The organism is Streptomyces sp. NPDC012888 (genome assembly GCF_042900645.1).
In the GTDB taxonomy this organism is placed as follows: domain Bacteria; phylum Actinomycetota; class Actinomycetes; order Streptomycetales; family Streptomycetaceae; genus Streptomyces.
In genome coordinates this window covers 56,572-112,174 of record NZ_JBIBBM010000010.1, presented here as the reverse complement: position 1 = coordinate 112,174, position 55,603 = coordinate 56,572, and the positions used below count along the sequence as shown (strand labels likewise).

The 55,603-nt window shown below is 69.3% G+C and carries 55 protein-coding genes, 9 pseudogenes and 3 CRISPR repeat arrays (2 of these 67 running past the window's edge); of the genes and pseudogenes, 33 read left to right on the top strand and 31 right to left on the bottom strand.

Translation table 11 applies throughout. From position 1 onward, the window contains the following. The 10 genes and pseudogenes from ACFY61_RS19235 to ACFY61_RS19190 all read right to left on the bottom strand — a co-directional run. Nucleotides 1–677, bottom strand: the 5' end (the start) of a protein-coding gene (locus ACFY61_RS19235) for an Hsp70 family protein (RefSeq protein WP_389473423.1). Its footprint begins 1,111 nt before the window's first position; 677 of the gene's 1,788 nt are visible here — the first part of the coding sequence; it begins with the start codon at nt 675–677; its stop codon lies off the left edge, out of view. A gap of 22 nt (nt 678–699) precedes the next feature. Next, nucleotides 700–1,890 carry a hypothetical protein gene (locus ACFY61_RS19230; RefSeq protein ID WP_389473422.1) on the bottom strand — a complete coding sequence of 397 codons (1,191 nt, stop codon included), beginning with the start codon at nt 1,888–1,890 and terminating at the stop codon, nt 700–702. Nucleotides 1,891–2,317: 427 nt separating this feature from the next. Then, nucleotides 2,318–2,833, bottom strand: coding sequence for a hypothetical protein (locus ACFY61_RS19225; protein ID WP_389473420.1), 516 nt, complete (start codon nt 2,831–2,833; stop codon nt 2,318–2,320). A 41-nt stretch (nt 2,834–2,874) separates the two neighbouring features. Then, on the bottom strand, nt 2,875–3,027 hold the full coding sequence (locus ACFY61_RS19220) for a hypothetical protein (RefSeq protein WP_389473418.1): 153 nt from the start codon (nt 3,025–3,027) through the stop codon (nt 2,875–2,877). 14 nt (nt 3,028–3,041) lie between these two features. Then, entirely contained in the window at nt 3,042–3,398 is a 357-nt protein-coding gene (locus tag ACFY61_RS19215; protein ID WP_389473416.1) for a pentapeptide repeat-containing protein, read from the bottom strand. A 192-nt stretch (nt 3,399–3,590) separates the two neighbouring features. Beyond that, complete coding sequence (gene amcA / locus ACFY61_RS19210) at nt 3,591–3,827, bottom strand: multiple cyclophane-containing RiPP AmcA (RefSeq protein WP_389473414.1); 237 nt, start codon at nt 3,825–3,827, stop codon at nt 3,591–3,593. Continuing rightward, a complete protein-coding gene (locus ACFY61_RS19205) occupies nt 3,805–4,122 on the bottom strand; it encodes a hypothetical protein (protein WP_389473671.1) in 318 nt (105 codons plus the stop codon). The genes amcA and ACFY61_RS19205 overlap by 23 nt, the downstream gene beginning before the upstream one ends. 281 nt (nt 4,123–4,403) lie before the next feature. Then, nucleotides 4,404–4,616, bottom strand: a pseudogene (locus ACFY61_RS19200) (radical SAM protein); the annotation flags it as partial. Nucleotides 4,617–4,702: 86 nt separating this feature from the next. After that, nucleotides 4,703–4,945, bottom strand: a pseudogene (locus tag ACFY61_RS19195) (Ku protein); the annotation flags it as partial. 407 nt (nt 4,946–5,352) lie between these two features. After that, nucleotides 5,353–6,150, bottom strand: a complete 798-nt coding sequence (locus ACFY61_RS19190) for a class I SAM-dependent methyltransferase (protein WP_389473412.1) — start codon at nt 6,148–6,150, stop codon at nt 5,353–5,355. A 62-nt stretch (nt 6,151–6,212) separates the two neighbouring features. Here ACFY61_RS19190 and ACFY61_RS19185 point away from each other — a divergent pair, with 62 nt between their 5' ends. Further along, nucleotides 6,213–7,178, top strand: a complete 966-nt coding sequence (locus tag ACFY61_RS19185) for an L-histidine N(alpha)-methyltransferase (RefSeq protein ID WP_389473410.1) — start codon at nt 6,213–6,215, stop codon at nt 7,176–7,178. A gap of 170 nt (nt 7,179–7,348) precedes the next feature. Then, nucleotides 7,349–7,900: an EF-hand domain-containing protein gene (locus ACFY61_RS19180; protein WP_389473408.1), complete on the top strand. Its 552-nt coding sequence runs from the start codon at nt 7,349–7,351 to the stop codon at nt 7,898–7,900. A gap of 251 nt (nt 7,901–8,151) precedes the next feature. Here ACFY61_RS19180 and ACFY61_RS19175 read toward each other — a convergent pair whose 3' ends face one another. The 4 genes from ACFY61_RS19175 to ACFY61_RS19160 form a co-directional block, all read right to left on the bottom strand. After that, nucleotides 8,152–8,520: a DUF6233 domain-containing protein gene (locus ACFY61_RS19175; protein ID WP_389473406.1), complete on the bottom strand. Its 369-nt coding sequence runs from the start codon at nt 8,518–8,520 to the stop codon at nt 8,152–8,154. Between the two features lie 5 nt (nt 8,521–8,525). Next, nucleotides 8,526–8,873 (bottom strand): hypothetical protein, encoded by a 348-nt coding sequence (locus tag ACFY61_RS19170; protein ID WP_389473405.1) that lies wholly within the window; start codon nt 8,871–8,873, stop codon nt 8,526–8,528. A gap of 385 nt (nt 8,874–9,258) precedes the next feature. Then, a CRISPR array of direct repeats spans nt 9,259–10,205; the repeat unit is 29 nt; unit sequence CTGCTCCCCGCGCACGCGGGGATGAACCC. Nucleotides 10,206–10,250: 45 nt separating this feature from the next. Next, a complete protein-coding gene (locus ACFY61_RS19165) occupies nt 10,251–11,174 on the bottom strand; it encodes a hypothetical protein (RefSeq protein ID WP_389473404.1) in 924 nt (307 codons plus the stop codon). A 462-nt stretch (nt 11,175–11,636) separates the two neighbouring features. Continuing rightward, nucleotides 11,637–11,951, bottom strand: coding sequence for a hypothetical protein (locus ACFY61_RS19160; RefSeq protein WP_389473402.1), 315 nt, complete (start codon nt 11,949–11,951; stop codon nt 11,637–11,639). 390 nt (nt 11,952–12,341) lie between these two features. Here ACFY61_RS19160 and ACFY61_RS19155 point away from each other — a divergent pair. Beyond that, nucleotides 12,342–12,583, top strand: a pseudogene (locus ACFY61_RS19155) (DUF4158 domain-containing protein); the annotation flags it as partial. Nucleotides 12,584–12,731: 148 nt separating this feature from the next. Further along, complete coding sequence (locus tag ACFY61_RS19150; protein ID WP_388396890.1) at nt 12,732–12,926, top strand: ubiquitin-like domain-containing protein; 195 nt, start codon at nt 12,732–12,734, stop codon at nt 12,924–12,926. Here ACFY61_RS19150 and ACFY61_RS19145 read toward each other — a convergent pair. The 3 genes and pseudogenes from ACFY61_RS19145 to ACFY61_RS19135 all read right to left on the bottom strand — a co-directional run. Continuing rightward, nucleotides 12,887–13,471, bottom strand: a pseudogene (locus tag ACFY61_RS19145) (DUF4158 domain-containing protein); the annotation flags it as partial. The gene ACFY61_RS19150 and the pseudogene ACFY61_RS19145 overlap by 40 nt on opposite strands. Nucleotides 13,472–15,081: 1,610 nt before the next feature. Continuing rightward, a pseudogene (locus ACFY61_RS19140) lies at nt 15,082–15,560 on the bottom strand (macro domain-containing protein). Between the two features lie 111 nt (nt 15,561–15,671). Beyond that, nucleotides 15,672–15,890 carry a DarT ssDNA thymidine ADP-ribosyltransferase family protein gene (locus ACFY61_RS19135; RefSeq protein WP_389473656.1) on the bottom strand — a complete coding sequence of 73 codons (219 nt, stop codon included), beginning with the start codon at nt 15,888–15,890 and terminating at the stop codon, nt 15,672–15,674. Nucleotides 15,891–16,099: 209 nt separating this feature from the next. On the opposite strand from ACFY61_RS19135, the gene ACFY61_RS19130 reads away from it, so the two are divergent. Next, nucleotides 16,100–16,972 (top strand): hypothetical protein, encoded by an 873-nt coding sequence (locus ACFY61_RS19130; RefSeq protein ID WP_389473400.1) that lies wholly within the window; start codon nt 16,100–16,102, stop codon nt 16,970–16,972. A 314-nt stretch (nt 16,973–17,286) separates the two neighbouring features. On the opposite strand, the gene ACFY61_RS19125 is transcribed toward ACFY61_RS19130, so the two are convergent. Then, nucleotides 17,287–17,418, bottom strand: coding sequence for a hypothetical protein (locus ACFY61_RS19125; protein ID WP_389473398.1), 132 nt, complete (start codon nt 17,416–17,418; stop codon nt 17,287–17,289). A gap of 175 nt (nt 17,419–17,593) precedes the next feature. On the opposite strand from ACFY61_RS19125, the gene ACFY61_RS19120 reads away from it, so the two are divergent. Then, nucleotides 17,594–18,565, top strand: coding sequence for a hypothetical protein (locus ACFY61_RS19120; protein ID WP_389473396.1), 972 nt, complete (start codon nt 17,594–17,596; stop codon nt 18,563–18,565). Nucleotides 18,566–18,841: 276 nt separating this feature from the next. Here the strand turns inward: ACFY61_RS19120 and ACFY61_RS19115 are convergent, their stop codons facing one another. Both ACFY61_RS19115 and ACFY61_RS19110 read right to left on the bottom strand, forming a co-directional pair. Further along, nucleotides 18,842–19,291: a hypothetical protein gene (locus ACFY61_RS19115; RefSeq protein ID WP_389473395.1), complete on the bottom strand. Its 450-nt coding sequence runs from the start codon at nt 19,289–19,291 to the stop codon at nt 18,842–18,844. Further along, the gene (locus ACFY61_RS19110; protein WP_389473393.1) at nt 19,288–20,067 is read right to left on the bottom strand and encodes an SDR family oxidoreductase; all 780 of its coding nucleotides are present in this window, start codon (nt 20,065–20,067) and stop codon (nt 19,288–19,290) included. The genes ACFY61_RS19115 and ACFY61_RS19110 overlap by 4 nt, the downstream gene beginning before the upstream one ends. Here ACFY61_RS19110 and ACFY61_RS19105 point away from each other — a divergent pair. The 6 genes and pseudogenes from ACFY61_RS19105 (at nt 19,993) to ACFY61_RS19080 (ending at nt 23,644) form a co-directional block, all read left to right on the top strand. Then, complete coding sequence (locus tag ACFY61_RS19105) at nt 19,993–20,157, top strand: hypothetical protein (RefSeq protein ID WP_389473669.1); 165 nt, start codon at nt 19,993–19,995, stop codon at nt 20,155–20,157. The two genes, ACFY61_RS19110 and ACFY61_RS19105, sit on opposite strands and share 75 nt — an antisense overlap. 189 nt (nt 20,158–20,346) lie before the next feature. Beyond that, nucleotides 20,347–20,625: an integrase gene (locus tag ACFY61_RS19100; protein WP_389473391.1), complete on the top strand. Its 279-nt coding sequence runs from the start codon at nt 20,347–20,349 to the stop codon at nt 20,623–20,625. A gap of 409 nt (nt 20,626–21,034) precedes the next feature. Further along, nucleotides 21,035–21,283, top strand: a pseudogene (locus ACFY61_RS19095) (hypothetical protein); the annotation flags it as partial. 127 nt (nt 21,284–21,410) lie between these two features. Then, the gene (locus ACFY61_RS19090) at nt 21,411–21,698 is read left to right on the top strand and encodes a helix-turn-helix domain-containing protein (protein ID WP_389473389.1); all 288 of its coding nucleotides are present in this window, start codon (nt 21,411–21,413) and stop codon (nt 21,696–21,698) included. A 45-nt stretch (nt 21,699–21,743) separates the two neighbouring features. After that, nucleotides 21,744–23,207 (top strand): hypothetical protein, encoded by a 1,464-nt coding sequence (locus ACFY61_RS19085; RefSeq protein ID WP_389473387.1) that lies wholly within the window; start codon nt 21,744–21,746, stop codon nt 23,205–23,207. Between the two features lie 257 nt (nt 23,208–23,464). Then, nucleotides 23,465–23,644, top strand: a complete 180-nt coding sequence (locus ACFY61_RS19080) for a hypothetical protein (RefSeq protein WP_389473386.1) — start codon at nt 23,465–23,467, stop codon at nt 23,642–23,644. A gap of 69 nt (nt 23,645–23,713) precedes the next feature. Here ACFY61_RS19080 and ACFY61_RS19075 read toward each other — a convergent pair whose 3' ends face one another. The 3 genes from ACFY61_RS19075 to ACFY61_RS19065 form a co-directional block, all read right to left on the bottom strand. After that, entirely contained in the window at nt 23,714–24,328 is a 615-nt protein-coding gene (locus ACFY61_RS19075; protein ID WP_389473385.1) for a hypothetical protein, read from the bottom strand. Beyond that, entirely contained in the window at nt 24,277–24,537 is a 261-nt protein-coding gene (locus ACFY61_RS19070) for a hypothetical protein (protein ID WP_389473383.1), read from the bottom strand. Before ACFY61_RS19070 ends, ACFY61_RS19075 begins: the two co-directional genes overlap by 52 nt. Nucleotides 24,538–24,763: 226 nt before the next feature. Beyond that, the gene (locus tag ACFY61_RS19065; RefSeq protein WP_389473381.1) at nt 24,764–25,195 is read right to left on the bottom strand and encodes a hypothetical protein; all 432 of its coding nucleotides are present in this window, start codon (nt 25,193–25,195) and stop codon (nt 24,764–24,766) included. A 406-nt stretch (nt 25,196–25,601) separates the two neighbouring features. Between ACFY61_RS19065 and ACFY61_RS19060 the strand changes: the two genes are divergently transcribed. Next, nucleotides 25,602–26,624, top strand: a complete 1,023-nt coding sequence (locus tag ACFY61_RS19060) for a hypothetical protein (protein ID WP_389473380.1) — start codon at nt 25,602–25,604, stop codon at nt 26,622–26,624. Between the two features lie 99 nt (nt 26,625–26,723). Here ACFY61_RS19060 and ACFY61_RS19055 read toward each other — a convergent pair. Both ACFY61_RS19055 and ACFY61_RS19050 read right to left on the bottom strand, forming a co-directional pair. After that, nucleotides 26,724–27,386, bottom strand: a pseudogene (locus ACFY61_RS19055) (Tn3 family transposase); the annotation flags it as partial. Continuing rightward, on the bottom strand, nt 27,317–27,697 hold the full coding sequence (locus ACFY61_RS19050; RefSeq protein WP_389473667.1) for a hypothetical protein: 381 nt from the start codon (nt 27,695–27,697) through the stop codon (nt 27,317–27,319). The gene ACFY61_RS19050 and the pseudogene ACFY61_RS19055, both read right to left, overlap by 70 nt. A 169-nt stretch (nt 27,698–27,866) precedes the next feature. On the opposite strand from ACFY61_RS19050, the pseudogene ACFY61_RS19045 reads away from it, so the two are divergent. Continuing rightward, nucleotides 27,867–28,144, top strand: a pseudogene (locus tag ACFY61_RS19045) (DUF2625 family protein). Nucleotides 28,145–28,150: 6 nt separating this feature from the next. Here the strand turns inward: ACFY61_RS19045 and ACFY61_RS19040 are convergent. Next, nucleotides 28,151–28,332, bottom strand: a pseudogene (locus tag ACFY61_RS19040) (transposase); the annotation flags it as partial. Between the two features lie 974 nt (nt 28,333–29,306). On the opposite strand from ACFY61_RS19040, the gene ACFY61_RS19035 reads away from it, so the two are divergent. From ACFY61_RS19035 to ACFY61_RS18960, 16 genes are all read left to right on the top strand, one after another. Further along, complete coding sequence (locus ACFY61_RS19035) at nt 29,307–29,462, top strand: hypothetical protein (protein ID WP_389473378.1); 156 nt, start codon at nt 29,307–29,309, stop codon at nt 29,460–29,462. Nucleotides 29,463–29,803: 341 nt separating this feature from the next. Continuing rightward, a CRISPR array of direct repeats spans nt 29,804–30,566; the repeat unit is 29 nt; unit sequence CTGCTCCCCGCGCATGCGGGGATGACCCC. A 404-nt stretch (nt 30,567–30,970) separates the two neighbouring features. Beyond that, the gene (gene casA / locus ACFY61_RS19030; RefSeq protein ID WP_389473376.1) at nt 30,971–35,524 is read left to right on the top strand and encodes a type I-E CRISPR-associated protein Cse1/CasA; all 4,554 of its coding nucleotides are present in this window, start codon (nt 30,971–30,973) and stop codon (nt 35,522–35,524) included. Beyond that, a complete protein-coding gene (gene casB / locus ACFY61_RS19025) occupies nt 35,521–36,309 on the top strand; it encodes a type I-E CRISPR-associated protein Cse2/CasB (protein ID WP_389473374.1) in 789 nt (262 codons plus the stop codon). The genes casA and casB overlap by 4 nt, the downstream gene beginning before the upstream one ends. Then, a complete protein-coding gene (cas7e, locus tag ACFY61_RS19020) occupies nt 36,306–37,520 on the top strand; it encodes a type I-E CRISPR-associated protein Cas7/Cse4/CasC (RefSeq protein WP_389473372.1) in 1,215 nt (404 codons plus the stop codon). The genes casB and cas7e overlap by 4 nt, the downstream gene beginning before the upstream one ends. Then, nucleotides 37,517–38,299 (top strand): type I-E CRISPR-associated protein Cas5/CasD, encoded by a 783-nt coding sequence (gene cas5e, locus ACFY61_RS19015; protein ID WP_389473370.1) that lies wholly within the window; start codon nt 37,517–37,519, stop codon nt 38,297–38,299. The genes cas7e and cas5e overlap by 4 nt, the downstream gene beginning before the upstream one ends. Then, entirely contained in the window at nt 38,299–39,009 is a 711-nt protein-coding gene (gene cas6e, locus ACFY61_RS19010; protein WP_389473368.1) for a type I-E CRISPR-associated protein Cas6/Cse3/CasE, read from the top strand. Before cas5e ends, cas6e begins: the two co-directional genes overlap by 1 nt. Continuing rightward, on the top strand, nt 39,006–39,959 hold the full coding sequence (gene cas1e / locus ACFY61_RS19005) for a type I-E CRISPR-associated endonuclease Cas1e (protein ID WP_389473366.1): 954 nt from the start codon (nt 39,006–39,008) through the stop codon (nt 39,957–39,959). Before cas6e ends, cas1e begins: the two co-directional genes overlap by 4 nt. Continuing rightward, complete coding sequence (gene cas2e / locus ACFY61_RS19000; RefSeq protein ID WP_389473364.1) at nt 39,956–40,306, top strand: type I-E CRISPR-associated endoribonuclease Cas2e; 351 nt, start codon at nt 39,956–39,958, stop codon at nt 40,304–40,306. The genes cas1e and cas2e overlap by 4 nt, the downstream gene beginning before the upstream one ends. Nucleotides 40,307–40,751: 445 nt before the next feature. Then, nucleotides 40,752–40,931: a hypothetical protein gene (locus ACFY61_RS18995; protein WP_389473363.1), complete on the top strand. Its 180-nt coding sequence runs from the start codon at nt 40,752–40,754 to the stop codon at nt 40,929–40,931. A 986-nt stretch (nt 40,932–41,917) separates the two neighbouring features. Then, nucleotides 41,918–42,055: a hypothetical protein gene (locus ACFY61_RS18990; RefSeq protein WP_389473362.1), complete on the top strand. Its 138-nt coding sequence runs from the start codon at nt 41,918–41,920 to the stop codon at nt 42,053–42,055. Nucleotides 42,056–42,176: 121 nt separating this feature from the next. Further along, nucleotides 42,177–42,359, top strand: a complete 183-nt coding sequence (locus ACFY61_RS18985) for a hypothetical protein (RefSeq protein ID WP_389473361.1) — start codon at nt 42,177–42,179, stop codon at nt 42,357–42,359. Between the two features lie 137 nt (nt 42,360–42,496). Next, on the top strand, nt 42,497–42,802 hold the full coding sequence (locus ACFY61_RS18980; protein ID WP_389473359.1) for a hypothetical protein: 306 nt from the start codon (nt 42,497–42,499) through the stop codon (nt 42,800–42,802). Between the two features lie 152 nt (nt 42,803–42,954). Then, nucleotides 42,955–43,718: direct repeats of the CRISPR family, unit length 29 nt; unit sequence CTGCTCCCCGCGCACGCGGGGATGACCCC. An 855-nt stretch (nt 43,719–44,573) separates the two neighbouring features. Continuing rightward, nucleotides 44,574–46,631: an N-6 DNA methylase gene (locus ACFY61_RS18975; RefSeq protein WP_389473357.1), complete on the top strand. Its 2,058-nt coding sequence runs from the start codon at nt 44,574–44,576 to the stop codon at nt 46,629–46,631. 65 nt (nt 46,632–46,696) lie between these two features. Further along, nucleotides 46,697–46,939, top strand: coding sequence for a hypothetical protein (locus tag ACFY61_RS18970; RefSeq protein WP_389473356.1), 243 nt, complete (start codon nt 46,697–46,699; stop codon nt 46,937–46,939). Nucleotides 46,940–47,013: 74 nt separating this feature from the next. Continuing rightward, on the top strand, nt 47,014–47,481 hold the full coding sequence (locus tag ACFY61_RS18965) for a hypothetical protein (RefSeq protein ID WP_389473355.1): 468 nt from the start codon (nt 47,014–47,016) through the stop codon (nt 47,479–47,481). 121 nt (nt 47,482–47,602) lie between these two features. Then, the gene (locus ACFY61_RS18960; protein WP_389473354.1) at nt 47,603–48,190 is read left to right on the top strand and encodes a GNAT family N-acetyltransferase; all 588 of its coding nucleotides are present in this window, start codon (nt 47,603–47,605) and stop codon (nt 48,188–48,190) included. A 199-nt stretch (nt 48,191–48,389) separates the two neighbouring features. Here ACFY61_RS18960 and ACFY61_RS18955 read toward each other — a convergent pair whose 3' ends face one another. The 4 genes from ACFY61_RS18955 to ACFY61_RS18940 form a co-directional block, all read right to left on the bottom strand. Beyond that, nucleotides 48,390–49,163 (bottom strand): hypothetical protein, encoded by a 774-nt coding sequence (locus tag ACFY61_RS18955; protein WP_389473353.1) that lies wholly within the window; start codon nt 49,161–49,163, stop codon nt 48,390–48,392. 292 nt (nt 49,164–49,455) lie between these two features. Continuing rightward, nucleotides 49,456–50,130, bottom strand: a complete 675-nt coding sequence (locus ACFY61_RS18950) for an adenosylcobinamide amidohydrolase (RefSeq protein ID WP_389473351.1) — start codon at nt 50,128–50,130, stop codon at nt 49,456–49,458. A gap of 144 nt (nt 50,131–50,274) precedes the next feature. Continuing rightward, the gene (locus tag ACFY61_RS18945) at nt 50,275–50,475 is read right to left on the bottom strand and encodes a cold-shock protein (RefSeq protein ID WP_389473350.1); all 201 of its coding nucleotides are present in this window, start codon (nt 50,473–50,475) and stop codon (nt 50,275–50,277) included. Between the two features lie 245 nt (nt 50,476–50,720). Then, a complete protein-coding gene (locus tag ACFY61_RS18940; protein ID WP_389473348.1) occupies nt 50,721–51,362 on the bottom strand; it encodes a carbonic anhydrase in 642 nt (213 codons plus the stop codon). 639 nt (nt 51,363–52,001) lie between these two features. On the opposite strand from ACFY61_RS18940, the gene ACFY61_RS18935 reads away from it, so the two are divergent. Next, entirely contained in the window at nt 52,002–52,457 is a 456-nt protein-coding gene (locus ACFY61_RS18935) for a hypothetical protein (protein ID WP_389473347.1), read from the top strand. A gap of 605 nt (nt 52,458–53,062) precedes the next feature. Here the strand turns inward: ACFY61_RS18935 and ACFY61_RS18930 are convergent. Next, nucleotides 53,063–53,194 (bottom strand): hypothetical protein, encoded by a 132-nt coding sequence (locus ACFY61_RS18930; RefSeq protein WP_389473345.1) that lies wholly within the window; start codon nt 53,192–53,194, stop codon nt 53,063–53,065. Between the two features lie 370 nt (nt 53,195–53,564). On the opposite strand from ACFY61_RS18930, the gene ACFY61_RS18925 reads away from it, so the two are divergent. Both ACFY61_RS18925 and ACFY61_RS18920 read left to right on the top strand, forming a co-directional pair. Continuing rightward, the gene (locus ACFY61_RS18925; RefSeq protein WP_389473343.1) at nt 53,565–54,878 is read left to right on the top strand and encodes a glycosyltransferase family 4 protein; all 1,314 of its coding nucleotides are present in this window, start codon (nt 53,565–53,567) and stop codon (nt 54,876–54,878) included. A 257-nt stretch (nt 54,879–55,135) separates the two neighbouring features. After that, a protein-coding gene (locus ACFY61_RS18920; protein ID WP_389473341.1) for a hypothetical protein crosses the window boundary here: on the top strand, nt 55,136–55,603 show its 5' portion. The gene runs 567 nt beyond the window's last position; 468 of the gene's 1,035 nt are visible here — the first part of the coding sequence; the start codon lies at nt 55,136–55,138; the stop codon falls past the right edge of the window.

The window sequence follows — 55,603 nt, the reverse complement described above, 5'->3', positions numbered from 1 at the left end:
TCCACCACGATGAAGCGGTTTCCGGCCGTCACACCGAGCCGTTTGCGCTCGGCACCGACGACCCCTGCCAGGTGGACCTGACAGTGCAGGGCCGCCGCCTCGGGTTCGATGGCGAGCAGCAGCTGGTCGGTGTCCTTCGGCAGGCCCGCCTTTGCGGCGGCCTTCCGCATGAAGTCCTTTTGATCGTCGTCCCAGATGGCAGGAACGGTCAGGCACCAGCGCACGTGTTCGGGCTGGTAGCCGCTCTTCATGATGTCGTCCAGCGCGAGCCGGTGGATCTCCCGCAGGTAGGCGACGATCAGCGGCAATGCCCGCTGTGGTGAGTCGGCGTCCACCGTGCCCAGGCCGGGGACGACCGCACCACCGTAGCGTTCCGGGGTCAGCGCCATCTTGAAAGCGCTGATGTACTCGTGTCCGTCCCGCTCGCCGTTGATGCCCAGCTCGCGCCACTCCCGGCGTGCGTCGAATCCCCATGCGAGCGTCTTCCCGTCCTGGCCGAGCAGCAGGGCCGACAGGTTCTTGGGGTAGACCAGGCCCTCACTGCCCGGCCAGAGGTCCTGGAAGAGGATCCGCCGCTGGCTCGCCTCCCGGTCGTCCGAGCTGACCACCGTCCACGCGAATCCGCTGCCGTGCGTGCCGAAGTCGATGGCCGCCACCACTGGATACTCGCGGCTCATGTCCGTCCCCCTCGGTCGTGTGTCATCGCCAGACCATCTCGACGTACCAGGCCCACAACTTCCGTCCCGTCCCGGCGTCACCGATCGCCTCGAAGACGCGGCCGAGGCGGACCAGCAGCTCCGGGTGGGCGTAGGCGAGGGCGGGTTCGGCGCGCAGCACGGTGATGGCCCTGTCGCCGATGTCCCGGGCGCGCTCGGTCTGGCCGGTTTCCGCGTACAGTTCCGCCTGGCCGACGTACGCGGTGACGGGGTCCATCAGGTCGTAGTCGACGGCCAGCGCGAACAGCGGGGCGGCGGCGCTCGCAACGACCCGCCGTGCCGTCTCCATCCGCTCAGGCAGCAGACGGTGGAGCCGCGGTGTGCGACCGCGGTGGGTCAGGTGGAACCAGTCGCACAGCACGCCGATCAGCACCCCGCAGAACGCGCCGAGTTCGTCCTCGAAGGCCAGCGCCGCTTCCGTGGGCACCCGGTCGTTGCCGTCCTCGGGGTGGGGCAGCGTGAGTCCGGGCACGCTGAGCCGGATCGCGGAGCCGCCGGCGGCCGGGCCCAGGATGTTCCAGGCGCACAGCTCCAGCAGCACCCGGCGGCCGGCCTGGACCTCCCCGTACGCCAGCACGACGGGCAGGTCGTGCAGGGCCTCCCTGATGATCCGCACGTCGAGGTCGAGGTTGCGCAGCGGCCGGCCGATCACTCCGGCGACCGGCACGAGGTCGTCCTGCCACGGCATACGGTCCCAGGTGCGGCGCAGGGCCAGCAGGAAACGGGACGGGCCCTTGTCGTTGTCGTCGCGCCCGAGGTCGTCCTGGAAGAACGGGGCGATGAGCAGGGCGGGGGCGCGGCCGCCGCCGGTTTCGCGGTAGAGGTAGTCGTGGATGTCCTCGGGCGGAAGGTTGAAGGGGTTGTGCGCCCGGTGCTGTGCCTGGCGGGCGGTTTCGGCCTGGAGGCGCACCGTGATCCGGGCGCGGTGCCAGTCGCTTTCGAGGTCCCGGTGGTGTGCCGCGCGGGCCGCCTGTTCCTGCAGCGCGGCCATGTACGCGTTCTGCTCGAAGAACGTGCCGTCGCGTTTGGTCTTCCATACGTCGAGGCCGATCCGCAGCACGTCCGGGATGATCTCGATGCCCTTGTTGACGGCGGAGGCGTTGCGCAGCAGGTCGAAGAACGAAGAGGCTTGGTCAGGCTTTTCAGGCTTTTCGGGCTTGTAGGATTCCGGCACTGCGTCGCCCCCTGACGAAGTGATCGTGCCACCAGCGGCGTGTCGGCCAGGTGTCCCCGGCTGCCTTCCCGTCTATGCGAGTGCTCAATCCGGAAAGCATTCAATACGCCCTGCTTCGTCCACGTAGGCAAGCGGCACGCCTTCGTCTGCGACATCGCCGACCTCTACAAGACGAAGGTGACCCTCCCCCTGGCCTCCGCCCTCAACCACTGTCCGCATCCCGAAAAGGACGCCCGTCCGCGACCTCCAAGCACTCCGGAACCCCGACACCCCGGACACCGACTCGGCAGGAACAGACCGCCGGCGTGGATCTGGTGCACCAGTGGAACCCCGAAGCAGGAGTGCTGCCCGCGGGAGCGGTTGCGGAACCCGGTGGGGCGCGGATGGTCATGGGAGTCTCGGTGACCGTGAGGCGCATCGTGACGGGTCATTTGAGCGTGGTCAGGACACCGCAGGGCCAGTGGCCGAGCCAGAAGGCCATGGCGGACGGCTCGGCCTGCCCATCGGTGGAACCGTCGTGCAGCAGGTACTCCGTGGGTGCGGTATAGCCCTCTCCTGGGGCGAGGCGGAAGCGGTAGACCCGGATCGGGTGCCCGGCGGCGACGTGTGCGCGGTAGTCGGTGGTGTGGGGGTAGCGGAGGGCGTAGTCGGTCGGGTGGACGGTCCGACAGACGGCCTGGGCATCGAGAGCGCCAAGGATGATGTACCGGGTGCCGGGGCCGAGGTTGAGGGCGAGCCTTCGCCGGCCGTGGGCCTTGGCGCCGTGGATGAGCTTGTCCCAGTTGTCGAGGTGTAGGCCGAGCAGGAGCCCGGCCGCGTGGTTCTGCGTGGTGGTCGTCATGCCGGGCTTGGCGAGGGCCTGCCCGAGGTACTGCGCCTCGGGATCGCCCAGGTGGTCCGCGAGGCGCTCCAGGTCGTCCTCCTCCGGCATCGGTGGGCGCACGATCTCGGCGAACGTGCTGTGGGGCGCCCACTGTGGCGCGGTCAGTGCTTCCGCGTCCGTGAGCCCTGCCACGGACCGGCGGGGATGACGGCCCCCGCCTCGTACTCCGGTTCGTCCTTGGCAGTGCGGACGGTCGCCGTGTCGCAGCGCTCGCGCAGGGCGTCCAGATCGTCGAATGCGAGGCGCAGTGGCACGCGGTCCTCCTGGGTCAGTCGTCTTCCAGAGTGATGCCGAGGTCAGCCACGAGGGCCTCGGCGAGGTCGGCCTGCTGCGCGGGCGTGATGAGGATCTTCGAGAGGTTGGCGACGCCGCGGATTCGTGAGAGGACGTTGCCCCGAAGGTCGGCGCCTCGGTACCGGCCGGGGCCGAATTCGGTGAGGCGCAGCGTGCACTGGGAGAACACGGCGTCGGTCAGGTCGCACTCGGTGAACGCGGCCTCGGTGAAGCCGCAGCCGGTGAAGGCGACCGGGCCGGTAACGCGGACCTTCTCGAAGGTGGCGTAGTCGAACTTGCAGTTCTCGAAGAGGACGTCGTCGAGTACCAGGCTGTCCAGAGCGGCGCCCATCAGCTTGCAGTCGCGGATCAGGACGCGGGTCAGCTTGCTCTCGGGCGGGAAAGGTAGAGGCCGGGGTCGTCCAGCTCGGGCAGGGTGATGGTGGCGTGCCCGAAGGTGCAAGTGGGCATGTGGTGCTCCTTCATCGGGTGCCGCGGCGGCCCAGCTTGCCGGCGGGGCCGCCCCGTTCGTGTCTGGGCGGGGCTACTTGTTCTTCCAGTTGTCCCAGGTGGGACGGTTGTCGAACGTGGCACCGGTGTTGTCCCAGGTCGGGCGGTTGTCGAATGTGGTGGCGGCCGTGTGGTTCGCGACGTCGACGTTGCTCCAGGCGTTTCGCCGGCGCGCGATGCACTGGGAACCGGCAGCCTCCAGGAGGGACGTGAAGCCCTCCGCCCAGTCCATCACGAGAGCGGCGGCGTCAGGGGTGGTGATTGCGGACATGGCGTGTCACTCCTTCGAGTAAGGCGATCTTGGAGGTGGTGCAGTACCGGGTCCTGGTGCCGTCGAGCCGGCCGGCGTGCTCGAAGTACCGGTTTGCGGCGTGGGCGCCCCCGCAGAACGCGAACGCCGGGCAGGTGGTGCGGCAGGCGTCGATGCCCTGCCAGAACTCGGGGATCCAGGGGGTGCGCTGCTCGGCCTCGGCGACCAGGACGTCCAGTCCGTCACTGAGCACGTTGCCGGTGGTGAAGTCGCCGAACCGGGGGTCGGTGAAGCCGGCCAGCTCCGGGGAGAGCATGACACGCCGCCGTCGAAGGCGACGGTGGGGAGTGGGTCCCACCGGGAAGAAGCGGGTAGAGGCGTGGTTCCGCGAGTGCGCAGGACCGCACCGGCGAAGTCGAGAACCTTCTGTACTTCGCGGAGCCGCACGACCGGGTTCGCCCGCCAGGAGGCGGCCAGGGCCGCCCAGAAGTCAGTCGCCTTCGCGGGGTCGGCGGCCCGGGCGCCGATGGCGGAGAACGGGATGGCGTGGCGGCGGAGCCGCTCGATCCCGCGCAGGGTGACGCCAAAGCCGGGGTGCCCGCCAAGGGGGACCCGGTGGTTGTTCATGTCCTCGGGACCGTCGATGCTGACGCCCACGTGCACATCGTGTTCCAACAGGAACTCGCACCACGCGTCATCTACGAGAGCAGCGTTCGCCTGCACGGAGTGCTTCACGCCCTGGGCGAAGGGCTCCATGAGCGCGGCCAAGTGCTCGCGGCCGGTGGCCAGCGGCTCACCGCCGTGCCACACGACCTCGAACTTCGGATTGTCCTCGGCCCATGCGTTGGCCGGGCCGCCACTGCCTGGGCCACTTCCACGGGCATGAGGTTCCTGAACTCGTCCAGTTCCTTCGGCTCGACCAGCACGTACTCCTCGCCGGTGTCGTAGCCCTTCACGATGTCCTTCAGCTCGACCTCGTCACCGGTGCGCTCGTTGATCCGTTTGTTGCGGATCCGGTCGGAGGTGCCGCGCTGGAGCTGATGGAAGTGGATCGTGTGGCTGTCGGTGGCCGTGTAAAGGCCCACGGGTATGGTCACCAGCCCGAAGGACATCACCCCGGCCCATACCGGTCTGGCCATGACTCTCACCGCCCCAGCAGGTGTGCCCCCTCACCCCTTCGTCTGCCCCGGTCGCGGCGGGCGCACCCGCCGGATGATTCCGCGGGCGGCGGCCTGGAACCCATGCCGGACTTCTTGCGGTCCTCGCCTCGGCAGACGAGGTGGGCTGTTCCGCTGAACGCCGCCGCGGCCGGCCGGCTCCCGCGGTACTTGAGGGCACCCTCGGGAGGGAGCCGACCATGAGCGAGCGCCGCCCCTGTCCTCCAGGACCACTTCCCGCCGGGAGGAGTCGACCTCGTGGATGAGGCGCAGAGTCCCGTCGTCGTTCACGAGTCAGTGAGCCGGACTTCCGGGCCCAAAGGACGATCAACAAGACCATGCACAGAGTTGCATGCCGGGCACCCTCGGTACGGTCGTTTTCGGTCGGCTCAGGCGGCGCGGCCCCAGGCGGAGACGAGGGTGTAGCCGAGTTCGTGGGTTCCAGGAGCGGTGAGGTGGCCGATGGCTGCGTTGAAGCCGTTGGCGTCGATGAGGCCGGTGGCCAGGATCTCGGTGCGCATGGCGGTGAAGGTGAGTTCCCAGAAGCGGGCGGTGTGGCTGTCGGCACGTACGAGGGGGACGTCGGCTGCCAGGCCGACGTCGGTCAGTCCCGCGGTGATGAGGGGGGTGGGGTAGGCGCGGGCGTAGTTGAGGTCGCTGGCCAGGGTGGTGACCAGCGCGTGGTCGTAGGCCTGGGTGAGGGCGCGTACGGCGGGGTGGGGTGAGGCTGCGGCCATGGTGTTGATGACGTCGCTGACGATGAGGTGGCCGCCGGGGGCGAGCCAGGAGACGAGGCGGGGGAGGACTTGATCGCGTTGGGGGAGGTGGCAGAGGGTCAGGCGGGCGTGGATGAGGTCGAAGCCGGGCTTGGGCAGCTCGTCGTCGGTGGCCGTGTGGACGTCGGCCCGCCAGATCTGCACTCCGGGGTGGCCGGCTTCGCGCAGGAGGCTCGTGTCGCGGTCGAGGGCGATGACCTCGCCGTCGGGGCCGGCCCGGTCGGCTAGCCAGGCGGCGACGGTGCCCGGGCCCGCACCGACGTCCAGGCAGCGCTGGCCGGTCAGGGGTCCGAGGTCGGTGATGCGGCGGCGGGTGTAGCTGTCGAAGACCTCACCGATCAGGCCGATGCGTTCGCGTTCGAGCGGCTGGTCGAAGCCGTACAGGCGGCTTCCGTACTCCTCTGTCTGCACAACCAAACCCTATAGTTACTGCACGAGTTCATAAAACTACAGTCCGTGAGGTCGATGGGTGGGTGTCCGCATCCGCGGTCCAGCAGGACGCCCTGCTGAAGGACCGCGCCGAGCTGGCGACGGGCCTGCGCGGCGTACCGCCGAGCCTGCCCTACCGGCTGCTGTGGGACGAGCACAACACCGCGCTCTACGACCTGATCCGAGAGCAGCCCGAGTACTACCTCAACCGGCTGGAGATGCAGCTGCTTCATGTACACGCGCATGAGGTGATGACCGCCAGCGGGGCGCGGACCCTGATCGAACTCGGATCCGGCACCGGGGAGAAGGCGCTGCCGCTCCTGCGGCACATGCCGGCCCCCACCACCTACCTGCCGGTGGACGTCAGCACCAGCGCGCTGAGCCGTCTGGCAGACCGGCTCCGGCGTGCCTCCCCCACGACCAGGGTGCGCCCCGTGGCCGCCGACTTCACCCGTCCCTGGCCGCCCGCGCTGCGCGAGCCCGGCCGGCACCCCCAGCTGGTGACGTTCCTCGGCAGCACCCTGGGCAACCTCCTTCCCGACGAGCGTCGCGCCCTGCTGGAGCTCCTGGCGGCCAGCACGCGCCCGGGAGACAGCCTGCTGCTAGGGGTGCCTCTGCTGCACGACACGCAGGCGATGGTGTCCGCCTACCAGGACGCAGCCGGCCTCATGGAGGCGTTCTACCTCCACTGCCTGCGCATCCTCAACCGGGACCTCGGCACGGACTTCGACCTCGACGCCTACGCCCACCACGTCGCCTGGGAGGCCCCCGCGCAGCGTGTGGAAATCGGTCTGCGCGCCCTCACCGACCAGACCGTCCTGATCCCCGGCCACCCCACCGCGCACCGCGTGGCCTTCCCCCGTGGCGGGGTCCTGCGCGCGGCCGTCGCGGCACGTTTCACCACAGGACAGCTCGACGACGAGCTGGCGGCGCAAGGCTTCGAGACGGTACGCCGCCTGCCGGACCCCAGCGGCCGGTACATGCTCCTCCTCGCCCGCCTCCAGGGATGACCCCCGGCAGGCAGCCTGGTGACCGCGGTCCCAGTTCAGCCCACGTCAGGATGGGTTTTCATGAGATGAATCGGCCGTTCGCGTGATCAACGCCGGATCAGCTGGCCGTGTCAGCAGGCGACCCGGAAAGATCCATCACGACCCGAGACCCCGCACCTGCTGAGGTACTGATGACGACGGCGACCGATCTGCGGACCCGTAAGTTCAACCGCTTCTTCGACCTGCTGGACACCGACGGCAACGGCTACATCGAGCCCGAGGACTGGGCCAGGACTGCCCAGAAGTTCTCCTCCGGCTTCGGTCATGCCGAGGGCTCCGCGCAGGCCAAGGCACTCCACCAGGCCTACCAGCAGGTCCACCACAACATCGTCTCGGCCATGGACACCGACGGCGACGGACGGGTCAGCAGGAAGGAGTTCCGCGACGGACTCCACCGCCACGTCGCCGACCTCGGCCTCCTCGACAAGACGTTCCGCCACGCGCTGGACGCCGAGTTCGACACCGCCGACATCAACGGTGACGGCGTCCTCCAGGGCGAGGAGATCGACCGCATCTGGAAGGTGTGGGGGATGTCCGCCGAGGACGCCAAGACCGCGATGGAGCAGATGGACCGCGACGGCGACGGCCGCATCAGCCGCGACGAGTACTACGCCACCTGGCGCGAGTACCTGGCCAGCGAAGACCCCGACGCCCCCGGCAGCTGGCTCCTCGGACACCCGTAGTCGTAGCCGTCCACAGCCGCCCGGCACCCCCATCGGGGGTGCCGGGCGGCCGTCGTGTGCAGCACCGTCACGGGCCGGGTCCGTTCAGAGAAGTCACCGGCCCGAAGGACATCACCCGAGCCCATGCCGGTCTGGCCATGATGCTTACCGCCTCAGCAGGTGGGCCCCACTCACTCCTTCGTCTGCCCCGGTCGGGGCGGGCGCACCCGCCGACGGTTCCGCTGTGCGGCGGCCCGGGGCGGAGGCACGGTTCAGGGGTCGGTGAGGCCGAGCTCGCGGCCGGCGCCGCATATATCGCACGGGTCGACACCGGGCTGGCGCAGGGCATCGCGGACCTGTTCGAGAGTGGCGGGCCGGGTGCGGCCGGAGGTCAGGCGGCAGTCACCGGTGTGGACGAGTATCGCGCGGCGGTCCCGCCCGATGCCGTACTGGATCGCCCACTGCACCACCGGGGCCTCTACGGCGCCGGGGCGCGCCGCGGCGGCGATCCGTTGGTCGGCTTCGGCTTCGGCGATGCGCGCCCGGATCGCTTCGAGAAGCAGCAGGACCCACTGCTCCAGTACCCGCAGACGCGCGAGGTCGGGCGGAAGTATCCAGGCGAGGCTCTTGTCCGGCCCCATCGCGGCTACGCCTCCTCCGGCGTGCAGGCCTCGACACGCTTGAGGCCCATGCGGGCCGTCACCCGCTGCTCAGCTTCCACGCTCTCCCAGAACGGGTGGGTGCACACCGCGGCGGACAGCCGGCGCAGGCGCTTCTCCAGCAGTGCCCGGGCGTGCTTTTGATCTTCCGTGTAGCCGGGACTGTCAAGGACGTCGCCGCGGTGCGAGTAGTGGTGCTCGGAGGCCTTCCAGCCCGGCATCGGCTCGACGGACCAGGGCAGCTCGGCGCACAGCCGCCGGTACTCGGCGGTCACCCGGTGTAGCTGGAGCTGCAGGGCGCGCAGGCGGATCGGGTAGGCGTGGGCGACGGTCACACCGTTATCGTATACCTGTTCGAATCCCAGGTTCCGGTTACGCGGCGGTGGCGAAGGAGTGATCTGTGGCTGGGCACCAGGCCTGTCCAGTGAGCGATGCACATGCCCTGCTGTGCATCGAGTTATCAGATCGGGGTTGGGCCGAAGGGAGCAGTCGTGGGCCCCAAGCGGTAATCCTGCGCCATGCGGTTCACCCCCGCGCGGGGACAGCAGGCGGGGCTGCTGCACTCGTGCGCGTACGAGGGTCGCGTCGTACCGGAACATCTGCACCCCTACCGAGGCGAGGGATGCCCCAAAGAATGGGCCAGAAGTTTCCGTTATGCACGATTCCAGGGAAGTGATGAGAAACGGTCTCTTCCGCCGCTAGAGTCGCAGGTCACGGAGTCTGCTCCCCGCGCACGCGGGGATGAACCCGATGGTCTGTTGCTCGGCGGTCAGGGGCCGGTTCTGCTCCCCGCGCACGCGGGGATGAACCACCTGTTCGGAGAGCTGTGGGCCAGAAGATCAGCTGCTCCCCGCGCACGCGGGGATGAACCCTTGCCCGAGCCCTCCCGCTGAAGGTGCAACAGCTGCTCCCCGCGCACGCGGGGATGAACCCACCCCTGGAGGACCCCCGATGACGATGCTGGACTGCTCCCCGCGCACGCGGGGATGAACCCTCCGCGGAGGCGGGGTGCCGGTGGGTGCTGGGCTGCTCCCGGCGCACGCGGGGATGAACCCCGCTACCCCACCTACAAGCACGCGTCCCAGGGCTGCTCCCCGCGCACGCGGGGATGAACCCGTGCGCAAGGGTAACGGGCTGGTCATTACCTACTGCTCCCCGCGCACGCGGGGATGAACCCGCGGCTCAGCCCGACTCGGCCCCGGCGGCCGCCTGCTCCCCGCGCACGCGGGGATGAACCCGAAATGGCCACCAACCCCGAGCCCGGGGGCTCCTGCTCCCCGCGCACGCGGGGATGAACCTCGGAGGCGGACACCTCTTTCTGCGGTAGCCAGCTGCTCCCCGCGCACGCGGGGATGAACCCGGCACCCGCCCCGCCCGGCACCACCAACACCGCTGCTCCCTGCGCATGCGGGGATGAACCCGATCAGCACCAGACAGCACGGTAGCTGGGAGTCTGCTCCCCGCGCACGCGGGGATGAACCCGCGCGGCGGCCGGCATCGGCCAGGATGGCGTCCTGCTCCCCGCGCACGCGGGGATGAACCCCGCAAAGCTCTACATGAAGGCGTAGTGGCAGCGACTGCTCCCCGCGCACGCGGGGATGAACCCGCCACCTACCTGATCTGGGAGACCGCCACGGCCTGCTCCCCGCGCACGCGGGGATGCCGATGGCATGCGTTACGTCGGCCTCGGTGGAGCATCCGGTTCCGCCGCGCTATGGGGCCCCGCCGCCAGGCGAGCCTTCCCTGCCGAAGACAGTGGCCAGCACCCGCCCCAACGGTCCGAGGGCCTTGGTGAACGCGGCGATCACGAACGCGGAGACGAGTCCGACGACGAGTGGGATGAACAACAGGTTCGCCCCCTCGCCGCCGGCCATGACGGAGACGACCAGGGCCACACCCGCGACGACGGCGGCACCGACGAACACGGTGCGCAGGACGCGCGCGTCCTGCTCTTCCGGCCCCGGGTCCGGTGCCAGCGCGGTGTCCTCCAGGAGCGCCCCGTATGTGGCCTGCGCTTGCCTCTCGGCGATCGTGAGTGTCAGGGCGGCGAGTTGTGGTGCTGCGGTGTCCCGGTCGCGGACCATGTCGCCGAGCATCGCGGACAGTGCGGCTGACACCTTCCGCCCGTGTTCCTTGAGCTTGTCGCGGTCGGCGGCGTACGCGCCGAGCCGGCCGGCCGCGTCGGAGTGGTCGACCACCGCCTTCATCAGCGCCGCGGCCTTGCTGTGCACGGCGTTGAGCGCCTCGACACGAGGGCGGCCCACCTGCGCGTGGACGACGTCTGCGAGCGGCGGAAGCAGATCGAGGGCCTTTGTGACGACCTTGTCGTCGTCCTCCGTGTGCCCGTCCCTCAGCCCCTCGTACTGGTCTCGGCTCCGGCCGACGAACACCATGGCACCCCCGATGGCGGCCAAGGTCAACAAGTTGCCCATGACGGTCAGGTACTCCCTGGTGGGGATGGCCGCGTCCTTCGCTGCCTGCACCGCCACGGCCTTCTCCTTGGCTGTCTTTCCAGCCTTGTCCGCGGTGGTCGCCGCCTTGGTCGCCGCCTTGGCCATGCGCTCGTTGTGCTCGTCCGACACGCCGATGCCCCACAGAACGAAAAGGGCACCGAAGCAGATGAGCGTGAATTTCATGGCTGACGAGAACGATCGCTGGGCCCCCCGCTTCCATGACTGGCTGGGGGTTCGGTCGGGACGGGCGTAAGCCGCTTTGATGTCGTTCCACGCGACGGGGGCGGTGTGCCCGAGACGGGTGGCAGCGGCGCGGGCCTCGTCGATGCGCCTGTCAACGGCCGCACTGTGACGCGCCCGTAAGCGGTCCCGGTACCCGGACCGGGGCGAGGGCGGTGTGGGCGCGGGTGTCGGGTGACCGGCCGGGTTCACGGGTGGGACGGGTGCGGTGGTGGTCAACGCTGGGCTCCTCCCCTGTTGTCCGCAGACACATCAGAAGGAGGCGTACCGGTTCCAACGCGCTGCCTTGACGCAGATCGGAATAACACCAATGCAGTCCCCAACCAGCATGACCGGTACCTGTGACTGAGCGAACGGACCATCGCACTGGTTGCGGGCACGGGTCCGAGGCGTCGACGAACCCCGTTACGGTGCGTTCCCGGCCTGCGGCGGAACGACTCCGTTCGAGAGCCAAGCGGCCAGGTCGTCGGCGTGGGCTTCGAGAAACTCCCGGGCGAACTCGCGTGCGCGCGCGGTGGAGTGGCCCAGCTCCTCGTAGAGCGCGGCGAGGTGGCCGACGGCCGCCTGCGGATCGCCGGGGCGGACCGGGTAGACGCGGGAGAAGGCCTCGCGGAAGAACGCCGCGAGGTGGCGGGGCAGGCGGTAGCCGCCGGTCTTGAACCATGAGGAGCGGCCGTCGTAGACGGGACATGGCCTGATGGCAATCCCGCTGGCCGACATCTGGTCGTGTGCAGGGCGGTCACAAGCGCAACTCCAGAGCGCCCCCGGCCCCGGCAAGTTGCCGCTGGAGGTGTCCTCGGCGTCGAGCAGGTGCGTGGCCGTCGGCCCGCGCGCGCGGACCGCACCCGCCCTTCCGTTCCGGCTCGGCGCAGGCGACGGCGATTTAGCCGGCCCCGCCTCGCGGGGTGCTCGAAGGTGCCACAGGCTGCTGCCCACGGCACCCAGACGATGGGCGGGCCCAGCCGATGGTGACTGTGTCCTCGTGTCGGTAGTTGGCGTACAGGAAATCCGGTGAGATTGATCTTGGTCGTTCAGCGCACCGTTCAGCGGCGTCGCTGAGGTTCGCGGAAAGATCGTTGAGCGGGTGCCGGCGCTAGCTACGGTCCGGTCGTGCCGGTGGAGATTCTGACTGATGAGCAGGCCGAGGCGTACGGGCGTTCACCGAGGCGCCCACGCGCCCGGAGCTGGAGCGGTCCTTCTTCCTCGACGATGACGACCGCGATCTGATCGCGCTGCGCCGTACGGACGCACACCGGCTGGGCACGGCGGTGCAGATCTGCACGCTCCGCTACGTCAGCCGGTTCCTGGGCGAGGACCCGCTCGCCGTGGCGGGGGAGACCGTGGAGTACCTCGGCCTCGGGGAACATCGGTACAGCGGTTGGCGCTGAGATTGATCATGGTCAGCAGCGAACGCCGCCCGTGACGGCGTGGGGCACCTGTTTCACGGTGCCTGAGCAGTGGAAGGGCTGAGCAGTACTTCTTCGCTCCTTGGAGGACTTCATGCCAGAAGATTTCGAAGACGTCCCTGAGCCGTACGAGGACACCGTCGACGAGCCCGTCGACGAGACCGGGGTTGACCCCAAGGACATCGAATTGGTTATGGCGCAGACTGGTGCGTCAAGAGCGAAGGCGGTCAGGGCCTTGAAAGAGAGCGGCGGCGACCTCATCAACGCGATCATGGCGGCCGGCGAATAGTCGGCGAACCGCGCGGCACCCGACCACACCTCCGACACCTGCCGGGCCAGCACGCTCACCCCCGGCAGCAGCCGGTGGCGGCGCAGCCAGCCCACCGCGTGGTCGAACAGCACCTTCGGGCCCTCGGCGTGCGTCCACGCCCGGCCGTGCAGGAAGGTGCGGAACCGCCGGGACCACTCCGCATCGTCGTACTCGTGGTACTCGTAGGCGTCTCTGATCTCCCAGGCGTGCTCGTACGCAGTCTTCGGCCGCTCGGTGTACCGCTTCACCACCGACGGGTCCTCGATGCCGAGCTGCGCGGCCAGGTGCTCGACCACCGGCCACGGTGCGTCCAGCGGATGGTCCGGGAGGAACCGGCCGATGTAGCGCACCGTGCACATCTGGAGCGCGAAGCCGAGCTGGTGGTGCGTGGAGCGGCGCAGCGCGATCGGATCACGGTCTACGTCGTCCAGGAAGAAGAACCGCTCCAGCTCGGGGCGGGTCGGCTCCTCGGCGAACTTCCCGTACGCCTCGGCCTGCTCATCAGTCAGAAACGCCACCGGCACGAGCGGACCGTAGCCAGTCCCGGCACCCGCTCGGCGATCTTTCCGTGAACCCCAGCGGAGCCCGCAGCCGGTGTGCCAGCCAACCATGATCAATCTCAGCGCCAACCGCTGTACCGATGTTCCCCGAGGCCGTCCTCGCCGGGATGGACGACGTGGCCTGAGCCCGTCGGAGCCGCACCCAGGCCCTCGCACCGGGCGTGGTGCGATGGTTTCCTCGACCGCTCACCTTGCACACTCGGCGCCCGGCTGGGAACCCGACGACAGTCGGCTGGCCAACGTCCTGCGCGCCCTGCTGCCCATCGAGCGTGCGGTCGCACTCACCTGGGCCCAACCGCGCGTCTCCTCGTGGACGGAGGCCGCGCAAGAGGTCCTTGGAGACTGGGGAGGTGAGGACCCGTGGGCCCTCGGCGAGCGGGTGCGCCGCAAGCTCAAGCGGATCGGTGCCCTGCACACGGCGCGCGCGACTGAGGCGGCGGCCCGATGAGCGAGATCTTGTATTCCACGCTGCCAGAGTTCCTCGGCGGCCTTACCGCAGCCCTTGCCATCACCGGCGGCGGCGCGGCCTTCCGTGCCATCCGGGCCCGGCTGAAGCGGTAGGCACGGCGGCCGCCCGGCCCGTTCCAAGTGATCCGCGACGCCGTCCACTCCCACGCTCTCGCTGACCGCCACGCCGGTGGTCTCGCTGAAGCCCTCCTCATGCGTGACGCACACCGCCGGCAGGTCGAGCATGTACGTGGAGGGGTGGGGGCGGGCCTGTCCTCATAGTGCACGTGACTGGTGTTGCTGCCGAGCGAGGCAACAACGCCTTGTAACCGGAAACGGGCTGGCGGACGACGTTGGAGGTGCCAGCGGGCTCCGTCTACGTCGTCCCCCTGTTGGTCGTCTTCGTCGTTACTTCGACCAAGTCGCGGTGGTGAACAACGAGGGGGGAGGGTGCGTGATCCCGGCGCACGGGGAATTGGTCACCGGCCATGCAGTGGAAGTCCTCGGTATTGCCGCTGAAAGCGGATCGCCCCCTGGTCGAGGACCACCACCTCGCTGTAGGAGTCGGCGAGGTCGTCCGTTTGATGAGTGGACACGAGTACCGCGACTTCCTCGTCGGGAAGCCTCTACACGAGAGCAGGCGGCCAGACGCTCCCAAGCAGCGGTGAGATGGGCATCGGTGAACATGCGCTGCTTGCGAGGCGTCCACTGCTTCACGTAGGCAGCCGTCTCCGCGAACGTTCCGCCGCTGGGGCCCAGAGCTCGAGAGGCGAACAGCAGTGTGCCGAGAAGCTCCATGCCGTACGGGTGCTCATAGCCGTCGACGAGCTGTTCGAGCCGTTGCAGGGCCGCCTGGAAATCCTCGTCGCTTCGCAGGAGCTCTGCACCGCTTGCGACCGCGTCAGATGCCGGGACCAATGGAGCGGACGCTCCTATCGTGCCGTCCCCGTAACCGCTGATGAAGTGGCCTTCCAGAGACGCCACAGCCCGGTCCAGCTCGGCCGAGTACGGGCCGTAGTGCCCCTTGCTGAAGCCCAGCCCGAGATTGAACCCGACGCACTGCAGGAGGTAGACGAGGTTGTGGGCCTCGAGCAGGGTCGCCCGGCGCTCCACGATGAATCCTCATGCTAGACCGCGTGCGATGTAGCGGTCCGAGCGACGAGGAAAGCTGCTCGCTCGCGATTGAGATCCGGAGCGTCCTGGTTGTTCGGCATGGACGTGGCCGGCGGGGCGCCCTGTGGTGGGTAGACCCTCACTTCCACCCCGGGCAGGTCACCGAGCGCTGACAGGATCAGCGCATGCACCTGGTCCCAGGGCAGGCCTCCGTTCCCACACCCCAAGGGGGGAACTGCGATGCTCTCGATCTCAAGGTCGACGATGACCTGTCGGAGGGCCTCAAGGCCTTGCTCCACATCCTCCAGGCGCGAAGGCGACCGCCAGTGCCGCTTCGTCGGAAAGTTGATGATGTAGCGCGGGTTGGTCAGGGTGTTGCGGTCGTGGACGTGCATCCGTCCGGGCTGACCTCGCCCGCCGCGCAGGCATCTGCGTAGGCCTGGAAGTTATCCGGAAAGGCTCGTTTGAACTGCAGGGCAATGCCCTTGCCCATGACACCGACGGTGTTGACGGTGTTCACCAGCGCGTCGACTTCCGCGGTGAGGAGGTTTCCCTCCGCATAGACGATCACGGTTGTCTCCCTCCTCAGGCGATCGGCTCTGTCTCAGTAATACCAAGCAGGTCTGACATCCACGGTGGCAGGGACGCCGTGCGCCCGCAGCATCACACGGACATCCTCGGCGTATCGCGGACCTCGTACGGCCAGCTGAGTGATGGCCTCGACCGGCACCCGTTCGTGCACGAGGTACTCGGCCATCCGCCGACGCATGCGGTCAGGGTCCTCGTCCGTATTGTTCCACCGCTCCTGCCCATCACATGCCAGTCGACGTGCGTTCCGAGCAGGGAGGCGTCGTTCTCGATGACCGTGATGTCGGCGGCACAGTTACCGTCACTGAACACACTGGCGCACACTCCGTGGCCGCCAGGGCTCGCGGCGTGGTCACCAGGTAGACGAGACGATCCTGACCGTTCGCGTAGTGAGCCACCCCCCCTTTGCTGATCACTAGCGACCGCAGCGAAGTGCACTGGCAGATGGACCGGTCGTTTGCCAACGACGAGTCGGGCGGCGGGCACTTCCGGGTCTACCGGTCACCAGGCAAAACTCTCGACCCCTCCGCGCTCAGCCGCGTGAACTGTGTACCGCTGCTCGCGCGCAAGTGCGTGGACCGCGAGAGGACCCCGGGCCTCCACCACACGTACGCCGTGACCGCAGTGGACCCGGACGGCAACGAATCGGCACTGTCGACTCCGATGACCGTCCGCAGCGGTGACGTGGTCCCGCCCGGCCCGGTCACCGGTCTGCGGGGCACCCCACGCAAGGACGGCGTGCTGCTGCGGTGGACCGTTTCACCCGAGGACGACGTCGTCACGTACAACGCGCTGCGCGGCGCTGCTCGGGCCGACGGCACGATCGAGTGGCTCGACACCTGCGACGACGGCACCGCCGACCCACTGGCCATCCTCTGCACGGACGTACCGGACGGCGAGACGTACGTGTACACCGTGGTTGCCAAGGACCGTTGGGACAACAGGCTGGTTCCAGGTGACCCGAGAGCCGCCAGAGTCACGGTCAAGGAGCTGAACATCCGCCCCTCCGTCACGGTCACCCACGTAGGACCTCTCTTCAGTACGACCTCCACCGTGGACCTTCCCTCCATCCGGTGGGAGTGCAACGACAGCACGCAATGCGGTGAGGTCGCCGGTTATCGAGTGACCAGGTGGAATACGTCCACGAAGGCCTACGAGCCGCTCCACAGCGGGCTGCTGCCGACCACGGCCACGAGCTACACGGATCACACGGCGACGCGGGGGAACACGTACTTCTACATGCTCCAGGCGCTTCGCCGAGACGGCAGCGCCGTCGCGACGCATGCGTATGACTGCATCCTCCCGGTTCTGGTGTGATCCCAGCCGACGAGACGGCCGCCTTCTCACCAGGAGGCGGCCGTCTGGGTACTGGCCGAGCTCCAGATGGGCGCCGGCAGCAGGGCCAGGGTGAGCGTCCGGGGGGCACCGGCTGGGTGGAGACCCGTCCCACGAGCTATTCCACCCCGGTCCCGCACCGGCCCTGGGTGAAGGGCCGGCGCCCGCTGCCCCGGACGTGAGCAGGCTTGCGATGGCGACCACAACGCCGATGGGCCGCCGATACCCCCTCACTGAGCCGTGGCGGTGCTGGCGAGTGGCGTTTTCGGCGCCCGGGAGGGCCGGGACCGAGCTTCTCACTTGTCTCGTGGTGCGCCCCATTTGCGTACTCCCCAGACGGTGAGCGCCGTGCAGACCGCCGTGATCAAGCTGGCGGGGAGCTCGGTGAGCAGGCCCTGGACTACGAGGGTCAGTGCTGCGTCGATCATGTTGTCTCCTGGTGCGTTTCCGATTGGATGCACCCAGGTTCGACCTGGCCGCAGGTGTGCGGACGTGGTCTGACGTCGCCAGACAACTCCAAGCGGCGATTTACGAGTTCGGACGCGGTAGGTTGTCCGTCGGACGAAATTGGACGCTTCTGGACGCTCCTCAAGGGGATGATGCATGGCCCAGCTCACGGCACCCACGCTTTCGCCTGGGCCTCGCAAGCGGCTGAGCGATGCACTCCACTCCGCTCATCGACGGGCGGGCTGGCCGTCGGTGCGGGAACTGGCCCGTGCGCTCGGCACCGGTGTGGTCAGTTCGAGCCGGATCCACGACACCTTCACCAGGCCCCGGCTGCCGACATGGGGGATCGTGCAGGTGCTGGTGGTTGAGCTTGCGAACCGGACACCCGGAGTCGATGCGGCAGCCGAGGTGAAGCGGTTCCACATCCTTTGGGACGAGGCCGCGCAAGCGGTTGCTCTGCAGCGCGTTGAGGATGGACCACAGGCGGAGCAGGCTGTCCCGCAGGCCGCGAAGTCCGGGCAGCCCGAGACGTTGCCTTCCGCTCCTGTCGGCCGGGGCAGGGCTACGCCCCGAAGCCTGCTACTTGTCGACCTCGAAGGCTTCAGCGGAAAAGATGATCTGAAGCAGGCGTATATGCGCCGAATGCTCTACAGCGTCCTCGATCGCGTCGCAGTAGCCGGCGGAGTTGATCCAGAGGCGAGGCTGCAAGCCGACCGGGGCGACAGTGTCATCGAGCTGATCGATGCCGCCGTTCCTATGGCCGGCCTCCTCCGCGCCTTGATTACCGTCGCTCCTGCGGAAGTGAATGTGATCAACCACCTCGCCTCGGACCAGTCCCAGCTCCGTTTGCGCATGGTCCTGGCCACGGGCAGCGTGATCGTGGATGAGCACGACGGCATGGTGGGCGCTGCGCTCAACGAGGCCTGCCGCCTGCTCGACTCGGACGCACTTCGGTCGTCGCTGCGCGAAGGAAGGCATGACACGGTGCTGTGCGTATCGGATCCCATCTACTGGGGGACCGTGCGTCAGAACCACGATGGAGTTCCTGCGCACGAGTTCCGTGAGATCGCCGTTCCCACAAAAAGCGGCGTACTTCCAGCGTGGCTACACCAGCCGCTTTCGGCATAGCCGTCTCCATCAACAGGCCGTTGCCGGACCCTGGCTCCTGGTGGTGGGTACGGCTCGTTTCTCGAAGGCTGCTTGCGGTGCTACTGACCTTGAAGGTGGGTTGTCGTAGGGGCTTCCGGCTGGTGATCGTCGCGGTATGCCGGGTCTATGAGGTATCCGCAGGGTGGGGGGTCTGACCGCGGAGAGGCAAGCGTTTCGCGAGCGGGTCCGGATGGTAGCGGTCGCCATGTTCGCCGCGGCTCCTGTTACCGATGGCCTTCCGCCACCGGCACCCGGTCACCCGTCACCCCGTCCCTCTCGCCGCCGCGCGGGAAGAGCGGGACGGCCGAAGGTGAGCAGGAGCAGGGCGATCGGGACCACGACGCCGATGCCCAGCACGCCGAGGAGGAGGTTGGCTTCGGCGGCGGAGGCATGCGCGACGGCATGGGAGCGGAGATGCACATGGATGAGGAAGTGCGCGGTGGACCACACCGCGTACGAGGCCAGGGCAGTGCGGGTGAAGGCCGGGCTCATCACCACGGCGGCGCCGCCGAGAGGAATCGCGGCGGCCAGGTTCATCGCGCCGTAGTCGAGCATCAGGTGCGGGTTGTAGTCCATGCCCATGTTGACCCACGACCAGCTGAAGAATCCCTCTGGTGAGATGAGGATGGTAAGGCCCAGTACGGCCGAGACCAGGGCGAAGAAGATCAGACCGGCGCGTACCCAGGCGGCTTTCGCGTCGCTCATTCGCCGTTGTCCTTGCGCTGCTCGATGAGGAAGTCGTCGAAGGTGATGGTGCCGACCGCGTTGTGCGGGACGAGGTTCGCGCCCTGGGTGAAACCGCGGGCGATCCTCCCCGGTACGCGCAGGGATACGACACGTCGACGCAGGCCGTGCGCCTTGTCGTAGTCGGTGGCGAGGTCGCGCATGTCGCGCACCTGCGGCCCGCCGATGTCGGGTGCTCTCCCGGCCGGCTCGCTCACGGCGAGATCGGCCAGCTGGTCGGCGACATCGCGGACGTCGATCGGCTGGAACCGGAACCGCTGGAGGGTCAGGGTCAGCGGAAACCGCCGTTGCCACGCGAAGAAGCTCGCCACCAGGTCGTGGAACTGCGTGGTCCGTTGCACCGTCCACGGCAGCCCGGAGTCCGCGATCATCTGTTCGGCCGCGAGCTTGTCGCGGTAGTAGGGAACCGGGATGACGTCGACTCCGACGATGGAGATGTAGACCAGGTGCGGGGTGCTCCCACGCCTGAGAGCCGCGTCGATCAGATTCCGCGTAGCCGTGATGTCTCCCTTGCCGTACGTGGTGGCGCAGTGCACGATGGCCCCCACTCCGCGCACGGCGGCGTCCAGTCCTTGTCCTGTCCTCAGGTCACCGACCACGTGCCGGTGCCCCGTTGGTGCGCCAGGAGGCTGGGCCTGGCGGCTGAGTACCCGGATCTCACGGTGTCCGTCGTCAAGGCGCTGCACCACGGCTCGTCCCAGCTTTCCGGTTCCACCGGTCACCAGGAATGGCTGCATGACGTTCTCGTCTCTCTCGGCCGGCTGCCGCGCTGCAGCCGGGAGCTGTCGTCTCACAGCCTTACGACCGGCCAGGGCGGCGAAACGTGACATCACACGGCACCGATTGTGCGACATCCCGTGGGTTGCTCTGAGCCCTCACGAGTCCTCAACTGCGTGGCCAGGCGGTTCGTCCTCTCTCCCGCAGCAGTTCGCGGGCTGACGTAACTTCGGGATTCCTGAAGCGTTCTCACCGTGTCCGATCGGTTCACGATCGTGCTGAAGGTGAGGAGGCTCGGATTGACGCTGGCTGTCGTACGGGACCTGCGCGATGTCCGGCCGCCGGCCACGGCGGAGGAACTGGAGCAGTTCGAGACCGACGTGCTGGCGGGGTTCGTGCTGGCGCGGGCCTCGGCGGGGCTGGCGGACGGCACGATCCGCGGAGACGTCGGGCACCTGGAGCAGATGCGGTCCTGTTTCGGCCGGCCGCTGTGGGAGATGGAGCCGCCCGACGCGACGCGTACTTCGGGAAGGTGCTGCGGGCTTTCGGCACCCGGCTGGGGCGCTCTCAGGCGCTGACCACGTACTTCCTGTTCCTGGAGCTGCGGCACAAGGTCGAGATCCACCGGATGACCGGTCGGGTGATCGAGTGCCCGATTGACGAGATGAACCGGCCGCGCGGCGCGAAGGACGCGGCATTGCGGATTCCGCCGTCCGGGCCGGAGGTCAAGACGCTGTTCGCCAGCTGGGGCGGCGAGCTGGCGACCTGCCGGAAGTTCGCCCCGACTGCCCGAAACTACACCGCTTCCAAGCTGATGTCCCAGGTCGGGCTGCGGGTCAGCGAAGCGTGCAAGCTCGATCTGGCGGACATCAAGTGGGACCTGGGCCGCTTCGGCAAGCTCCACGTCCGCCACGGCAAGGGCGCCCGGGGCTCGGGTCCGCGCGAGCGGATGGTCCCCTTGATCAACGGCGCCGACCGCACGTTGCGATGGTTCATCGAGGACGTCTGGGGCCAGTTCGACGACGACCACACCCGACCCGGCGCCCGCTGTTCCCCTCCGAGCGCAGATGCTCCGACGGCTCCTCGGGCCGGGTCGGCGACGATGCCCTGCGCGGCGGTCTCAAGGCCGCGGCCACAGCACATCTGCCTGGCTGGGACGACACGCTCACCCCGCACGTCCTGCGGCATTTCTGTGCGTCCGAGCTCTACCTCGGCGGACTCGACCTGATCGCGATCCAGGAAGTCCTCGGACATTCCTGGATCGCTACGACCATGCGATATGTCCATGTCCAGCGGACCCGGGTCGAGACGCCTGGGTGGCCGGGCAGCAGCGGGCCGCGAAGCGGCTGGAAGGGCTTCTGCGATGAAGTGGAACCTGCGGCTGACCGCCGCGAACAAGGGGATCTGGAAAGCCTCCGAGCTCCAGCGGAGCCTGGCCGAGCACGGCCTGGTCATCTCGGCCGGGAAGATGTCCGGGCTATGGTCCGGCCAGCCGGTCTCCCTCAAGATGGGGGACCTGGACGTCATCTGCGTCGTCCTCGGCTGCGAGATTGGCGACCTCCTGATCCCCGAGCCGGAGAAGGTACACCGCCCCGACCAGGAGGAGACGGTCCGGGTCGCTGTCGGCTCGGGACCGTCGCGCCGAAGGTGATCCCCAAGCGCCGGGACGGCCGGTCGCTGCCCCCGGAGTGAGCCGGTGGCACGCTTCCCGAAGGGCTACGTCAAGACGACCAGCTCCTGCCCTGGTTGCCTGGCCTGGGGCGACTTCCGCGGACGGCTCTGCCACACCTGCTACATGTTCGGCCGCGGGCACGACGCGGCGGAATGCGCCGGCTGCCGTCGCGTCCAGCCGTTGAAGTGGGACTACTGTCGTTTGTGCTGGTGCCATACCCGCCTCGGCGCGAAGACAGCCGACGGCCAGGCGGCAGAAGGGCAAGACGTGCGGGAGCGGCTTGCCGCCGTCCGGCACCAGCAGCTGTTCTTCGTGGGGATGCACTACCGCAGAAGGCCAACGCCTCCAGCCCGGCGGAAGGGAGGACGGCGTGGCCCCCCGCGCAAACCGCCTCCCGCGCCGACCTGGCATCCCGACCCCGGCTGGCGGCAGCCGCCGCTGTTCGAGCAGATCCCCCGGCGCTTCGATCGGCTCGACCCGGCCGACGCCGACCTGGCCAGCCCGTGGCTTGCCTGGGCGAAGTACCTCGCCCACCGGTTCGCCGAGGCACGCGGCTGGGGACGCAACATCCGCTTCGCGGGCAACCGCGGCCTGGCCGTCGTCCTCACCGGTCACGTCGAGGGCGACGTCATCCGGCACACGGAGATCTTCTCCCCGCTGCGGACCCTGGACCTGCCCGTCGGCCACATCGTCACAGTCCTGGAGGAGATGGGGATCTTCGAGGACGACAGCGAGCCGTCCTTCGAGTGCTGGCTCGTCGGACGCCTGGAAGGGCTCGCACCCGGCATCGGTTCGGAAGCCGAGCGCTGGACCCGAGCCCTGCGCGACGGCGGCCCTCGCAGCCTCCCGCGCAAGGAGGGCACGGTCTGGCTCTCCCTCACCCACGTCCGGCCAGCCCTGCTGAAGTGGTCGAACCGCTACGACCACCTACGGGAGGTGACCCGCGATGACGTCCTCGCCCACGTCAAGACGCTGCACGGGCACCAGAGGCGTGACCAGCTCGTCGCCCTGCGGTCCCTGTTCAGCTGGGCCAAACGGCAGGGGCTGATCTTCCGGAACCCCACCAGCCGGATCAAGGTCGGGCAGAACGAGTACGCCGTGCTGCAACCGCTCCTCCCCGATCAGGTCGAGCGCTCCGTCGCGGCTGCGATGACCCCGGCGGCGCGGCTCGTCCTCGCCCTCGCGGCCGTCCACGCCGCCCGGGTCGCCCAGATCGCCGCCCTCATGCTCGACGATGTCGATCTCGGCAACCGCCGGCTGACCATCGCCGGACGGGCCCGGCCTCTCGACGACCTCACCCTGAAGCTCCTGATGGGCTGGCTGGATCACCGGCGCCGCCGGTGGCCGAGCACCGCGAACCTCCACCTGCTGATCAACAACCAGACCGCCAATACGACCGGCCGGGCCAGCAACCACTGGATCACGGCCTCGAGGAACATCAGTACAGCCGTTGGCGCTGAGAATGATCACGGTTGGCTAGCGGACTGAAGAGCAATTCGATCATGGTCCGCAAGGAGAGGGCCCCGCTCCTTGTGGGCTTGTAGTGGAAATCCCAGGGGAGCGGAACCCGTCGCACGTGCCTGATGGCCAGGCGCTACGGCCACAGCAGCTGGACCTGTTACTCCATGCAGGTGCCTCCGGTGCTCAACGGCGCAGCTATGTGACCTGCGGGGGTAAGACAACGGGACCCGACCGTGCTACCTCCTCGCAGGGGGCACGGGCCAAAACGACGAAGGGAAACCCTTATGACTGATTCTCTCGGAGGCGTCACCGACTCCCTCGGCAACACCTTGGGCGGCGTGGTCGCCCCCTTGGGCAGCCTTCTCAACGGCATCATCAAGGCCGGTCCGGGCGGGACGATCACGCAGGACATGGTTGACCAAGCGAAGAAGGTCAAGCCCGCCGTAGACAAGGCCAACGGCTGACCTCACAGCCACCGTGCGCGGCCTCGGGGAGCATCGGTACAGCGATTGACGCCAAGATGATGATCTCGGTCAGGCCGACGCCCCGAGGCCGGTGACGCGGTTCTCGTACTCGCGGCGGGCTTTGCGCTGGGCCGAGATTGCGGGTAGGCCCGGGCCGCCGTTGAGCGGTTGGCAGCGGGCGAGGAGCCGGTGGTGCACGGCTGGGACGGCGGTGACGCGCAGGGTGTAGCCCTGGCCGCGCCGCAGGGTCACCCCTTGGTCGAGCGCCGCCCGCTCGGCGGGGTCCAACTCGGTGGTGCGGAGGAAGTCGGCGACCTTGCCGGGCATGTCGAGGGTGATCGGCAGCTCCGGGGCGGGGGCGTCCTTCTCGATGACGGTGTGGTCGGGCATGAGGTCGGCGACGGCCGTGCGGATGGCGCCGCGGCTGACGCCGTGGTCGCGGGCCAGGGCGGCAATGGAGCGGCCCTCCAGGTACGCGGTGCGGACGTCGGTGGCCTTGTCGGCCGCCACGGCGGGGCGACGGCCTCCCTTGTTGCCCTTGGCCTCGGCGGCGCGCAGTCCGTCGTAGGTGAGCTCGCGCTGGAGGTCGCGTTGGAGTTCGCCTGCGGCGGCGAGGGTCTGCACCATGAACTTCACGGTGGACAGCAGCTCGCCGGTGCGGGGGTGGCGGGCGGTGAGGTCCATGGCGGAGAACGCGCCGTCATTGTCGCCCGGCCGCGCGTAGGTGAGCAGTTCGCGGAACTCGGCCGCTGGAGCGGGTGGAGGCGGCTGGAGGTGCCCGGGTCCTCCTCGAAGACGACCGGGTTCTCGATGCCGGCCTCGTCCAGGACGAGGTCCTGGCGGGCGGTGGACTGCTGGTCGGTCGAGACCCGCTTGTAGACCAGGTTCGCCACTTGCCGGGCCCCTTCCGTACGGAAGATCGGACCCTATCTGTCGTCAAACCCTGTCAGCAATCACCATCGGATCTGATTGGATCCGGGCCGCCGCGAACCCCCGGATTGCACGGGTTCATTGGACTCCCGTCGCGCCTGTCGTCATTCGATCGTTTGGCGACAGGCGCGACGGCCCCCGTCCGTGCATCTCCAGCAAGACTTGCGGGCGGGGTGCGCGGGTGTTTTCTCAGACGGAGCTGTAGCCGGCCGACAGAACCGTGCTGCCGATGCCCTGCAGCACCTTCCCGACGGTGTTGAAGACGGTCTGAACGCCCTGCTCGAAGGGAGCGTTCTTCACCGCGGCGTTGTACTTGTCCATGGTGTGCTGGGCGGCCTGGTTGATCCCGTCCGGGCCGTTGGAGCCGCCGCCGGCGGGAAGTCCCGGAAGTAGTCCGAATCCCCCCGTGGTGCCGACGATCTGAGGGCCGTCCTTGCTGAGCTTGTCGAGGATCAGCTGTGTGGTGACCACCTGAGTGCCGCTCTCGTCACCGGTTTCGCCGGCCAGCCAGCTCAGGAACTGGGATGCGGCCTGGATATCGGCGACCGACCACTCCTCGGTGCTCTCGTTCCCCTCTCCGTCTCCCACCAGATTCTTCAGGTCGTCACCCACGCTGGCCATGTCTGCTCTTCCCTTCACTGGGTCTGTTGCGCCTGGTCAGGCGCAACAAGGCCTTACCCCGCCTGCCTTTGTCCGGGAGGTTCCAGCGACGAAGATCCCTCGTACGTGTGGGCCGGGCATCAGCGCCCGCCGGCTCGGACGACCGGCGGGCACCGTGAGCTGTGCCCGCCGGTCGGATCGGGGATGCGGTACGGCAGTGGAAGCCGCCCGCCCCGGCGATGCGCCGGGTTCGCTCCAAGTGCGCTCCGCTGGACAGAGGTGTCGGCATTGCCACGAATCTTGGGCGAGGGAAAGGATCGAACTGCACCGCCGTACGCAGTGAACGTTCGGCGGATCCAGCCCGCGGGACGGGCCCACCACGAGCATCGCCCGTCCGCTTCCTCGACCAGAAAGGGGCACCTGCCCCATGCCCAGTGCTTTCGGCGACATCCAGATCGGCCCGTACAACGTGATGCCCCCGGGCTACAAAGGTCACAACGCACCCCCGTACACCGCGCCGGAAACGATGTTCCTCGATCACATGCCCCTCACCCATTGGGTTTTTGGGACGCCCGCGTCCGAGATGCAGTTGGGCTGGTCGCCGCACTTTACCCTCAAGCAGGTGAAGGAGTACTACGCCCTGTCTGACGCGTACGCGGAGCTGACGAAGCAGACCAAGGACGGCCGCAAAGCATGGACGGGCCGGTCCTTCGACGAGAAGAAGGTCGCCGCCGTCCACGAGAGCTGGAAGGAGAGGCACCTCGGCGGCGGAAGCTACATTCCCTACTTCGATCTCCAGGATGGGATGGGCCAGCATGCGGTGTTCACCGGGAAGCTGGTGGGTACCGCACCGAAGGTGTGCGGGGGCAATACGTGGCAGGGACCGGTGACCAAGCACTACAGCGACAGCGTCCGGGTGACGGTCACCAACACCACCACAGAGGGCTGGGAGTTCGGACTGACCGCAGAGGCCGGTATCGACGCCAAGGGCGCCAGCGTCAAGCGCGGGTCCTCCTTCCGCTGGTCCAAGACCACCAGCCAGAGCAGTGAGGTCACCAAGGAGCACGACGAGGACACCACCCTCCCCCTGAAGGAGAACCAGTGGGGGCGACTGGACGTGCGCATGTGCGCCGGCCTGTACGCCGGATACATCGCCTACCAGGGCCTCGACAAGGAGAACGAGGACAAGTTCGGCATCTACCCGATGCTCGCCCCCGTCCACGTGCCCGGCTTCGGTTCAGTCGTCGCCGAACATACGATGCTCGCCACCAGCAGCCAGCTCTCCCAGGAGCAGATTGACGCGCTGAAGGCCGTCGCCGCCTACGAAGAGGTTGCTGAACGCGTCGCCCAGGCCGACGGCCAGCTCACCGACGCCGACCTCGACCACCTGCGCACCACCTGGGCCGAAGCCCAACCCCACCTCCCCGCCCCCGTCACCATCGCCCCCTGACCCACCCCGGCCCCGGCGTGGTCATGTAAGTCCGGGCGAATCCCTGCCTGCTCCGGACTCCCGTTACCGTGCGGTCCGGGGGTAGCGCTGTACATCGGCTCACTCCTGCGCGGCGCCGTCGTCGTCCTCGCCCAACTCGATCGCGTCCGGGTCGCGCAGCGGGCGCAGGACGCCGGCGTCCGGGACGCTCGCGGTGAAGCTGTAGCGGCCGAGCAGGTTCAGGTTGCGGTGCTTGAGCGGGGACAGGCGGGCGATGTCCTCGTCCCTGATCTCGTGGCCTTCGGTGAGGAGCTGGGCGACGGCGGCGTCGATGTACTTCGTCGTCCAGAGCACGATGGCGTTGAGGACCAGGCCGAGGGTGCCGAGCTGGTCCTCCATGCCGTCGCGGTACGCCTGGTGGATGGTGCCGCGCTTGCCGTGGCACACGTCCCGGGCGAGCTTGTGGCGGGACTCCTGCACGGTGAGCTGCCGGTTCATCTGCCGGCGGTAGGTGTCGTCGACCGGGTCGACCACGCGCAGCAGGTGCTCGGTCTTCGCGATCCGCCCGTATTCGGCGAACGCCTGCCCCAGCGGGGTGGGGCGGCTCTCACGCCCGAACATGCGCAGCAGGTCGTAGGCGCGGACCTGGTTGGTGACCAGGGAACCGGCGACCTTCAGTATGTCCGGCCAGTGCGTGATCACCTTGTTCAGGTTCACGCGGTTGCGGGCCAGGTCTTCCAGGGCGCCGTAGGTTCCGGTCTCGACGCCGGGGAGTCCTCCTCGGCGGCGGTGCGGTCGTGCAGCAGGTCGGCGACGGCGGTGCGGATGGCGCCGCGGCTGACGCCGTGGTCGCGGGCGAGGGCGGCGATCGAGCGGCCCTCCAGGTACGCGGTGCGTACGTCGGCGGTCTTGTCGGCCGCCACGGCGGGGCGGCCGCCCTTGCTGCCCTTGGCTTCGGCGGCGCGCAGTCCGTCGTAGGTGAGCTCCCTCTGGAAGTCGCGATGGATATGGCCGGCAGCGGCGAGGGTCTGCACCATGAACTTCACGGTGGACAGGAGCTCGCCGGTGCGCGGGTGACGGGCGGTGAGGTCCATCCTCAACGTGCTCGATGTCCTCCACCGCGACCAGGTCGCCCTGCGCATCCATGAGGCGGTGATGTGGGCGCTGATGTTCCGACTGCCAAACCCGGCCAAGGCCGCCTGAAGGCCCGGCGAGCCAGGCGAGATCCTCTACTTCGCCCCTGATGCGCTCGGATGGGAGGCCTTGGGCGCCGGCCACTCAGCGTGGCTGTCTTGGATCTTCTCCGGAGGACTCCAGGAGTTCTATGAAGGCCTGCGGTGGACGGCTGGCGCAGCGAGGTCTCCGTGCTGGACGGCCGGCAGGGGTTGTCGTTCTTCCCACCGTTGTGGTCGGCAGAGGCCCGCCAGGATCTGTCGGCGACCAGCCGTCGCGCGGTGCCCATGGCGGAACTCCTTGGCCTGAGCCGCGACTCGTGCCTTCAGTTCGATGGCACCGACCCGGGCTTCCTCGGAGTCGCATGATCCGGCTCACCCGTCCAGACGCCGATAGCAGATGAGGGTGGCGGCGATGCCGGCGAACGCGAGGAAGTGTTCGGCCTTGCGCTCGTAGCGGCGGTGCAGACGGCGGCATCAGCGAGCCATGCCACCGTTCGCTCCACGGTCCAACGGTGACGGCCCAAGCGCTGGCTTCCGGCTCGGTCACCCCGGCGGCCACGTTCGTGCAGATGTTTGGATTCTGTCAGCTCTGATGGGCGATCGCGTCGATGGTTTGATGCCCACCATGCCACGCCGGACGGCGCGTACACACCTGTGGCGTACACACCTGGGTGGCCCCGGTCCTGGACGGACCCAGGGCTCGCACGGGCCTGCTCACCGCAGGCCCTCCAGGCTCAAGATCGGGCTGTCGTCGTTCAACCAGGCGAAAGGACGGCCGTCTGCGTAGTTCACCAGTCAACGTGTTGCACAAAGTGATGACCACACGTCTCGCGAGTGCACTTGGACCCAGAGTTGGGTTCCTTGAAGGAAGGGCACGGGTAGTCAGGGTCAAAGCATTGCGCGCACACAGAGACCTCTGCCTCCAACTCCAGTAGCTCACGGGCCCTTTCATGCACCTCTAGAAGTCGAGCCTCAGCCTCATTCAGCTCAGCGAGAATCTCCCTCTGAGCGTCGGTCAGGTCGGCGGGCACTGGTATCACGACCTTCCAGCCAGGCGTCACGATCTCAAGGACCGGCTTCTCAGGCGAGGTCCTACCTTTCCAGCATCACACCGGTGAGCCACTGACGCACCCCTGCCACGGGGCGACTACAGCCGGCTGGATGCGAGGCCATGTACGGCTGGGCACCTGCGCGCGACCCTGGCCCGTCTCCCGGGACTCCTGCACGGTGAGCCGCCAGCAACGTAGAAAATAACAGCGAGTAGCTAACGACCTAGGAATGTGCTGCACGGCGTCCCACCCCGCCCGCCCCGGACGGCCCGAGGCGCGTGCTGTACGTACCGGGCCCACACGTAAGACTCGGTTCGACACGAACCGACACGAACCGACACGATGGGCTGGCTGTAGAACGAGGGGATGGAGCCCAGCTGTTTGCTGTTATGGACATCATGGATTCCAGCTCTCACCACTCGCCAGGCGGGGCTGCGGCTTGGGAGACATTCCCGCACACAGCAATCGACGCACAGGAGTTGGCGGCGAAGTACGAGACCCCGGAGTCGATGGAGGCGGCGTTCCGCGCGGCCCTCGCCCGGATCCAGGCGGGCGAACTGCCCAACCTGAAGCTTCCGACGTACCACCAGGCCCCGCCGGCACCGACGGGCCGCCCGAAGATCCAGGTCGCCTGACGGGCGAGAAGGCGCAGAGCAGACAGAAGGCCCTCCACGTGATGGAGGGCCTTCCGCGCCTGAGTAACTGTTGCCTTCACTATATCCGCCGGCCCATGGTCGGCACACCCGGAACGTGCATCGCGCGGCTGCCGTTCCCCGATCGGGCGCCGCCCCAGCGCCCTGTGCTGGGGGTCCTGCATAGCTGGACCGATAGCTTCCGGGCGGCCCGAAACCTCATCTGAGAGCCAAGTCGGACACCCGGTCGAGTAGGGAGTTTGGGGAGTATGGCTGTAATGCCCGATTCTATGAAAGTAAGGCGAAGTGGGCTCTACCGCGAATAGAGTCGCAGGTCAGGAAGTCTGCTCCCCGCGCATGCGGGGATGACCCCGGCCCGCTCCACGATCCAACCAGTACCAGGGCGCTGCTCCCCGCGCATGCGGGGATGACCCCTACCGTTCCGGCCCCTCCTTTGAGGAGTACGCCTGCTCCCCGCGCATGCGGGGATGACCCCCCGATCGCAGCCTTGCGCCATGAGCGCGCGGACCTGCTCCCCGCGCATGCGGGGATGACCCCACCCACGTATCGACGCGGTCGCCCTACGCCTCCTGCTCCCCGCGCATGCGGGGATGACCCCGGCGACGCTGTTCCCGGCCCACTCAGCCACTTCTGCTCCCCGCGCATGCGGGGATGGCCCCGAGGTCCGGCCGCTGGTCGTCCCCGCGTACCGCTGCTCCCCGCGCATGCGGGGATGACCCCACCGGCACGGGCCGGCCGTCGGGGCGCACGCCCTGCTCCCCGCGCATGCGGGGATGACCCCCGGAAGCTCATGCCGGTGACCGTGCCGTCCGCCTGCTCCCCGCGCATGCGGTGATGACCCCCGGTCGACGACGGCGCGCAGGATTCCGCGGTGCTGCTCCCCGCGCATGCGGGGATGACCCCTCCGCCAGGAAGCGGGCGATCTCCCCGAGCGACTGCTCCCCGCGCATGCGGGGATGACCCCAGCAGGTCGGCGGACGTCGTCGCCATGTCCCGGCTGCTCCCCGCGCCTGCGGAGATCACCCCCTGGACCCGGTGGAGAACGCCGAGGCGGCATTCTGTTCCCGCGCATGCGGGGATGTCCCCGCCGGGAAGGCGATCCACTGCTCCCCGCGCATGCGGGGATGGCCCCGAGTAGGCCATCGACCTCTGGCACGAGTTCGACTGTAGAGGTCTCCCGAGCTGCTGGCGGGCAGCAGGCACAGTCGTGGCTGCTGCCCGTTCTTGTTGCCGTGCTCCTTGGAGGTGCTGGATCGCAGGCGCCTGTGGATGCCTGGATTCGTGTCACGGTTCTCGTGGTGGTGCTGGTCATTGCCGTCTGGTTGTCACCCACATGGGTGATGTCGGCGCAAACCCGTTCGGCGTGGATCCGATCACCTGATACAGCTCTGATCACCTGATCAAGGGCGGGCTCGGTACGGGTCCGCCGTCCCAGTGGAGCCGGCGGCTTCGAGCTGGATCGGGCAGGCCGTGGCTCTGGGGGGATCCGCATGCACGACGAGCACACCGCGCACTGGAGCGCCGAGCTGACGCCTGCCGCGCGTTCGGTCTGGGCCAAGTACGACCAGAAGGCGGAGAAGTGGTTGCCCTTGTGGCGTCACATGGCCGACTCCGCCGCCATGGCGCGACGGCTGTGGGACGAGTGGACGCCGCACAACGTGCGGGAACTCGTCGCCGGGAGCCTTCCCGGCGGGGACGCCGACGCCCGGCTCCTCGTCGTCTGGCTGGCGGCCGTTCACGACATCGGCAAGGCGACGCCCGCCTTCGCCTGCCAGGTCGAACACCTGGCGCAGGACATGCGGGACGCAGGACTGGACATGCCCACTGCCAAGCAGCTCGGGGATTCCCGCAAGCGTGCTCCGCACGGGCTGGCCGGGCAGGTCCTGCTGGAGGAGTGGCTCGAACGGCGGGGGTGGTCCCCGCGAGCCGCGATGGCGTTCGGGATCTCCGTGGGCGGACATCACGGTGTGCTTCCCGGGCACGAGCACTTTCACGACCTCCACCAGCACCCGCACCTCCTGCGCACCGTCGGCCGGAGCGAACAGCGCTGGCGCCAGACCCAGGCCGAGCTGCTCGACGCGTGTGCCGCCGCCTACGGAGTCGAGGAGCGGCTGGCGGTCTGGCAGGGAGTCAAGCTGCCCCAGCCCGTTCAGGTGGTGTTGTCGGCCCTCGTGATCCTCGCGGACTGGATCGCCAGCAATTCGGACCTCTTCCTGCTCTATCCCGAAGACCGGCCCCGCGACGACAGTGAGCGCATCGAGGCTGCTTGGCGTGGGATCGAGCTCCCCAGGCCGTGGGGCCCGCCCGCTGTCGAGGAGAGCGCCCGGGCACTGTTCGAGGCGAGGTTCGGGCTTTCCGGGGTCCGCCCCCTGCAGGAGGAAGCGGTACGGCTGGCCCAGCGGGTTCCCGTCCCCGGACTGATGATCATCGAGGCGCCGATGGGGGAGGGGAAGACGGAGGCCGCGCTCGCCGTCGCCGAGATCTTCGCCTCCCGCACCCGCGCGGGCGGATGCTTCGTGGCGCTGCCTACGCGCGCCACGGCCAACGCCGTGTTCGGGCGCCTGCGCAAGTGGCTCGCCCGCCTCCCGGGGGACGAGGTGCGCACGGTCTCGCTGGCGCATTCCAAGGCCTTCCTCAACGAGGACTTCGCCCGGGACCTGCGAGCCGGCTCCCGCACCATCGCGGCGGTCGACATGGACGGCGCGGCCGATGCGGTCAGTTCCGTACGGGACGACCGTTGCGCCGCCGCCTCGGAGCTGGTCGCGCACCAGTGGCTGCGGGGCCGGAAGAAGGGCATGCTCGCACCCTTCGTCGTCGGCACCATCGACCAGCTCCTCTTCGCCGGGCTGAAGAGCCGCCATCTCGCCCTCCGGCACCTGGCCCTGGCGGGCAAGGTCGTCGTCATCGACGAGGTGCACGCCTACGACGCCTACATGAACGAGTACCTCGAGCGTGTGCTGTCCTGGCTCGGGCACTACCGCGTCCCCGTGGTGATGCTGTCCGCCACCCTGCCTGCCGAGCGGCGGCGCGCGCTCTCCCTCGCGTACGCCGGGACGACGACGGGGGAGCCGGAGAGCCTTCCCGCAAGGCCGGACGGTTCGGCGAACATCGCCTACCCGTTGATCACTGCCGTGGCGGCGGACCAGGACACGGTCACCGTCGCGCCGGCGGCCGCCGCCGGTCGGCGCAGGGAGATCGCCATCGAGCCGCTGGAGGACGACCTCGGCGCCTTGGCGGACCGCCTGGAGAGCGAGCTCTCCGGCGGAGGCTGCGCCCTGGTGATCCGCAACACCGTGGACCGTGTCCTGCAGGCGGCGGAGGTTCTCCGTGAGCGGTTCGAGCCCGATGCGGTGACCGTTGCCCACTCCCGCTTCGTCGACCTGGACCGCGCGGACAAGGACGACCGGCTCGTCGAGTGGTTCGGTCCGGACGGCAAGCGCCCCGTAGGGCCGCACATCGTGGTGGCGAGCCAGGTGGCGGAGCAGTCCCTGGACATCGACTTCGACGTCCTGGTCACCGACCTCGCGCCCGTGGACCTCATCCTGCAGCGCATGGGACGTCTGCACCGCCATGCCCGCGGCGAGGGACAACGCGGACGTCCTCCCAGGCTGCGCACGCCCCGGTGCCTGCTCACCGGCGTGGACTGGGGCGCGGAACCGCCGGTGCCCGCGTCCGGTTCGGCCGCCGTGTATGGGCGGCACGCGCTCATGCGCTCCCTCGCGGTGCTGCGGCCGCACCTGGACGGCCGCCCCGTGGTGCTCCCCGACGACATCAGCCCGCTCGTCCAGACCGCGTACGGGATCCCGACGCCTGCCGTCCCCGAGGCCTGGGCCGAGACCATGGCGAGCGCGCTCGCGGAACACGAGCGGGCCATGGCGGACCAGCGGCGCAAGGCCCAGTCGTACCGCATCGACGAGGTCCGCCGCCCCGGACGCTCCCTCGTCGGCTGGATCGACGCCGGCGTCGGCGACGCGGACGACACGCGTTCGGGTCGCGCCCAGGTCAGGGACGGCGAGGAAGCCCTTGAAGTCCTCGTGATCCAGCGTCGCGGCGACGGTACGTACGCCACGCTGCCCTGGCTGGGGCGTGGGCTCGGCGGACTGCAACTGCCGCTGGACGCCGTACCGCCGCCGCGTGCCGCCCGGGCCGCCGCGGCCAGCGCGCTGCGGCTCCCGTACCACTTCTGCAAACCCTGGCTCATCGACCGGGTGATCGACGAGCTGGAGCGGTTCCTCCCCGAGCAGTGGCAGACCAAGGAGAGCCACACCCTCGCCGGAGAGCTGTTCCTCGTACTCGACGAGGACTGTCAGACCCGCCTGGCAGGCTTCGACTTGCACTACAGCCAGACCGAAGGGCTGGAGGTCACTCCGGCCGGCGCCAAGGAAGTGAAGCTGGTGAAGGGCGTGCCCGGATTCGACCTCGTTTCCCGTCCGTGGTTGCCCGTCCAGTTATGTGACGGGTCCTCGGCGGAGTTCTCCCTGAAGGAGGTTTTTGCCCGTGCCGGAGAGATCAGGCGGCTGGTCGGCGACGTGCCGACGCAGGAGTTCGCCCTCATGCGGCTGCTGCTGGCCATCCTGCACGACGCGGTGGACGGCCCCGAGGACGTCGACGCCTGGCAGGAGCTGAGCGAGGACCCGCGGTCGTTCGCCGCCGTCGCGCCGTACCTGGACCGGCATCGCGAACGGTTCGACCTGCTCCACCCCACCCAGCCGTTCTTCCAGGTCGCGGATCTGCGGACGCAGAAGGACGAGGTGGCGTCCCTCAACCGGCTCGTGGCCGACGTTCCGAACGGCGAGCCCTTCTTCACGATGCGTCAGCCCGGCGCCGAGCAGCTCACCTTCGCCGAGGCGGCCCGCTGGCTCGTCCACGCCCACGCCTTCGACACCTCGGGCATCAAATCCGGTGCCGTCGGCGACCCGCGGGTCAAGGGCGGCAAGGTCTATCCGCAGGGCGTGGGGTGGGCGGGCAACCTCGGGGGAGTGTTCGCCGAGGGGGACGACCTCCGCCAGACGCTGCTCCTCAACCTCGTGGCGACCGACAACGCCGCGGTCACCGTCGACAAGGACGACCGCCCCGCCTGGCGCAGGGCCCCGTGCGGTCCGGAAGCGCTCACCGAGACCGAGGCCGCGGCCCGGCCCACGGGCCCCCGCGACCTCTACACCTGGCAGTCGCGCCGCATCCGCCTGCACCACGACGGCCGCGCCGTGCACGGCGTCGTCCTCTCCTACGGGGACCCCCTGCCGGCTTCCGACGGCCACCGCCGCGAACCCATGACCGGCTGGCGGCGCAGCATCCCGCAGGAGAAGAAGCTCGGCCGCCCGCTGGTCTACATGCCGCGGCAGCACGACCCCGCCCGCTCCGCCTGGCGCAGCCTCGAATCGCTGCTGACCTCCAGCACGGAGGAGCAGACGGTCCAGCGCGGTGAACCGGCCCGGTACCTCAGGGCCGGGGTGCTGAAGTGGATCGCCGAGCTCACGCACGAGCGGCTGCTGCCCCGCGACCTTCTGATCCGGCCGAGGCTGATCAGCGCGGTCTACGGCACCCAGCAGTCGGTCATCGACGAAGTCGTCGACGACGGCTTCGCGATGCCCGTACTCCTGCTGCACGAAACCGACCCGCGGTACGCACGAGAGGCCATCGAGGCGGTCGAGGACAGCACCAAGGCGGTCAACGCGCTCGGGGACCTCGCGGCCGACCTGGCGAGGGCGGCGTCCCGGGCACCGGATCCGTCCCGCGACACGGCCCGCGACCTGGGCTTCGGCCTGCTCGACGGCCCGTACCGGCAGTGGCTGGCCGGGCTGGGCGACACCGACGATCCGCATGCCGCCCGCTTCGGCTGGCAGCGGACCGCGTACCGGATCGTCCGCGATGCCGCGGAACGGCTGCTCGCGGACGCCAACGAGGCGGCCTGGCTCGACAACGCCGCAGCCGAACGCTTCTTCCAGGCCAGGCTCAGCAAGGCACTTCCCCTGCGGAACGCCACGGTCGGCGCCGCGGACGCACCAGAAGGGGACACCGAACCCAGCAAGGAGACAAGCCGATGACGGAGACCGCGCCGCTCGCCCCGGCGCCCGCGACATCACCACCACGACAACCACAGCCGGCGAACGGCGGCACGAGCGGAAGGCGGGAGCGCGGTCTCGTGGGCGAGGCCGTCGCCCAGCGCATCCGCGTCCTTCAGCACGAGTACCAGAACGACCAGCCCCACGCCGTTCAGACCCTCGCACGACTGCGCAGGGGCATCGGCCGGCAGGCCAACGAGACGCCGGACCTGTGGGGACTCGTGGGCATGGAGAGCTTCTACGCTTCCCAGCCGGCCGGGCGCCGTCTGCAGGAGTCGGAGATCCTGCGGGCGGAACGTGCCGCGCACGTGGCCATGACCCTGTGGGCCCTGCACCAGCAGTCCAACCGTTCGAAGCGGATGCACGTCGCGGACGGGGCCTCCCTCGGCGGTGCCGTGCGGCGCCTGATGCCCGATGCCGACGGAGGCGCCGACAATCCGGTCCGCAAGAGGCTCTTACGGGCGGGGACGGCGACGACGTTCGACGTGCTCGCCCAGCGGCTGCGAGAACTGGTCGTCCTGCTGCGCGCCGCCGAGATCCCGCTCGATTACGGCCTGCTCGCCGATCACCTCGACCAGTGGCAGCGGCCGGGCGGTGCCGGCGCGGTCCGGCAGGCATGGGGGCGGGGCTTCCACGCGTACCGGCCCGCGACCGGCGCCGGCGATGGCCGAAGCGACGCAACCCGACGACCCGGCGGCGATACCGGCGGCGACACCGATGTCGCCGTCGTCGACGCCGCCGCGAACGACACGAAGGACTACTCATGAGCCGCACCATCATTGACGTCCACATCCTGCAGACCGTGCCCCCGAGCAACATCAACAGGGACGACACGGGAGCTCCCAAGAGCGCGGTGTACGGAGGGGTGCGCCGTTCCCGGGTGTCCAGCCAGGCCTGGAAGAAGGCCACCCGCAAGGCCTTCGAGGAACTGCTGGACCCCGCCGAGCTGGGCGTACGGACGAAGAAGGTGGTGGATGCCCTCACCGAGCGCATCATCGCCCGGGAAGGGTCGCTGAAGGCGGAGGAGGTCTGGCCGATGGCGGCCGAGATCGTCCTCGTCGCCACCGGGGCCAAGGTGGAGGCCGCACGCAAGACGACGGGCAAGGCCGGCAAGGCCGACGCGGAGGAGGGGGAAGCCGAGGCCAAGGCCCCGCAGTCCTCGTACCTCCTCTTCCTCAGCGCCCGCCAGCTCGACGGCCTGGCCGAGCTGGCGATCGAGGGCATCGGCAAGAAGGCCGAACCCAAGGTGTTCCTGAAGGACGCCGAGACCAAGTCCCGCGCGAAGAAGATCGCGGCCACCCGGCACTCCGTCGACATCGCCCTCTTCGGCCGGATGGTGGCCGACAACACCGACATCAACGTCGACGCCGCCGCTCAGGTCGCCCATGCGCTCAGTGTCCACCCCGTGGACCTGGAGGCGGACTACTTCACCGCCGTGGACGACCAGAACAGCGACGCGGAGCCCGGCGCGGGAATGATCGGCACCGTCGACTTCAACTCCGCCACGCTCTACCGCTACGCGGCCGTGGACGTCGATCTGCTGGCCAGGAACCTGGACGCGGGACTCACCGAGGGCGAACGCGCGGGGGAGTCCGTCCGCCGGGCGGTCGAGGCCTTCGTCGAGGGCTTCACCCTCTCCATGCCCACCGGGAAGATCAACACCTTCGGCAACAACACCCTGCCGGACGCGGTCATCGTCAAGGTGCGGTCGGCCCGCCCCGTCAGCTTCGTCGGAGCCTTCGAAAGCCCGATCGCTCAGGGCACCGCCGAGGGACACGTCCGTGCCGCGTGCGAGGCTCTCGCCGCACACGTGCCGGCCGTGGAGGAGGCCTTCGGCGCAACGGCGGACCACACGTGGGTCGTCAGGGTCGGCAAGCAGACGGAGGACCTGGCTCCGCTCGGCGAGCAAGTCACCCTGCGGCAACTCGTCACCAAGGTGGGCGAGGCAGTGACGGACCGCCTGGGGAAGCAGGGATGACCGTCCTCGTCCTACGTCTGGCGGGCCCCCTGCAGTCCTGGGGCTCGTCAGCCAGGTTCGCGCGCCGCACCACCGAGGGGGCGCCCACCAAGAGCGGCGTCATCGGCATGCTCGCCGCCGCGCTGGGCCGGGACCGCGGCGCCGACCTGTCGGACCTCGCCGAGCTGGCCTTCGCCGTACGGACCGACCAGCCCGGCACCCGCCTGCGTGACTTCCAGACCGCGCACCACGCCGACACCGACAAAGCCATGCCCGTCTCCGAGCGCTTCTACCTGGCCGACGCGGTCTTCCTCGCGGCGGTCGCCGGCGACGACGAACTGATCCGCGCCCTGGCGGCCGCCGTGCGCGCCCCCGTCTACCTCCCGTACCTGGGACGACGGTCCTGCCCGCCGCAGGGCCCCCTGGACCTGGGCATCAGAAACGGCGACGACCCCGCGGAAACGCTGCGACACGAACCGTGGCAGGCGGCCCCCTGGCATCAGCAGCGGCACCGGCGGCAGGCTTCGGTACCGCTCCGGATCCACGCCGACGCCACGCCCGCGGACACCGGACGTGCGATCGGCGACGCACTGCGGGACCAGCCGCTCAGCTTCGACCCCGCGCATCGCCGCTACGCACTCCGCACCGTCGTATCGACCACCGTCGAGGTGCCGAACCCGGCCTTCCGGCCCGACACACGGCCCAAGAGCGCGCAGGGAAGCCGGGTACCCGCCCCTCGCCACGACCCCGCAGCCCTGCTCACACCGCTGCCCACGCAGCCCCCGCTGGACGGTCCCTGATGTATCTGACCCGCTTCCGGATCAACACCGCACGGTCGGGCGCCCGCAGGCTGCTCACCTCGCCGCAGCACATGCACGCCGCCGTCATGTCGTCGTTCGCCGGCGCACTGCCCAGCGACGGCAACACCTCGCGAGTTCTCTGGCGCCTCGACCACAACTCGCGTGCGGAGGTGCTGCTCTTCATGGTCAGCGAAGAGCGACCGGACCTCACCCACCTCGTGGAACAGGCCGGCTGGCCCACCACGGCCACGTGGCAGACGTACGACTACAAGTCCTTCCTCGACGGACTCACCAAGGGCAGCGTCTGGGACTTCCGCCTCACCGCCAACCCGGTCCACTACGTGCGCCGCACGCCCGACGAACCCACCAAGCGGACCGCCCACCGCACGCCGCGCCACCAGATGAACTGGCTGCTCACCCAGCAGGAACGCGCCGGATTCCGCGTGCTTCAGACACCGGCCGACCAGCGCCGCCTGGCTCAGGGGGACGAGAACCAGCTGACGGTCCGCAACGAGCAGCGCCACCGGTTCCAGAAGACGGAGGGGACGACGGGGCAGGCCAACCGGGTCCCCTTGGTCACGGTCACCTTCGACGGCCGCCTCGAAGTCACCGACCCCACCGCCCTGCGCCGCACCCTCGTACTGGGGCTGGGCAAGGCGAAGGCGTACGGCTGCGGCCTGATGACGCTCGCCCGCGGAGGCGGCCGGTGACCACCATCGCCAAGCGGCCCGCCTCGACCCCGCGCGAACTGACCCGCGTCGCCGAGCGGATCTCCTTCCTCTACCTGGAACGGTGCACCATCCACCGCGACGCCAACGCCATCACGGCCGAGGACGCCGACGGCACCACGCACATCCCGTCCGCCACGATAGGCACCCTGCTCCTCGGCCCCGGGACCCGCATCACCCACCAGGCCATGAGCGTCCTCGCCGACAGCGGCGCGGCGGTCGCCTGGGTCGGCGAGCACGGCGTCCGCTACTACGCCGGCGGCCGTTCGCTGAGCCGGTCCTCAGCCCTCGTGGAGGCGCAGGCCACGAGCTGGGCCAACCGGCGCACCAGGCTGGAGGTGGCGCGGGCGATGTACCGCCTGCGCTTCCCCGACGAAGACCCCTCGGGCCTGACCCGACAGGAACTCCTGGGCCGCGAAGGACGCCGCCTCAAGGAGTGCTACCGCCGCCAGGCGGACCGTACCGGCGTCCGCTGGCAAGGCCGGCACTACGTGCCCGGGGACTTCAGCGCCGGGGACGCCCCGAACCAGGCCGTGACCGCCGCCGCGCAGTGCATGTACGGCGTCGCGCACGCAGTCGTGGCAGCGCTGGGGTGCTCGACCGGCCTCGGCTTCGTCCACTCAGGGCACGAACTGTCCTTCGTCCTCGACGTGGCCGACCTCTACAAGACGGAGATCGGCATCCCCGTGGCGTTCGACGTGGCCGCGGAAAGCGACCTGGACGTCGGCTCACGCACGCGGCGCGCGCTGCGCGACGCGATCAACCGGACCCGGCTCCTGGACCGGTGCGTGGACGACATCAAGCGCCTGCTGCTCCCGCTCCCGTCGACCGGCGGCGGGCCGGACGACGGGGTCGACCGGGTGACACTCCAGTCGGACCGCGACATCGCCGTCCCCGCCGGCCGTAATTACGCCGACGAGGTGTCCTGGTGACGGTCATCGTCCTGACCCAATGCCCGGTGGGCCTCCGAGGGTTCCTGACGCGGTGGCTCCTGGAGATCTCACCCGGCGTCTTCATCGGAGGCCCCTCGGCGAGGATCAGGGCGGCGTTGTGGGAGGAGGTCAAGCAGTACACCGGCATCGGACGCGCCCTCCTCGCCTACAACACGGACAACGAGCAGGGGTTCGCGTTCGAGACGCACGACCACAAGTGGGAGCCGGTCGACCGGGAAGGCATCACCTTGATCCACCGCCCGAGCGAGCGCACTACGCCCCGGACCACCCTGCCGGCCTCCGGCTGGAGCAAGGCCGCCAAACGACGCCGCTTCGGCAATCGCTGAGCGGGGGCGTCACTACCGACAAGCCGCGCCAGTGAAGAGCCCGCCACCTGCGTCGTCAGCCCGCCCGCCCACCGATCACCACAGGCGCTTGGCCATGAGGCAAATCAACGTCACACACCGACCGTGGGGGCCGCGTTGCGCGGTTGGCGAGGGTGAGCGGTCTCGAGCGTGTAGCGGAAGTCGGGGTCGTGTACGAGGTAGCCGATGGTGCCGTATTCACCAGAGATCAAGATGGGAAGGTGGACGTTGCAGGTCTGGCCAGGGGCGGTGCCGGGGTACTCGAGTCGGATTCCCGGAGGCTCGTCGGGGAATGTGTCGAACACCCACCTCGCCGGTCCGGAGTGCGTACCACTGTCGGCCTCGCCGCAGCCGCGTCCCCTCCCCCGTCCGGGGCCGACCAGACGCCCTGAACGTCACTGGGGGTGGGTCGGGGACGGGCGTATTCGTGCGACAGCTCGGTGACGAAGCCGGCGAGCACAGCAGTGGTGACCGCCAAAGCGGCAGCCAAACGATTGGGCAGCTCTCCGAGTCATGGCAATACCTCAAGAACCTCCTCCACAACCCGGACCGCGCCGTCGGCCACCACCTGGTCTGGCTCGCCGACGTCTTCCGCGTGATCGGGTAGGACACCGCCCGTTAACTGGCACCGTGCAACGAGCGCGAAGCCACGCCACCGCAGCCGACCCGTATCGCCACTCGCGCCACCTATGCCTGAATGACTGATATGCCCGAGTCCGCGAAAGTGCTCCGAAACGTCCTGTCCACTGCCTAAAGTGGCAGGTCAATAAGCTGCTCCCCCCCCGCATGCGGGGATGAACCCCGATGGGCCTGCTTCGTCTGCAACGTCTCGGATTGCTCCCTGCGCATGCAGGGATGAACCCGTGGACTTCGACCGCGCTGTCATCCTCGGCGACTGCTCCCCGCGCACGCGGGGATGAACCCAACGGCGACAGGATGTACGCCGCGATCGACGGCTGCTCCCTGCGCATGCGGGGATGAACCAGTGAACACCGTGAACGGCAAGCTGGGCCCGGCCTGCGGCGCCTACAGGGTGAACCCTCCGAACAGCGCACGGCCGAGGCCTGTTCACTCGTCCCCGGATGCTGGAGTGCAGCTGTCGTCGGGCTCCGAAACTGCGGAACCCCGAACCTGTTTCCCGCGCATGCGGGGATGAAACCGAGGGCGAGGCCCGCCTTCTGCGTGCCACTCTTCTGCTCCCTGGGCAGCTGGCGGGCGGGTACGACGCCGGTGTCGCAGGGGGACTTTTGTCCGCGGACAAAACTCGTTCCTTGGCTTCGGCAGGCCCGCCGGACCCAGGTCCCTTGGGATGGGTCAGCGGTTGGGTGGGAGTGCGAAGTTCGCTCCGCCGGTCGAGGATCCCGAGCTCTGCCTGCATTTCCTGGTGACAGGGCTGAGGTTTCGACGGCTCAGCATGGCGACCCTGGTCGCCGATGCCCGGGCCGAAGCCGCCCGGCGTGGTGCACGGCTGCCCGGACGCACTGCTGGGAGGTGGCCCGAGTGGTACTCGTACGCGCGCCGCGACTCATGCCTGTCTACGCGCACCGCTTCATGCCCGCCGGTCGTGACACTCCAGGACATCCGGTCCGGTCGGTGTGGGGAACCGACATCATCTGCTACGGCCGCGATCTGGCCGACTACATCGATCAGGAGTTCGGTGAGGTCGACGAGGACGCGCCTTGGGTCCCGCAGGCGGCATCCGTGCAGTTCTGGAAGGACTTCCTCAGCTGAGAGTCGGCGTGATCACTGCCCGGGTGCCGCCGTTGTCGACATGGGACCCCGCCTACTCTGGTGTGGCGCGAGTCGCCCGCCTTCTCGGCTGCGATCGAGCCGGTGCTGTGTGGGACAAGGCGTGGGTGTCCGCGGCTTCCCTCCCCTCGTACGCCGCGAGCTGCGCCGCACCGCCAAGTGGCGGAGCCGGCGAGCGGCTGGTAGCGCGGCACTGGCCGTCGCCTGCGACGAACTCCGCCGACGCACCGCCGAGCGCCGCTACCGCAGCTGGTTCCGGCAGCACGACGACCACGTTGCCGACTGATGGAACCGAACCCGTGGCAGGCAGTGCGGCAACGCTGCGCGGGCGGTGTCGCCACTCGTCTACGCTCAAGCCCCGTAGCGTGTGCCCACTGCGGCGACGATTCAGGGCTGACGGCCCCTGCCCGACGGAATGAGTGCATGGACAGCGAACCTCTGCAGATCCCCCTCGATCAGCTCAGGAGCGCCTTCGAGCTGGCCCTGCAACACATCGACGCGGCTGATGACGGATCAGTGGCGACGCTCGACCACGACTACTTCTGGTCCATCCCGGCCGATGAGCTCTACGACGTCGCCAACGAACCGAGGACGATGACAATCGGCCAGGTCTCCGAGTCATGGCAACACCTCGAGAACCTCCTCCACAACCCGGACCGCGCCGTCGGCCACCATCTGGTCTGGCTCGCCGACGTCCTCCGCGCGATCGGGCAGGGCGCCGCCCGTTAACCGCCACCCGCTCGAGGAGCGCGAAGCCACGTCACCGCAGCCGACCTGTACTGCCCTTTACGCCGCCTATGCCCTGCATGCTCTGTATGTCTGAACCCGCGAAAGTGCTCCGAAACGCCTCGACCACTGTTTAAAGTGGCAGGTCAATAAGCCTGCTCCCCGCGCACGCGGGGATGACCCTGAGCACCTGGCCGCGCTGCATCACCAGGTCCACTGCTCCCCGCGCACGCGGGGATGACCCCTTGCAGCACGACTACAAGTAGAACTGTGAGTTCTGCTCCCCGCGCACGCGGGGATGACCCCGTCAAGAAGGTGGACCGGGAGAACCGGCCCTGCTGCTCCCCGCGCACGCGGGGATGACCCCGCCGGACATCGAGAAGGCGGAGCGGAAGGCCACTGCTCCCCGCGCACGCGGGGATGACCCCTCGCGAAGTTCAAGGAGATCGACCTCTCGGTCCTGCTCCCCGCGCACGCGGGGATGACCCCGCCTGATCCTGAACGGGGGGCCGCGTGACCTGCTGCTCCCCGCGCACGCGGGGATGACCCCAGTGCTTTGCCGTTCTCTGGGGTAAGGGAGCCACTGCTCCCCGCGCACGCGGGGATGACCCCGGGTGATTCACGTGCGCGGGCGTGGCCGGGAGCTGCTCCCCGCGCACGCGGGGATGACCCCGGCCTGATCGCGCTGATCCTGATGAAGCCAGTGCTGCTCCCCGTGCACGCGGGGATGACCCCTGGCACGCCGGCGCGGCGTCCGCAGACGAGACCCTGCTCCCCGCGCACGCAGGGATGACCCCTACGTGGCCGACCGGCTCGCGAAGGAGACCGCCTGCTCCCGGGCACGCGGGGGATGACCCCTATGCGTTTCTGCAACCACCTGCGACGCAGGGCTGCTCCCTGGGCGTGTGGGGACGTACCCTGCGTCGGCCCCGGTGGGTTCACGAGTCCGCTGTTTGCTGCGCCGTGGTGATGGCCTCTTGTTGCACGCTTCATGAACAACGCCGGATGTCGAGACCGTGCGGGTCTTCGACGGATCACCCGCAACTGAGGGCCGGTGAGACGTGCGCGGTTTTGTGCGGCTACGCATACGACTCCTGTCCACCACGTCGAAGGGCAGCCGCCGCCTCGCGCATGCTGAGGAAAGCCATGGCAGGGTGCGGGGAAGGTGTTAACCCCCTTACTGGGTGGTGCCAGCGGAAGTGTCTGATGGCGTTCACTTCTGTTTCTCAAATGGGCTCAAATGTACACAGTCCACCTCGACTAGCACTGGTCGGCGGGAAAGCGCAGTGAGTAACGCCCTTTGCGCACCCTCAGTGCACACATGGCATGGCGGCGGTCCAGCCCGTATGTTCCTCGGCAACGGAGCGCCGTTCGGGCGGATTTGAGGGAGAGCAGCATGGGGAGCAGCAAGGGGTCGTCCTACCAGGGCGACCCTCAAATCACGAGGGGACGGATCGCGGAGCTGGCCGGCGTCACGCGGCCGGCGGTCACGACCTGGGAGCGCCGTTCCACGGACTTTCCCTCGCCCAGACGGGCGGGAGGAACGGCCTACTTCCGCCAGTCGGACGTTCTCCGCTGGCTCGACGGCCGCCCCGTCCCTCCACACCTGAGGCACCCGGGGGAGGGGGACACCGCCACGTACGGCAGCCGTGCCCGGGCCATCCTGGGCCGTGACGAGGGAAAGCCCGTAAAGCAGCCGCCGGCCGGTGGGGTTAGCTCGGCGGAATCCGCCGAGCAGGAGGCGCACCACCCGGCCGGCCCGGGGAACCTGGAGGTGGTCCGCGAGCTGATGGGCCCTCTGGCCGACCAGGTACGCGGCGCGGGCACGATGGTGGACTACGCGCAGCTGCTCGTCGCGCTTCACTTCCTGCGGGGCGCCTCGGACGCCAGCTGGCAGGCAGTACGGGCCCATGCCCGGGAAGCGGCGGGCTCAGCGGCTGGGGGAGCAGCCGGCGAGCTGCTGGAAGAGATCGGCCGCGCAGTGGACCAGGAAGTGAAGCGGCTGGGCATGATGCCGTACTTCACGGAGTCATTGAGCCAGCTGACACCCAGAAGCGCGGGGCACGTCGCCCACGTCGTGGACCTGGTGGGCAAGCTCGACGGCAACGACGCCTTCCAGCTGATCATCGACGAGTACGAGACGCACGCCCGCCTCCGCAGCCGGGAGTTCTTCACGCCCCGGGGCGTCGTGCGCCTCATGGGCGCCCTGGCCCGCACCTCCTTCGGGAAGGGCGCCGAGGCCGTCTACGACCCGTACGTCCGGGGCGGCGAGTTCCTCGCGGAGTCGGTCGCCGCCGCGCGACTGATCCGGCAGCGGCGCCCCGACCTCAAGCCGCTCAGGGTGTTCGGGCAGACGACCCGCCGGGAGGCCGCCCTCCTCGCGAGCCTCAACCTGGCCCTGCACGGCGTCCGCTCAGGCGTGCGCCTGGCGGACGAGGAACCGTGGAGGGACCGAAACCGGGCCGGCGCAGGCTGGGCCGACCTCGTCCTCACCAACCCGCCCTTCAACATGAAGGACTCGTCCGGGCAGGCCCGTCGTACGGGAACGTGGGCCTACGGCCCGCCCCCTCTGGACAACGACAACTTCGCCTATCTCCAGCACGTACTCGCCTCACTCCGTGAAGGCGGACGGGCAGCCGTGGTGATGCCCAACAAGGCCGGGAACTCCGGCAGTGCCGCCGAGAGGGCGATCCGCCGGGCCATGGTGGAGGCGGGCGTCGTCGAGTGCATCATCGCCCTGCCCGCCAAGCTGTTCAGCGGGACGGCGGTGCCGGTGTCCGTCTGGCTGCTGCGGCACCCGAGCGATCCGCACGAGCGCGTCGTCTTCCTCGACGCCCGCCACCTCGGCACCAAGAAGGGGCCACGGCGCACCTTGGAGGAAGAAGACCTGCGGGCGGTGCTGGGCACCTACCGGGCCCAGGCCGGCTACCAGCAGCCGGCGCTGTTCGACGACCCTGAGCCCGAGTGGGGCGTGCCGCACGCGACGGTGGACCGGGACAGGCTCCTGAAGGAGGACTGCTCCCTCAACCCCCTCGACCACATCACCCCCAGCGAAACGCCCGACCGGAAGGGAGGCGCGGACGAGGACGCACTGTGGCTGGCCCGCGACGAACTGACACGGCTCGTGGAGCACAGCGGGGACGCTGACGCGCACGCCGCCTCCATGCTCCGCGAGGTGACACCCGACCCGGGGGCGCGCGAGACCACGCGTTGGCGCACGGCGAAGCTCGCCCAACTCTGCGACATGAAAGCCGGGCCCTCGTACTCACGGCTGGGCGGCAAGGACCGGGCGCCCGGCGGAGTGGTACCCGTCGTGTTCCCCAAGCACCTGCGGGAGGGACGCGTCACCGACACCGGTGAAGAGCGCGTCTCCTGGGAGCTGGCCAAGCGGCTTCCGCAGTTCACGCTGGAAGCGGGGGACATCCTCTGCGTCCGCTCCGGCAAGACGAAACCACCCGCGCTCGTAACGCCCGACCAGTCGGGATGGCTGATGAGTCCGAACGTGATCCGACTCCGCCCGCGCGAAGCCGCCGAAGTCGACCCCGCCTACCTGCTGAACTGGCTGCACCGCGAGGAGGTGCGCGCCTGGGTCACCGACCGTGCGGCCGCCACGGCGGCACCCTCGATCAGCGTCGCGACACTCGGCCGGCTGGAAGTACGGCTGCCCCCGCTGCCGGAGCAGCGCCGGATCGCCGCGGTGCTGCAAAGCCTGGACGAACAAGCGCGGACACACCAGCAGCTGGCGGCAGCGGCCGCCCGGACCCGGGCCCTGCTCGCGGAGCAGGTCATGAACCCGGAACCGCCGCCCGCGACCGGCACGACAGCCCCCTGAGCACCCAGCCCGCCGGCCATCGCCGCGCCCCGACCCGCCGCACATCCGAAAGGAAACACACCGCCGTGACCGCGTCCGACGAAACCACCCAGCCCCACGCCCCGAACACGCTGCCCGTGTGGGTGCTCTGGCTGCTGATCATGATCCTGTTCTCGCTGGTCGTCGCCCTGTTCGTCAGCCTCCTGGAGAGCCGGACTGGCGCGGCACTCCCCGAGGTGATCCGCTCCGGCGGCACGGGCTTCGCCACAGCGGCGGGGCTGTGCCTCGCAGCCGTGTCCGCCGTACGGGAGCTCAGGAACCGGCGCTAGGCTCCGCCCCCGAGGCGGGGCGGCCGCCCCCCGCCGGGCGCCCTGCCGGACCCCTCTATACCCTCGCCGACACCGTGGGACAGGACGTCGTCCGGCAGGGCGCCGCGCGGCGGTTCACGGCCACCCTGCTCCTCGTACGCGTGGAAGCCACGAGCACCCGTGGCGTCCTGCTCCTCCGCAACACCTCCGGCGAGCTGGAGCAGCTCCGGACGGACCGCGGCGACACCGATGCCGGCCGGACGGTGATCGAGCGCGCCCGCGGGCTGGTCGGGCATCGGCTGCGGGTCTACCGCCTCAACGACCAGATGGCGTCCAACGCCAAGCTGCAGCTCCGGACCGTCGTCCACCTCACCGACCACGGCCCGGACACCGACCCGGTGCCGGAGAACAGCGCGAAGGAGAACGTGCTGACCGCCGCCGAGGGCGACAAGGCGGCCGCGCGGCGCGCCTGGCTGGACGCCGGCCTGCCCGAAACGGGTTCGGTCTCCGTGCGCCAGCTGGCCGAGGCCGTCGCCCGCATCCCCGCGGCGGACGCCTCGTAGCGCGAACCGACCCTGCCGGTGCGCAAGGCGACGGTTAGTGCTGTGACCGCATGGGTTTGCCGGTCCATGGTTGGGCACCAGCTATCGCGGGTTCGACGTCAGGCTGTGACACGATGCCGCGATGATCACCTCGCCGATCCCGCCCGTCGTTCCCGCAGGCCACCTGGCCCGGATGGAACAGCCCGTCTTGGCACTCCCCAGCGGCCTGGAGCTGCGTCCCTGGCGCGTCAGCGACGCCGACGCTTTGGTAGCCGCCGCCCAGGAACCGGCCATTCGCCAGTGGAACCGACTCGTCGTGACGTCGCAGACGGAAGCGCGCAAGCGAATCGAGCGGATGCACGAGCGTTGGAAGAGCGAGCAGAGCGCGATATGGGCTATCGCCCGGCCTGACGGCGGTCAGGCCGTGGGCTTGATCGGTTGGGGTGACATCGACCTCGTGGGCGGCAGCGCCGAGATCCTGTACTGGATTCTGCCCGCGGGACGCGGTCGCGGCACCATGGTCGAGGCCACGAAGCGGGTGACGGCGTGGGCGTTCGACGAACTTGGTCTGCACCGTCTCCGGCTGTGCCACGCGGTAGCCAACTCGGCGTCGTGTCGAGTAGCGGCGAAGGCCGGTTTCTCCCTCGAAGGCACGATGCGCAGCGCCTTGCTGCACGAAGACGGATGGCATGACGAGCACCTGCATGCCGTGGTCCGCGGTGACATCTGATGCTGTGACGGGTGGCCAAGCTGCGGTGTTCGTGTCGGCGTAGAGGTTGTCGAGAATCACGTAGATCGGGGCGCCATCCGGACGAGCGGCCTGGACCGACCGCAGTGCGGCCCAGGTGGGGCGATGCCCTTGCGGGGCCGGTTGGCCCCGCCACATCATTTCGTCGCCGACGGAGTAACAGCCGTGGGTGGCTTCCGGATCAGGTGATCTCGTCGATCTTGGCCCGGATGAGCGCCGTGAGGTGCTCGGGGTGGGCGCTGCTCGCTGTCGCCCCCAGCTCGTAAGAACGTGCGTAGACCGTGCAGCCGTCGTCGAGGACTTCGCCGTCCTGCTCCCGTACGAGGGACCAGGCACAGTCGCCTCGGCGGAAGTTCCACCGCGTGCCGCGGTGCTCGAACTGGATCTCGCAGCCGCAGCCGAAGCCGCTGTCGTCCTCGACGTACTCGCCGGGGCCGTGGGGCCCGGTCACCTTCGCGGCCGGGCCGAGGAGGTCGGCGACGGCGAGGAGTGTCTCGTGTGCGTCGGCGGGCAGCTTGATGAGGGCGGGAAGCGCGTCCAGGACGCTCACGACGCCGGGGGCGAAGCCCTTGGCGAAGGTGACGGCTGCGGCCGCGTGCGTCAGGTGGTCGGCCGCCTCGGCGGTGAACGCAGTGTCGCGACGGGCCTCGGCGTGCTGGAGCAGCCGGCGCAGCGACTCGAAGGTGTCGGCGGTTGCGGCGAGCTGGGCGAACACGGCGGAGGCGACGACAGCGGCTTGCTGCGGCGTGTAGAGGGCCCAGTCGGATTCGAGGGCGTCGCGCAGGCCTTCGGCTGCCTCCGCACCGGCGACGGCGAGGGCGATCGTGTCCGAGGGCTCGGCGTCGTCCCCCTCGGTGAAGATGCGGATACCGTTGCAGGCGTCTCCGATGGCTCCTCGCCCGTCCGGCTCCTCGTACTCCTGCCAGAGGGTTTGCCACGCTGCGGTGTTCGTCATGGCGTCGTCTCCTTGCTCATGTCGGCGGCAAGGGCCTCTCACCCCGCATTCCACGGCGCTGGTCCGGCCCCTGCCGAGCGCGGCGTCGCGCTCTGTCCAGTCGCTCTGTGTCAACGAGCGAGGGGATGAGGAGGCACAGCTTCGCTGCTGTGAGAAGTGATGGCCAGACGGGCATGGGCCGTGGTCGTGCTCTTCGGATTGGTGACACCATCCACGAGCCGCTGACGCCGGCCCGGCTCGCCGTCCGCAGAGTCCCTGCGCGCCCGGCGTCAGGTTCTGTCATGGGGGCCGGTCAGGGTGTGGCCGCTGTACGGACGGCCTGGTGGACGGCCCGGGCCAGTCGGCTGCCCCACAGCGAGCGGGGCCCGGCGAACGCTTGGGGCTCGTGCCCGGGGCGGGGGTCGCGCGCGGCGATGCAGACGGCGTCGGTCGGGGTTCCGGAACAGTCGTAGCCCGCATCGAGCAGTGCCTGGACCTTGGCTTCGGTAGCCGTGGCGACCGCGTTGACCAGCGCTGCGTCGGTCAGGGCCACGGGAAGGGCGGCGATGATGTTGATCGTGCCCGGCGCTGTCGGCGCGAGTGTCCCAGCCAGCGGTGAAGCGGCCCAGCCGCGTACCCCGAGCCCCGCGGTGGCGACCGCTTCGACGCTGCCGTCCTCCGCGCTGCCGTAGGCCCGAACATCGGCGGCGGTCATCAGACCGACCCCCACTCCGCGCACACCGGTCTGCTCGGCGAGGCCGGCGAGGTGGCCTGCGGGGTCGGTGCGGCGGTATCCATGGGAGACCTGCGCATTCATCACCCAGGCGCGCTCGCCGATGCCGCCACCCAGGACGGCGCTGCTGATCATCCGCCAGCCGGAACCCGCCCGCCACAGCAGCGCGTGCAGTTCCTCGCCGTCCTCGACACGAGTCAGCAACTGCAACGACAGGACGTCGCCCTCGATGCGGGGCGGCGGGACGACGGTCACCGGAAGGACTCCTCAAACGGGCGGGTGCAACCGAGCGATCTTATGCAGGTCTGCCGCAGCGGCCCCTCGTCCTCTTCAGGACGGGCCCATGGAGAGGCCCCCGAAGTGGACAGCTCACACCGCGGAAGCGCCCCTCGGAACTTGTCAGACCGCCTGCACCTGCGTGGCCTGCGGGCCCTTCGCGCCCTGGGCCTGCTCGAACTGCACCCGCTGGCCCTCTGCCAGGCTGCGGTAGCCGGTGCCCTGGATCTCGGAGAAGTGGACGAACAGGTCCGGGCCCGAATCCTGCTCGATGAAGCCGAATCCCTTCTCGGCGTTGAACCACTTCACGGTGCCCACTGCCATATCCGCTCCCGTGTCATACCGGTATCAGCCGTCGTCATTGTCGCCACCGGTTCTGTGAGCGCGGGTAGAGACACGCCCGCCCGCCGCCGCTCGATAGGGGCCCTCGGAGAGGCACAGCGCACGGCCGGTGCTCGCACGCACTCCCACCCGTAGCCCCCGAAGCTGCTGCGGAGCGGGCGCGGTCAGCGCCGTTCCGCTCCAGGGAACCGTTCCCTAGCTACGAACGCTGACCGCCCCCGCCGGCGTCACACTGCGGCTTCCTGTGACACCTCAACGCCGCGAGCAGTGACCAGGTGGGCGGTGCCGTCGGCCAGCCGGTAGGACAAGCCCACCACGGCGGCCTGCCCTCCCTCGACCGCCTGGGCCAGCACGCGGGATCGGTCCAGCAGCAGGTCGACGGTGTGCCGGATGTGCTCGGCGATGAAGTCGCCGTCCTCGGTGTGCCCGGCAGCTCGGGCGGCCAGCACGCTGGGCGTCACCCGCTCGATCACGTCCCGAACGTAGCCGCCCGCTGCCGCACCGTCCTCGACGGCCGTGCGGGTGGCCGCGACCGCGCCGCAGGCGTCGTGGCCGAGCACCACCACCAGTGGAGCACCGAGCACGCTCACGCCGTATTCGATGCTCCCCAGCACCTCCGGGCCGGCGACGTGACCGGCGGTGCGGACCACGAACAGGTCGCCCAGCCCCCGGTCGAAGATGATCTCCGCAGCCAGGCGGGAGTCGGAGCAGCCGAAGATCACGGCGAACGGGTTCTGCGCCGGCAGGGTCTCCGTACGGCGGGCGGCGTCCTGGTTCGGGTGCTCCGGCGAACCGGCCACGAACCGCCGGTTGCCGGCCAGCAGCATCTCGTAGGCTTCACGGGGCGTGAGGGTCTGAGTATCGGCCATGGGCAGCAGACTACGTCTCTACCTTGGTCGTGGTGCTGCCAGCCCCCGGACGTGGGCGCCGCGTCGCTTGAGGGGCTGGATCGGTGATCTTCCGTCGGGGGGCGTAGGCGGCCCTTCGGGGGAGGACGGCACGGGAGTAGCGGCCGACCAGTAGGGCGTCTCCGCCTCGAGCCGGAGTTTCGCCATGCATTCCAGCCTCGGGGAGCAACTCCAGGCCGTTGACCCGTTCGCGCGAGGGCGTTGGGCCAGCCGCGGCAGCAGGCCGTCTCCCGCACTTCAGAACCGGCGGCGGCCCTGCTCGCCCCTGCCGTGCCGGCGAGCGTGGTCCGTACGGCGGCGAGCGTGTAGGTGAGATTGAGGTCACCGAAGTGCCGGTCCTGCTCGCCCGCCCGGCCGGCCGAGACGGCAACCCGCCGCCCGACCGCAATGACCCATCGTGATCCGCCACTGTCTGTTCAGCAGGCGTGTCACACGCGGCGGCGCCTTCGGCCTCTGGCAACGTCCTGTCCTGTCACCGTCCGAGCCGCGCCTTGCAGACACCTGCGCAGGAGGAAGACCGCATGCGGAATCGAGCAGTCCTGGTCGGCGTGGCTGCCGCCGTCGTCCACACCCGCCGCTGGGGGTCCGGCGGTGGCGAGCGTGCACACGTCGAAGCCCGCCTCCTGGAGGTGCGACTTCGACGACCAGTGCACCAAGAACACGCGCAGCGGCCCAGGCGCAGCTGCGGTCCGCTACTGGTTCCTTGGCGACTTCTCCGACACCCTCATCCGGGCAGGAAACGCCAGGTTCGGACTCGCGCACATCCAGGCCGGAGGCAGCACGAAGAACAAGGCGAACCACCCGACGGACGCCGCAGCCGTCAAGCTCTGGGACAAAGCGCTGAACAACTACGCCCGAGAGAGCAAAGGCGAGAAGTACAGAGGCGGATGGGTCCACACCTACAAGTACAACAGTGGCTCGCAGGCACGCACGATGTGCGTCGTCACGGACGACCAGAGCTACACCTACAACCACACGGACTACGGGCGCAAAGGCATCATCACGGCCTACTGGGTGCCAGGCCACGTAGGCTGGAAGGGCTGTACGAAGGGTTGATCTCCTCGAAAAACCCCAGAGGGAGAAGACGTGACCCAGTGGGTGGAAGGTGACAGAGTCACCCCAGTAGTGTCGACCGATCACCCCGAAGATCCGGTGGGGGAGGTCGTGATGATCACCGCGAACGGCGGTGTGATGGTGAAGTTCCCTCTCGCCGGAGCCGAGGTCTACTCCCCCGACGAGCTGACCCGCGCACCCTCCGAAGCACAGTAGGTCCAGTCGGCGGCCATGGCCGAGCGGCTTGGGTGCGGTAGAAGCGATCACTTCACGACAGAACAGATCTTCCAACCCTCGCGTCGTTGCGGCGCCTTCCCGTGCATGACCCTGACTCGACGGCCTACTCGCAGTGCTCTGTTCGCTGTCGTGCTGACGGCCGCCGGATCTGCTCAGGGTGACCGGGACCACAGGGGCGGGACCGGAGCCGGGCTGCGGTGTGCTCAAAGAGGGGCTTGTGTCCTGTCCCGGAGACCAGCTGACCCAACCGAGGTCGCGCCGGCCATGAGGAAGTCCGGCACGTAGGCGCTCCCCAGCCCTCGGGCTGACTCGGTCATCAACCCGAACAACAAAGCGCTGACCCGCTCGCGGCTCTCGCACGTCGACCAGAGCTATGTGCGCTTCGGGTCGTAGGCTTCCGACTGGATACCGAGTTCGTGCGTGCTGTATTCGCCGAACCGGTTGACGTGCTCGGTCAGGTACGGCGAGATGTGGGACAGGTCCTCGGGGTCGAATTTCGCCAAGGCGCGGGCCGTGCTGCCGTCCCGGGGCGGCAGCGCCCACGGTCGCGCGGAACGCCGACGACCCGTCAGGCCGCCGTCCACCGCCGGCCCCACAGCCAACCCCGTCGGCTCGGCGCGGCGGCGTGTGGTGCGCGCCGCCGCTCACCCCGTCGGCGCGTCGGCGACGTGTTCCTGGCATCGGTCCTGGTTGTTTGCCACGCTGATCAACGGTCGAAGCCGGGCCCCAGCGCCCGGGGGAAGCGCCGGACCACGACGTGCGGGACCCAGGCGCCGAGGGCCGCCGCGCCAAGCCGGACGGTCTGCCGGCGAGGCCGGCGGCGCGCGGGGCGACGGACGTCATCCGCAACCGAGAGGCCGTGTCTTGCGCATCATGATGGTGGCTCATGCCTTCCCGCCCACCTGGGGCGGGGTCGAGACGCATCTGGCCGACCTGGTGCGGGAACTCCGCAGACGGGGCCACGAGATCCTGTGCCTGGTCGGCGGGGACGAGTCCGACGAGGTATGGGAGGGACTGCGCGTGCACCGGCGCCCGCTCCTGCGGCCCGCGGAGCTCCTACGGGTCCACCACGCCGGATCCGAGGGCCGCACCGCGCATCTCAGATCAATCGAGGCGGTCGTCCGGCCCTTCCTCGACGCCGGCCGGCCCCACGTCGTGCACCTGCACAACGCACACCACTACGGGCCACAACTCGCACACGGCGTCCTGGCCGCCGTGGACGCCGCCCGCGGCCGCACGGGGCGCCCCGGCCCCGTCGTACTCAACAGCGTCCACGACCACACCGGCGAGCACGTGCTCCACGATGTGATGGACCTGCCGTGGCACCTGCTGCTGTACGTCAGCGACTTCCTGCGCGCCTCGCTCCCGAGCAGGGCCCCGTCCGTGACGCTGCCGCTGGGCATCGACCTGTCGCGGTTCGCACCGGACGGGCCCCGGCACGAGGCGCTCGTCCGCCTCGAACGGCCGGTGATCTTCCATCCCGCCCGCCCACTCCCGTGGAAGGGCGTGGACACGGGCCTGGAGGCCTTCGTCGAGGTGCGCAGGCAACTGGGCCGCGGCACTCTCGTCCTCTGCTCGGGTGACAACATCATCGGCGAGTCGGCGGTCGTCTCCGAGCTCCGGGCGCGCCTGATGACGTACGCGGCCGATGCGGGCGTCGCCGAGCACGTCGTCTTCCAGGACTTCCCGCCCCTCACCATGGGCGACGCCTACCGCGGGTGCGACCTGGTCTGGTACCCCACGACGGGGGAGGAGCCGTACGGGCTGGTCCCACTGGAGGCCATGGCCTCCGAGCGGCCGGTGATTGTCGCCGCGTCCGGCGGTCTGGTGGAGACCGTGGCCGACGGTGTCAACGGACTGGTCGTGCCGCGCGGTGACAGTGCCGCCCTCGCCCGCGCCGCGCTGCGGTTGCTCGACGACGACCCGGCGGTGCGTCGCCGGGTCGTCACCGGAGGGCGGGAGTGGGTGCGGCGCCACGGCATCGACACGTACACGCGCCGGCTCGAGAAGGTGTACGAGGCGGCCCGCGCCGGCGGCCCGACGGGGATCCGTAGCGGACCGGGCTGCCGCCTCCAGCTTCCTGTGGTTGTTCTGGGTGGACCACGCCGGGCAGGTGTACAAGATCGCCACCGAACCGGGCGTCCGCACAGCCTCGTGAACAGGCCACGGACGACAGTTCGCGAGTAGCTCTCGGGAACGTCACGAGATCCCGTCCCGTCGAAAGACCGGGCGGGATCTCGGCGTTTTCGGGAAGCATGGCGGCCGTGGCCGAAAGGCACCCCTAAGATGATCATCTGATCATCGCTCAACGGGGGAGAAGAATCATGAGATTTGCCTGGCAGGACACACCGGGGCAGGTTCGGGACGCGGCCACCTTCATAGGTCTGCCGAACCCCGTGCTGTGGTCCGGGCCCCCGGTCCGGGAGGGCGACCTTGCCGGATGGATGGACGAAGTCAAGTACTTCACCCGGATCGAGATCGACTCCGTCATCACCCTGCACAGCCGCTCCGGCACCCCCTTCGAGCTGTACGGGCGGGGCAGCGACTTCCTCAACCCGGTGCGGATGGCGCGCTACGTGCCCTGCGTGATCGAGGCGGAGAACGCTGAGGAGAACCCGAAGGTCCTCGCCCTCGCGCGCACCGCGTGGCGGGAGCACGTTGACGCCGTCGCGCAGCGCTTCGGCACTCCCGTCCGCGTCGCGGAGGACGATGACGAGGTCCTGGAGGCGATCTGGCGCCTGTCCGGCGACGAAGGCCCGGACCTGCGCCTGTGGTTGAACGCCACGCAGGTCCTGGTCCCCGACAGCCCGCTGTACACCCGCCTGCCCGGCCGCGCGCTGATCCGCCTCGACGCGCACGCCCCGGAGGACATGGCCGGCGTCACGCCCCGCCCGGTCGACGAGGCCAACGAC

Excerpts from the sequence above, each read along its gene's own strand:
- ACFY61_RS19215 (WP_389473416.1), bottom strand. The coding sequence starts at position 3,398 with ATGGGCGCCGCTCTGGACAGCCTGGTACTCGACGACGTCCTCTTCGAG.
- amcA (WP_389473414.1), bottom strand. The coding sequence starts at position 3,827 with ATGTCCGCAATCACCACCCCTGACGCCGCCGCTCTCGTGATGGACTGG.
- ACFY61_RS19205 (WP_389473671.1), bottom strand. The coding sequence starts at position 4,122 with ATGCTCTCCCCGGAGCTGGCCGGCTTCACCGACCCCCGGTTCGGCGAC.
- ACFY61_RS19180 (WP_389473408.1), top strand. The coding sequence starts at position 7,349 with ATGACGACGGCGACCGATCTGCGGACCCGTAAGTTCAACCGCTTCTTC.
- ACFY61_RS19175 (WP_389473406.1), bottom strand. The coding sequence starts at position 8,520 with ATGGGGCCGGACAAGAGCCTCGCCTGGATACTTCCGCCCGACCTCGCG.
- ACFY61_RS19165 (WP_389473404.1), bottom strand. The coding sequence starts at position 11,174 with ATGAAATTCACGCTCATCTGCTTCGGTGCCCTTTTCGTTCTGTGGGGC.
- ACFY61_RS19160 (WP_389473402.1), bottom strand. The coding sequence starts at position 11,951 with ATGTCGGCCAGCGGGATTGCCATCAGGCCATGTCCCGTCTACGACGGC.
- ACFY61_RS19150 (WP_388396890.1), top strand. The coding sequence starts at position 12,732 with ATGCCAGAAGATTTCGAAGACGTCCCTGAGCCGTACGAGGACACCGTC.
- ACFY61_RS19130 (WP_389473400.1), top strand. The coding sequence starts at position 16,100 with ATGGACCGGTCGTTTGCCAACGACGAGTCGGGCGGCGGGCACTTCCGG.
- ACFY61_RS19125 (WP_389473398.1), bottom strand. The coding sequence starts at position 17,418 with ATGATCGACGCAGCACTGACCCTCGTAGTCCAGGGCCTGCTCACCGAG.
- ACFY61_RS19120 (WP_389473396.1), top strand. The coding sequence starts at position 17,594 with ATGGCCCAGCTCACGGCACCCACGCTTTCGCCTGGGCCTCGCAAGCGG.
- ACFY61_RS19115 (WP_389473395.1), bottom strand. The coding sequence starts at position 19,291 with ATGAGCGACGCGAAAGCCGCCTGGGTACGCGCCGGTCTGATCTTCTTC.
- ACFY61_RS19110 (WP_389473393.1), bottom strand. The coding sequence starts at position 20,067 with ATGCAGCCATTCCTGGTGACCGGTGGAACCGGAAAGCTGGGACGAGCC.
- ACFY61_RS19090 (WP_389473389.1), top strand. The coding sequence starts at position 21,411 with ATGAAGTGGAACCTGCGGCTGACCGCCGCGAACAAGGGGATCTGGAAA.
- ACFY61_RS19080 (WP_389473386.1), top strand. The coding sequence starts at position 23,465 with ATGACTGATTCTCTCGGAGGCGTCACCGACTCCCTCGGCAACACCTTG.
- ACFY61_RS19075 (WP_389473385.1), bottom strand. The coding sequence starts at position 24,328 with ATGGACCTCACCGCCCGCCACCCCCGCACCGGCGAGCTGCTGTCCACC.
- ACFY61_RS19065 (WP_389473381.1), bottom strand. The coding sequence starts at position 25,195 with ATGGCCAGCGTGGGTGACGACCTGAAGAATCTGGTGGGAGACGGAGAG.
- ACFY61_RS19060 (WP_389473380.1), top strand. The coding sequence starts at position 25,602 with ATGCCCAGTGCTTTCGGCGACATCCAGATCGGCCCGTACAACGTGATG.
- ACFY61_RS19050 (WP_389473667.1), bottom strand. The coding sequence starts at position 27,697 with ATGGACCTCACCGCCCGTCACCCGCGCACCGGCGAGCTCCTGTCCACC.
- casA (WP_389473376.1), top strand. The coding sequence starts at position 30,971 with ATGCACGACGAGCACACCGCGCACTGGAGCGCCGAGCTGACGCCTGCC.
- casB (WP_389473374.1), top strand. The coding sequence starts at position 35,521 with ATGACGGAGACCGCGCCGCTCGCCCCGGCGCCCGCGACATCACCACCA.
- cas7e (WP_389473372.1), top strand. The coding sequence starts at position 36,306 with ATGAGCCGCACCATCATTGACGTCCACATCCTGCAGACCGTGCCCCCG.
- cas5e (WP_389473370.1), top strand. The coding sequence starts at position 37,517 with ATGACCGTCCTCGTCCTACGTCTGGCGGGCCCCCTGCAGTCCTGGGGC.
- cas6e (WP_389473368.1), top strand. The coding sequence starts at position 38,299 with ATGTATCTGACCCGCTTCCGGATCAACACCGCACGGTCGGGCGCCCGC.
- ACFY61_RS18980 (WP_389473359.1), top strand. The coding sequence starts at position 42,497 with ATGGACAGCGAACCTCTGCAGATCCCCCTCGATCAGCTCAGGAGCGCC.
- ACFY61_RS18960 (WP_389473354.1), top strand. The coding sequence starts at position 47,603 with ATGATCACCTCGCCGATCCCGCCCGTCGTTCCCGCAGGCCACCTGGCC.
- ACFY61_RS18955 (WP_389473353.1), bottom strand. The coding sequence starts at position 49,163 with ATGACGAACACCGCAGCGTGGCAAACCCTCTGGCAGGAGTACGAGGAG.
- ACFY61_RS18945 (WP_389473350.1), bottom strand. The coding sequence starts at position 50,475 with ATGGCAGTGGGCACCGTGAAGTGGTTCAACGCCGAGAAGGGATTCGGC.
- ACFY61_RS18940 (WP_389473348.1), bottom strand. The coding sequence starts at position 51,362 with ATGGCCGATACTCAGACCCTCACGCCCCGTGAAGCCTACGAGATGCTG.
- ACFY61_RS18925 (WP_389473343.1), top strand. The coding sequence starts at position 53,565 with ATGATGGTGGCTCATGCCTTCCCGCCCACCTGGGGCGGGGTCGAGACG.